This is a genomic window from Actinoplanes sp. NPDC026670, from assembly GCF_040638175.1.
Lineage (GTDB): Bacteria > Actinomycetota > Actinomycetes > Mycobacteriales > Micromonosporaceae > Actinoplanes.
Genome location: NZ_JBEZXU010000003.1, coordinates 283,319 through 331,544, shown reverse-complemented (window position 1 = coordinate 331,544; position 48,226 = coordinate 283,319). Strand labels below are relative to the sequence as shown.

The following is a 48,226-nucleotide window of genomic DNA, read 5'->3' as shown; positions in this document are numbered from 1 at the left end:
CCAGCCGCAAACTGCGGGACAACCTGACCGGACACGCCTTCCTGATCGGTGCGGTCCTCTGCTTCGGCCTCTTCATGTGGTTCCCGATGATCCGCCCCCATCCGCGATACCGCGGTGAGCGACGGCCGGTGGTCTGTCAGGGCTGGAGTGTGGTCAGTCTGGTGAACTCGCTCGGCAGGTCGTAGCCGTCCCAGATGGCGCCGAACGTGAGCGCCGAACCGAACGGCACGATCCGGTCCACCCCGCGGCCGCCCAGCTCCACCGCGAAGGCACGCAGCTCAGCCGGGGTGAACCCGAAGTGGCTGACCGTCTGGTCCTGCCGGTTCATCGCCGGCACCAGGTCGAGCAGGGAGTCCACCTCGGCGAACGGGAACGCGCCGGCGCCGATCCAGCGCCGGGGCGCCTGCTCGGTGCCGGCCAGGGTCACCGCGGTGATCCGGTTGTCCGGGAAGTCCAGCGTGGTGGCGGCACCGGTGGCGGCCAGCCCGTACGCGTTGACCCGCTTCTCCACCGCCATCGCCGGATCGACGGTCCAGCCCCGCTGGTCGACCACACCGAGCAGCAGGTCGAGGAACTCGGCCCGGACCGCGCCGGTGTCCGAGCCGCCGCCGACCAGGAACACGGTCCGCGGCGAGGAGCAGGCGGCCTGGTCGAACCAGTACGCGTCGTTGGCGAACCCGACCACGGCGTTACGGCGTGCGGCCGGGTCGGCGGCACGCCAGCCGGGCACCGACAGGACGGCCCAGGACGTACGGTCGGGAAAGGTCAGATCTCGGGCCGACGGCCGCAGCGGCTGCGCGCGGATGGTGTCGACCGCATGGTCACCACCCCAGATCACCCGCAGGTCACACCACCTGCTGAGCGCCGCGGTGATCGCGTCGTCGTGGCCGTAGGTGACCATCCGCTGGGTCCGCCCGATCACCGGGTCGGCCTCGGTCTCGTTGAGCGCGTCCAGGATCACCTCGGCTGCCCCGGCCGACCGGGACGAGATCCGGACCACGTTGTGGTTGCCGGCGAGCGCCGAGATCGCCCACGAGTAGACGAAGATCGTGTCCACGTTGGCCGGTGGCAGGTGGAAGACGTTGCCCCGGGGGAAGACCAGCGCGTCCCGCCGGGCGGTCATCCGTTCCACCGAGCGGTTGAGCTCGGCCGGCCGCAGGAAGTAGCCGAGCGACCCGAGTTCCGGGTGGCGCCGGGCGACCGCGGGCGCGAGCAGTCTGCGGGCCAGTTTGGCGAGGAAGTCGACCATCCGCGGGTCACCGACGGTGAGCCGGTCCTCCGACGGGGCGGTCAGGTCGCCCTCTGCTCCGAACCGGTACTGCAGTGTCATTTCGGCATGCCCTTCTGGCCCTCGCCTGCGGCGCTGTCGGTCAGTGCGGCGGGTTGCCGCTCGGTGCAGGCGGTCATGCTGCCGCACTCCGATACGTGTCCGAGCATCCACGCGCCTCGGCCCGGGGCAACCGTCCGAGCACCGAGAAGCGTTTGCCGGGCCAGTCCCCGTCGTCGACGCCGTGCACGACACCGAGATCCTCGGTGAGCAGCACGTGACCCGGGTACGAGGTGGGCAGCGTGCTCACCACCTCGAGGAGGCCCGGTTTTCCGGGCGGTAGTTCCGCCCAGGTCTCCGGGTCGCGAACCACGACGTCCGCGAAGTCCGGGCAGTACAGCGATCCACCCGTCGGGCCTTCAAGAAAGATCGTTCCGATCTGCTCGACCATGCCGTAGAAGTTGTGGATCCGGGTGAGCCCGACGCCGGCCAGGCGGTTGCGGAACTCCTCCGGGGAGACGGCCTGGTCGACCAGTTTCTTCCAGCCGCCGGAGTGGATCAGGATGCCGTTGCTCAGGTCCAGGCCGTGCTCGCGGGCGATCTCGTAGAGGTGCAGCCAGACCAGGTAGGTGAACCCGAAGATCAGGAACGGCTGGTCGCCGTGTTCGGCCAGGAAGGCACGAAGGCCGTCGACGTCCGCATCGAGCGCCCACACGTGATCACGGCCGAAGGTGGCCATGCCCAGCACGCCGGCGCCGCGGGCACTGAACGAGCGGCGGTCCTTCAGGATCGACTTGGTGTCGACGATCAGCATCGGCAGGCGTTTGGGGCCGAGCACCGTCTGCAGGGTGGCGCCGAGCTGCCGGGTCTGGGTCGCAGCTGCCGCCTTGTCCAGATAAATCCGACTTACCTCACCTGTCGTGCCGCTCGACGTCAGCACCTTGAACACCTCGTCGTCCGGGATGCTCTTGAGCTCAAGGGTCTTGAAGAGCCGGACCGGCAGCCACGGCAATTCGGAAATGTCCGAAAAGGAAAAAACGCCGGACGCGGTGAGGATCCGATCATAGGGAGCACAGAGCCGTCGATGATGGTCGACGAGATCCACCAGCTGCGGAAACAGCTGCTTCTCGCGCGCGGCTTGGGACAAGGTGAAGACACTCACAGCAACGCCTCCAGCGCCCGATAGTCGGTCTTGCCGTTGGGCAGCAGCGGCAGAGACGGGATCGTGCGCACGTCGACCCCGGTGAAGTGGGCGCCCAGCCACTCCGCGATCTTGCTGCGGAGCGCACGGACATCGCCGTCCTGGGTGAAGACGTGCAGCCGGTCGTCCCCGGCCACGGCCGCGACCGGGAAGTGCCGCTCCACGTCGTCCAGGTTGATCCGGACGCCGAACACCTTGGCCATCCGCTTCAGCCGGCCGGTGAGGTAGAGGAACCCCTCCTCGTCGAGCCGGCCCAGGTCACCCGTGTACAGCACGCCGGCCAGGTCATCGCCCCGGGTCAGATCGGCGGCCGTCTCGGCGTACCCCATCATGACGTTGGGTCCTCGATAGACGACCTCGTCGTCCTCGATGGCGAAGGCGCCGCCGGGCATCGCCCGGCCGACCGAGCCGAGCCGGTCGGTCAACCGGTCGGGAGGCAGGCAGGCCATCCGTGGCCCGGCCTCGGTCTGCCCGTACATCACGAACATCCGGCCGCCGACGGCGTCCATCCGCGAGGCGAAATCGGTCACGAGGTCGGTTCGCAACCGGCCGCCGGCCTGTGTGAGGGTACGCACGGACGGGTACCGCGCCGGGTCGAAGCGGAGCCGTCGCAGCATCTCGTACTGGGACGGGACGAACGCCAGTGAGGTGACCCGGTGCTCGTCGATCGCCGCCCAGAAGTCCTTCTGCATGATCCCGGCCCGTTCCAGCACCACGGTCGCCCCGCGGAGCAGGTGCGAGTGCAGCACCGACAGCCCGTACGAGTAGAACAGCGGCAAGGTGGTGATCGCCACGTCGTCGCCGGTGACGCCGAGGCTGTCGGCCACCTGCCCGGCGTTCGCGAGCACCGCCGACCAGGAGAGCCGGACCAGTTTCGGGTCGCCCGTGGAACCGCTGGTGGTGAGCAGCAGCGCCAGGTCCGGGTGCACGTCGCCGGTGGTGTAGCGGGCGATCAGCGCGCTGTGGTCGAGATCCGGGTCGAGGAGCAGTACGGGTTTCTCCAGGCGCAGCGCCGCGAGGTACCGGGCCACCGCCGCGACCGTGGTCGGCATCGGCAGGAAGACGATCGTCTCCCCGGCGATCTCGGCGGCGGCCGCGTCGATCAGGGCCGGCGTCAGCCGCTCGCCGGTGGCCGCGTCGACGACCCGCGCGGAGGGGTGGAGCAGGTTCACAGCGTCAGTCCCCCGTCGACCCCGATGATCTGGCCGGTGACGAATCGGGCCTGCTCGGAGAGGAGAAAGACGATCACGTCGGCGACCTCGTCGGCCGCACCGAGGCGACCGAGCGCGGTGTGCGCGATCCGGTCGGCACGGCCCGCCTCGTCCAGGGTGTCGAGCATGTCGGTCGCGATGAAGCCCGGCGCGACCGCGTTGACCCGGATGCCACGCGGGCCGAGTTCCTTGGCCGCGGACCTGGTCAGCCCGGCCACGGCCGCCTTCGACGCGGCGTAGACGGCCTGTCCCGCGACGCCCTGGTCGCCGGTGATCGAGGCGGTGAGGACCACCGCCGGTCGCTGCCCGCGGGTGAGCAGCCGGACCGAATTCTGCAGGGTGTACGCCGCACCCGCCGCGTTGACCGCGAACAGCCGCTCGACCGTGGCGTCCGGAGTCATGCCGAGCATCCCGGCCGCGTGCGTGCCGGCGTTGACGACCAGCGCGTCGAGCCGTTTGAAGGTGTCGAAGGCGAGCCGGGCCAGGGCTTTGCTGGTGGCCGGGTCGGCGATGTCACCGGCCGCGTGCACGACCGTGACACCGAACTTGGCGGCGATCTCCCCGGCCGTCGCGGCGATCCGCTCCGGGTCGTGACCGTGCAGCACCAGGTGGTGGCCCTGTTCGGCCAGACGGGACGCGACCGCCCGGCCGATTCCGCGGGACGCCCCGGTGACCAGGGCGACGCTCACTTGACGTCCACTCCGTATTTACCGAGGATTCGTACGGCCTCAGCGAAGCTGGACATATTGATGACATCGTCGGTGTCAATCATTACCGAGAATTCATCTTCAATAGCGGCGACAAGCGACATGTGCGCGAGGGAATCCCACTTCTCGTGGTCCTGGTAACGCAGGTCGTCCACGGGCTCATCCGCCGGAAGATCGAGGGCAGTACGGAACGCCTCGCGTAGTCTCGGCAGCTCAGTCACAGTATTACTCCAGGGTGCGGTGTTCAGAGGAGGCCTACGATCCCGCAACTTCCCGGTCGTCTCGACCAATCGCGGTTGAACTGAGAATGAACTGCACACAGCATTTTCTCGCGCACCTGGAAATGCGTTCCGGGCTGGTTATGCTTCCGCCTCGTAACCCCCTGAACCCCCGGAGAATCTCGTGTCTGAACTCGCCGGCTCCTCGATCCTTGTCACCGGCTCGACCGGTTCCTTCGGCAAGGCTTTCCTCAAGTACGCGCTGACGCACCTCGACCCGTCGCGCATCGTGGTGTTCTCCCGTGACGAGCTGAAGCAGTACGAGGTCCGCCAGATGTTCGGCGACGACCCGCGTCTGCGCTTCTTCATCGGCGACATCCGCGACGAGAAGCGGCTCGCCCGGGCCATGCACGGCATCGACTACGTGGTGCACGCGGCGGCCCTCAAGCAGGTCGACACCGCCGAGTACAACCCGTCGGAGTTCGTCGCGACGAACATCAACGGCACCCAGAACGTGATCGACGCGGCCATCAACGCCTCGGTCAGGAAGGTCGTCGCGCTCTCCACCGACAAGGCGTCCAGCCCGATCAACCTGTACGGCGCGACCAAGCTGGCCGCCGACAAGATCGTGATCGCCGGCAACCACTACGCGGCCACCCACCCGACCCGGCTCGCCGTGGTCCGCTACGGCAACGTGATGGGCTCCCGCGGCTCGGTGGTCCCGTTCTTCCGCAAACTCGCGGAGGAGGGCAAGAGCCTGCCGATCACCGACAAGCGGATGACCAGGTTCTGGATCACCCTGGACCAGGCGGTCAAGTTCGTCGTCGACTCGTTCGACGTGATGCAGGGCGGCGAGCTCTACGTCCCGCGGATCCCGAGCATGCGGATCATGGACCTGGTCGAGGCGGTCGCGCCGGGCGCCGGCACCCACGAGATGGGCATGCGCCCCGGCGAGAAGCTGCACGAGGAGATGATCGCCGCCGACGACAGCCGCCGGACCCTGCGGTTCAAGGACCGCTACGTCGTCCAGCCGGTGGTCGCGAGCTGGGGCTACCAGACCCCGCTCGGCGGCGAGGAGGTTCCGGACGGCTTCAACTACCGCTCGGACAACAACGACCTGTGGCTCTCGGTCGACGAGATGCGCGACCTCCTGACGGAGGACTGATGCTGCCCTACGGACGACAGTCGATCGACGCCTCGGACGTGCAGGCGGTCGTCGCGGCGCTGGGCAGTGACTGGCTCACCACCGGACCGCGGGTCACGCAGTTCGAGGCCGACATCGAGGCGGTGGCCGGCGCGCCCGCGGTCACGGTCACCAACGGGACCACGGCGCTGCATGCGGCGTACGCGGCTGCGGGTGTCGGAGCCGGCGACGAGGTGATCACCACGCCGATGACGTTCGTGGCGACCGCGTCCGGCGCGGCCATGCTCGGCGCGAAGGTGGTCTTCGCCGACGTCGAGGAGGACACCGCCAACCTCGACCCGGCCGCGGTCGAGGCCGCGGTGACCGCCCGCACCACGGTGATCACGGCGGTCGACTACGCCGGTGTGCCGGCCGACTACGACAGGCTGCGGAAGATCACCGACAGCGCCGGGGCGATCCTGGTCGGCGACGCGGCGCACTCGATCGGGTCCACCTATCGCGGGCGTCCGGTCGGCACCCTCGCCGACCTCACCACCTTCTCGTTCTTCCCGACCAAGAACCTCACCACCGGCGAGGGCGGCGCGGTCGTCTCGACCCGGCCGGAGCTGATCGAACGGTTGCGGGACTTCCGGACCGTCGGATCGGTCCGCGACCCGCAGCGCCTGCGCCGCACCGGTGAGGGCGGCTGGTACTACGAGGTGCAGGAGTTCGGCCTCAACTACCGGCTGCCGGACGTGCTCTGCGCGCTCGGATCGGCCCAGCTGCGCCGGCTCGGCGAGTTCAAGGCGCGCCGCGCGCGCCTGACGGCACGCTACGACGAACTTCTCGCCGATGTTCCAGGCCTCCGCCTTCCGGCTCGGCGTCCCGACGTGGATCCGATCCGGCACCTCTATCCGGTACGGGTACTCGACGGCCGCCGGCACGAGGTGTACGACAGGCTGCGCGCCGCCGGAATCGGAGTGCAGGTCAACTACATCCCGGTCTACTGGCACCCGGTCTTCGAGGACCTCGGGTACCGGCGGGGCATGTGCCCGGTCGCCGAGGCCTTCTACGCCGAGGAGCTGTCCCTGCCGCTCTTCTACGACCTGAGCGACTCCGACCAGGACCGCGTCGTCGACACACTGCGCGGGATCCTCGGGAGTTAGCGGGTGCACCACGGGAACCACTTCTACGGGCACGCGCATGTGCTGGCCGGGTACTGCGGACTGGACCCGGCCAGTCCGCCGCGCATCGACGGGTACCTCCAGCACGGGTGGAACGTGGTCGACGGGCTGGGTGGCGGCACGCCGTACGCCCCGGGCAGCACGATCTTCGTCTGGTCCGAACGGACCCGCCGCCGTGCCTGGTCGATGAACCGCCCGCTGGCCACCGTGATCGGCGCCCCCTTCCTCTACCTCCTCCGTTCCGAGCCGCCAGCCCCACGTGCCGGCCTACGGTCCGAATCGGACCACACCTCACCACGCGAAGGTGAGCGGGAGGGGACGATCTGGTACCCGTTCCACGGGTGGGAGGGGCAGCAGGTCAGTGGTGACCATCACCGGCTGATCGACGAGATCACCGCCACCGAGAGCGGGCCGATCACGTTCTGCCTGTACTGGAACGAGTTCGAGGACCGGCGGATCCGGGCGCTGTACGAGCGGGCCGGGCGGGTCGTCTGCCACGGTTACCGCGGGTACATGCGGATGCGGACCGATCCGGACTTCCTCCGCGGCCAGCTCGCCGAGCTGCGCCGGCACCGGCGGGTGGCATCCAATCGGCTGAGCACGGCGGTCTTCTACGGCGTCGCGGCCGGTTGTGAGCCCGCGGTGTACGGCGACCCGATGTACCTGGACAAAGAGGACACTCCGACGGCCGACCGGATCCGGCGCGAGTGGCCCGAGCTGCACGGCGCCGCACCCGATCCGGAGACCGCCCGGAAGATCGTGCTCGCCGAGCTCGGTGACGGTCACCTGGCCACCCCGGCCGAACTGCGCGCGATCCTGGGATGGGCCGCATGATCCGGATGATCGGCGGCGAGATGCCGGAGTACGCCGAGGAACACCCGCCGGCCGGCGGCGTCCTCCTGAGGCACCTGCTGGAACGCCTGCCCACCGGCATCCGGGTGCTGGTCGCCGGCCCGCACGAGCCCACCCTGGTCGACGTGCTGGCCGACCGCCGGGACGTGACCTGCCTGGTCCGGTCCCAGCCGGACGCCGCCGCTCTCCCAGACGTCACGGTGCTCTGCGGCACCCTGTCCAAGCTCACCGACGCCGACCGGTACGACGTGGTGATCGCCCTCGACGGCGTCGGCCGGCTGTGCTCACCCGAGGACACCCCGCTCGACTGGGCCGAATCGGTACGCATCCTGGCCCGCTCCCTGCGCCCCGGCGGAACCCTGCTGCTCACCGTCGAGAACGAGCTGGGCGTGCACCGGCTGGTCGACACCGGCGCGGCGGCCTCGGCCCGTACCGGGGACGCCTGGCACGCGCTCGGCGACTTGAACGACGTGCCCGGCCGCCCGGACCGGCTGGCCGCCGCACTCGCCGCTGAGGGCCTGCCGGTCTCCGCCCTGGCCGCCGCGTGGCCCCGGCCGGAGAGCCCGTCGCTGCTGGTCACGCCGGAGACGCTGAGTCACGGGCCACTGGACGCGCTGGCCGCTCTGGCCGCGGCGGCGGTCTCCCCCGCTTACCCGGGCCGGCCCGTCCTCAGTGATCCACGCCGGCTCGCCGCCACGGCCGTGCGCCGTGGGATCGGTGCCGAGCTGGCCCCGGCCTGGCTGGTCGTCGCCCAGCGCGCCATCCGCCCGGGCCAGGCCGCCGTGACTCTCGCGCCCGCGTTGTTCGCCGGCCCGTCCGGAACGGTGACCGAGGTGAGCGGCGGGTCGCTGCCGGCTGGGCGGGTGCTCGAGGAGTGGCTGCTCAGCGCGGCGCTCGGGCGTGACCTGCCGGTGCTGCGGCGGCTGCTCACCGGGTGGATGACCGAACTGCCGATGGCCGGCGCCGGCAACGTGCTGGTCGACGGCGACCGATACGCCCTGCTGGATCCGGCCGTCCCGGACCAGCCGGACGCGCTGGCCCGGTTCGCGCACACACTCCTCGACGGCGGATACCACCACCCGTGGCCCGGCGTCACCGATGTGGCCCGGCTGATCGCCGTGCTGGCCGGCGCCGCCGGGATCGACACTCCCCCGGACACCTCCGGCAGCGACGGGCCGCACGGCCGCCGCGAGCAGGAGGCCCAGCTCAGCGCGCTACGGGAGCGGCTCGCCGACGCCGAGGAACGCTGCCGGTTCTTCGAGATCGAGCTGGAGAAACGCGAGGCCGAACTGGGCCGCGCCAAGACACAGATCGCCGCGTTCAGCGGCAACCTCGGCTATCGCGCCGCCAAGGCCGGGCTCGTCCTGGCCCGCGCCGCCCGCAATCGCATCCGAAAAGGACGATCATGAGCACCCTCGGCATCATTCAGGCCCGGATGGGCTCCACCCGGCTGCCCGGCAAAGTGCTGCGTAACCTGGGCGGACGGACCGTCCTCGACCGGGTGGTCCGGGCCGCCCGGGCCAGCGGCGTCGTCGACGACCTGGTCGTGGCCACCACGATCCTGCCCGATGACGACGCGGTCGAGGCCGAGTGCGCGGCGATCGGGGTGGACTGTCACCGCGGCCCGGTCGACGACGTGCTCACCCGGTTCCTCGGCGTGCTGGAGACCCGGACCACCGACGACGTGCTCCGGTTCACCGCCGACTGCCCGCTGCTCGACCCGCGGCTGGTCGCCCGGGCGTACCGGGTGTTCGCGGCGGCCGATGTCGACTACCTGACCACGTCGATCATGCGGACCCTGCCGCGCGGCCTGGACGTCGAGGTGGTCCGGGCGCCGGTGCTCAAGGAGATCGACAAGCTGGCGTACGACCATCACCGCACCCACGTGACGTCGTACATCTACACCCACCCCGGGGACTTCGACCTGATCGGGCTGACCGTGCAGCCGGACATGTCGTACCTGCGGCTCACCCTGGACACCGAGGACGACTGGCAGCTGATCGAGGCGATCGTCGACCACTTCGGTGATGCGCCGATCGCGATCCGGGACATCGCCGACTGGCTCGGCGGGCAGCCGGCCCTGGCCGAGCTCAACGCGCACATCATGCAGAAGGACCTGGAGCAGGCATGACCAGCATCGGGATCCGGTGCGACGCCGGGGCGCTCACCGGTGTGGGGCATCTGGTGCGGTGCGTGGCGCTCGCCGAGGAGCTGACCGCACGTGGTGCCGACGTGCACTTCCTCAGCGACCTGGGTGGGGTGGCGTGGGCCGAGGCTCAGCTCGGACAGCGCGGGCTGCCCTGGCATCCGGCGCCCTACGACGAGGTCGGCCTGGTCTCGGCGGTCCGGCGGCTCGGACTCGACGCCCTGGTGATCGACTCGTACACGCTGCCGCCGGCGCACAGCAAGGCGGTCCGGGCGGGCGGGACGCCGGTGCTGGCCATCGTGGACGGTGACCCGCGTGGCCAGGACGCGGACATCTACGTCGACCAGAACCTCGACGCCGTGCTCGACTCCGGTTCGGTGCGCCTGGCCGGTCTCGACTATGCCCTGCTACGTGCATCAGTGCGCAGGCTCCGGCCTCAGGCGGCACCGGTGAGCTCGTTCGACCGTACCCCCAAGGTTGTCGCGTTCTTTGGCGGAACCGACGCCTACCGTGCCGCGCCGCAGGTCGCGCGGCTGCTCACGGACGCCGCGGCGCCCTTCGAGGCGACCGTCGTCGCCGCTGACGCGTCGCTGCGCGCCGAACTGCTCGCGGTCCCGGCCGGCGAAGGGCAGCGATTCGAGATCATCGATCCGACCGATCGCCTGCCGGAGCTGCTCGCCGACGCCGACCTGGTGGTCAGCGCCAGCGGCACCTCGACGTGGGAGCTGCTCTGCCTCGGCCGGGCGGCCGCGTTGGTCCAGGTCGTCGACAATCAGATTCAGGGGTACGAGCGGACGATCGCCCGTGGCTACGCGGCGGGTCTGGGCTGTCTCGGCGCGTTCGACGAGAACGCCGTGACCACGCTGCGCCGCCTGCTGCTGAAACCCGGCGACCGGACCGCCCTGGCCGTCCGGGGATGGGCCGCGGTCGACGGCCGTGGTGTCGAACGAGTGGCGGACGCCCTGCTCAGGGGCTTGTGACCGGTATCTCTGTTCGCGCTCAGCGGCCTCGCAAGGTTGCCGAACAGTAGTAACGGCAGTCCGCTGATTTCTCGGAGGTATCCGTGCCCACCGTGTTGATCGCCGACGACGAGGTCGACCATCGAGAACTACTGACGCTCGCCCTGCGGCGGCTCGGCTACGACGTGGTCACCGCCGGCGACTCCTCCAGCGCCCTGGCCCGGCTGGCCGCCGGCGGTGTCGACGCCGCCCTGATCGACGTGCGTATGCCAGGTGGTTCCGGCATCGAGCTGTGCCGGCAGATCCGTGGTTCCGCCGAGACCGAGATGCTGCCGATCATGGTGATCAGCGCCGACGTGCACCGCCACCAGATCATGACCGCCCTGCACGCCGGCGCCGACGACTTCCTGCCCAAACCGTTCAGCCGGGCCCAGCTCACCACCCGCCTGGAGGCTCTGCTGCGGACCCGCCCGAGCGCCGCCGCCCGATCGGCCGCGGCGGCCCGGGCCGCCCTGCTCGCCACCCGCCACGCCCTCGTCGAGGAGGCGCCGGCTGTCCCCTACCGGCACACCGCCTGACCCATCTCAGTCGGGCTTCAGTAGTGCGCGGTGATCCGCCGGGCCGGGCCGTCGACGGTGATCCGGCCGCCGTAGGGCAGCACCCACTGCGGTGAGGTGTGCCCGAAATCAACACCGAACACCACCATCGCCTCCGGGTTGTACGCGGCCATCGCCTCGAGCACCGCCGCACGCTGCTCCTCGCGGTACGCCGCACGCCCCTCCACCGGTCGAGGGTCGAAGAGGGCAGTGGCCTTCGCGGTCGCCACCAGCACCGCCGGGAACTGCCCCAGCAGCCCGCGCTCACCAGCGTTGCGCAGCATGGTGAACACCTCCTTGGCCGACGGCATCTCCTCCGACGTCTCCAGGAGCAGCACCGATCCGGCGTACCGCTCGGCCGGGTGGATCCAGCGACCGGCCGCCAGGTTCCAGTGCAGGATCTCCAGGCAGCCGCCCCAGGACGATCCGCTCACCACGCGGTCCGGCTGGTGCCAGAACCGCCCGGGGCTCGGCACCGCCGCCGGTGACCCGGTCAGCGCCTCCGGCCGGTCCCAGCCCAGTTCCTCCTCGCAGAACGTGTCGACCGGGCGGATCTCCAGCTCGGTCTTCTCGAAGAGGGCGGCCCGCAGTGACGTCAGGTGCTCCGGGTCGACGCCGGCGCCGCGGGCCAGGTGCACCATGGTCGAACCGCCGTGGAACGCCGGGATGTCGTGGAACCAGAGCCAGTTCAGCAGGTTCGTGTTGTCCGAGAACCCGAAGAACGGCTTCGGATCGGCCCGGAACACCTCGGGGTCGAGGTGCGGCAGCACGGTGATCTGGTCGTTGCCGCCGATCGTCGCGAACACCGCCCGGATCGACGGGTCGGCCCAGGCCGCCATCAGGTCGGCGGCCCGGTCGGCCGGCGACGCGCCGTGCACGCGGGTGGTCGGGAACTCCACCGGCTCCAGGCCGAGCTCGTCACGGATACGGCGCAGGCCCAGCTCGTGCACGGCCGGGAAGAGCGCCGGCGCGGCGAACGATGGCGAGAGGACAGCGACGCGGTCACCGGGGCTGAGTTTCATGTCTGTCATTGAACCCGCCCCGGCAACCGGGTTTGCGCTGTCACACCGTCGCCGTGCCGAGCACCTTCCCGTCCTTGTCGGTGATCAGGATCGCCTCGACGTCGGTGGCCGGTGTCGAGCTGGCGCCTGTCAGTTTCGCCTCACCATCCGGGGTGCTGCCCCAGACCGCGGCCTGCTCGGTCTGCCCACTGCGGTTGCGGACCAGGCACAGGAACGGCCCGTTGCCGCTGATCCGGGTCACGTCGAGCGACACCTCGACACCCCACTTCTTGGGGGTGAGTTTGGCCTCGCCGGTCAGCCCACTACCGGGCGCCGGCTGGAACCGCGCGTTGAGCAGTTGCACGCTTGCCGTCGGCAGCGCTTCCGGGCCGTTGTCCGGCGGGTTGGCGCCGTTGGTGAAGATCCCGTAGGTGACACCCGCGGCGGCGACCAGGGTGACCGCGGCGACGGCCAGCCACCGCGCCCGGTTGACCCGGGTCTCCTTGAACTTCTCCGCCCGCATCCGGCTGAGCAGCGTTTCGATGTTCTGCGAACTCGGCCTGGCGGCCGGACCGACCGCGAGCGCCGCGCTGCCACCGAGATTCCGCGCGTCAGGCATCTTCTGCAGCATTTCCGGTACGGGTGACAGCCGGTCCAGTTCAGCCCGGCACTCCGCGCAGTCGGCCAGGTGGGCATCGAGCAGTTCGGTGTCCGTCTCGTCCAGCCCACCGAGGAGATAGCCACCCAGCAGCCGATGCAGCGTCTGGTGGTCGTCTAGGTCGCTCATCGCAGCATCCCCATCTCCTCGAAGACGGTACGCAGCGCGCGTACGGCGTAATACGCGCGCGATTTCACCGTGCCCTCGGGCACCGAGAGTCTTCGGGCCGCGTCCGCCACGCTCTGCCCCTCGTAGTACATCTGCTGGATCACCGCCCGGTGTTCCGGCGACAGGCGTTCCAACGCCTCCGCCACCAGCCAGCCTTCCACCATCTGATCAACATTGTCTGCCGACGGCACCGAGTTGACCGCGTTCTCATCGGCGACCAGTTTCGGCCGGCGCTGTTCGGCGCGCCAGGCGTTGGTCACCACGTTGCGAGCGATGGTGAGCAGGTACGACCTGGTCCGGCCCGGTTCCGGGTCGAGATGGTCGATGTGCTTCCAAGCTCGTAACAGCGTCTCCTGAACCAGGTCCTCCGCCTTGTGCCGGTCGTTCACGTACCGGGAGACGAAGTTGATCAGGACGGCATAGTGTTCGGTATAGAGCGCGGTCATCAGTTGCTCGTCGGGGTTCACCCGTCGCTTCATCGGCGCCAGCTCTCCCTCGGGTTCGGCCCGGCCACCCGGATGTACATCGTGGCATGTGGACCGGTTCAAGGGTGGCCCGGAAAACCTGGAAAAGGTCGATGCCCGGCCCCCGAATCGGGGACCGGGCATCGGTTGTTCAGGGGGACGTCGGTCAGGCCCCCAGGCAAGCGTCCTTGCGTGCCTGCGTTTCGGGTCCGCCGCCGTACCTCAGCGTCCGGGCGCTCAGCTTTTTGATCGTGTACTCGGGGGATCCCAGGGTGTAGGCGATCGGGTCCGGCGCCGTCGTCGTGCCGATCAGCGAGATGCTGCCGATCCGGGCGGCGGTGGTGTTCTCCAGGCTCCCGCTGACCCCGTTGCCCATCTGGGTACACGGCACGGAGTTGGCGGGGTTCGAGGCCACCTCGCCGTACATCTTGACCGTGGTCGTCTTGGAGAAGTCGATGGTCCAGTGCTTGGCCGGGAAGTAACCGACCCACTCCGAGTCGTAGGCGATCCACCAGGCGTTGTCGTAGAACTCGATACCGAACCGCTTCGTGGTGTCCATCGGGAGCGTGTCACCGGGCGCGATGTTCTTGCTGTACTGCTCGAAACCGCAGCCGTTGTAGCACTGGGGCACGCCGTCGACCCAGGAGTAGACGAACAGGTGCGGGTCGTCGTCGCCGTTGACGGCCCGGTTCACCGTCCAGCCGACCTCGACGGCCTGGTCGATCTTGTCCTTGCTCGCCACCACGGCCAGCTCGGCCAGCGTGTGGAAGTCGTCCTTGGCCAGCGTCGGCTTGTGGATGGTCAGGTTGGCGTAGGCGCCCTGGGTGACGACGTCCTGCGCGGCGACGTTGTAGTGGTAGAGCACCTTGGAGTCGGCAGCCGCCTTCGAGTTGATCCCCGGTGGCGCCGGCGGCACGACACTCGTCTCCGCCCGTCGGAGCGAGTTGGTACGGGAGGTGGTGCGGCCCTTCGGTGCGTACACCTCGCCGGCGTCGGCGCCACTCGCGTCGGGGGCTGCGGCGTCGAGCCCGGTCACCTTGAGCGATCCGCTGCTCGCCCCGTCCCGGCCGGTCTGGATGTCCTCGGGCACCGCGCCCCACGGCAGGCGGGCCGGCGGGGTCCGCAACGGCTCCTCCGCCTCGACCGGGGCCGCAGCGGGTGCCGGGCCCTCCGGAATCTCCTCCGCGCCCGCGTTGAGAGTCGAGGCGACCCCGATGGTGCCGATCACGACTGCGGATATGCCGGCGGCGAGCAGCGCGCGGCGAGACTTCAACACGTGTCCGTCCTCGTTGTCGGGACATCGGAGGAGGGGGCCTCCGGCGGCCGGTTCCGGGCGCGCTGGTCACCATATAGCGTTCACTATTCGGCAGGGACCGTCTGAGCAGCGTATTTCGGCGGAACGGCTGATAGGCCTAGGCCGATCTGGTGACACATCTACCGATTTACGGTACGCAGTGTGTCGTCCTCGTTGCGGAGCGAAGCTTTTCGCACCCTGCCCCGAAAGAGGCAAAGCTCAACAAGCTTCTTTCTCGCGACACGTGGTTCCGGGATTCCTCACGCGCGGCGGCCGATCATGTGATAAAACCTATCAGGTCTATAGGGTTTATAGAGGAGGATCCTGTGACGCTCGATCACGTCGCCATCGCCCAGCGTTTCTCCCTCGCTGCCGCGGAATGGGCCGTCACGCCCCACTTCGATCCGGTCGAGCGCTGGTACCACCGGCTCGCGGTGGCCGACGACTACGAGGTCTGGCTGCTCACCTGGATGCCCGGGCAGGGCACCGAGATCCACGACCACGGCGGTTCGGCCGGCGCGTTCCACGTACACGCCGGGACCCTCGTCGAGGACACCGTGTCGGTCCACGGCGGCACGCCGCGCGTCGTCTCGCGGGAGCTGGGCGAGGGTGTGAGCCGCCGGTTCGGCAGTCACCACATCCACCGCATCGAGAACCGCTCCAGCCGTCCCGCGGTGAGCGTGCACGTCTACGGCCCGGCGCTGACCAGCATGACCAAGTACCGTCTCGGCCCGGATCGCCTGGAGGTCCGGACCGTGGAGCGGGCCGGCGCCCAGTGGTGACCCGCTACTGCGGGTAGACCACGCCCGAGCGGCCGCTGTAGAGGTGCCGGGTGCCGTCCCGCTCGCGGCCGGTGTTCGGTGCGTCGAGCCAGACGATGTAGGCCGCGCCCGAGGTGAGCCCGGTGATCGTGGTGCTCACCGCGCACCCGGTCCCGGCCGGCACGTCCTGCCACACCGGCTCCGGCTGGCGGCCCACGACGACGCCCTGGAGCACCGCGGTCACCCGGTAGTTCGAGTTGTACTGGGTCGGCCACTCGACGGTCAGCGACCCGCTGCCCGGGGTCACCTCGACCGGGATCATCACCGGTTCGGTCCGCGGCCAGATCCGGGTGCAGCTCGGGTCCGGGGTCGGCGCGGAGAGCGAGACGGTCGGGGTGGCGGTCGGCTTGCCGAAGCTCTCCGACGGGGACGGCGTCGCCTTGCCCTGGTCGACCACGATCCACTGCTTGCCGCCACCGGCCGCCGCCGACGAGTCTCCGGTCTTGTCCTTGCCGAGGCCCAGTGCGGCACAGCCGCCCAGCGTCAGCGAGGCCGCCGCCAGCACGAGCGCGATCCTGGTGTGCCGCATTCATCCCCCCGGGTCGGTGTCCCCCACCCATCGGCGTGCCGGCGCGGCTCCTTAGACAGGAGTCGGGCGCAGGCGGTGCCCGGCCATCTCCAGTTCGCCGTCGTACACGTGCACCGGGGTCTGCAGGCCGGAGTCGTCGCGGAGCACGACCGACTCCCCGTCGATCAGATAGGTGCCCCGGGCCGGGCGGCGGCGGCCGGCCACCTCGCCCGCGTACGTGCCGTCCCGGCGCAGCTGGAGCTTGACCACCCCGTCCTGGCTGCGCCAGGCGCCCACCACGGCGGCGCCGGTGACCACCCTGGGACGGGTGGTCTCCGGTCCGCCCTGGGCGCTCACGGTGCCGTTCAGGGCGATGGCGAGGAGAGAGGCGGCGTCGAGCACGGTGAAGTCGACGTGGGGTTCGCAGGCGGTGGCCATGATCATCGGGCTCCGGTTCGGTCGGGGTCGGCCTCTCCGGTCGGCACCGACGGCCCGCGCTCCTGGGTTTCCTGAGTTGCGATCGGGAGCGAACCGGTGCGCTTACGGGTGCGGTGGATCAGCCGGTGGCCCGCAGCGCCGCCGTGACCGCAACGGTGAACTTCTCCAGGTAGTCCTCCTCGATCGGCTCCCGGGCCACGGCCAGCCGCCAGTAGAGGGGGCCGAGGATCAGGTCGACCGCGACCGCCGGATCGGTGCCGGCCGGCAGCTCGCCCCGGGCCACCGCCTGCCCGATCAGCTTCTCGCCGACCGCCTGCTGGTGGGTGCGCAGCGCACGCTGGAGGGTCTCCGCGATCTGCGGGTTGCGGGCGGCCTCGGCCATCAGGTCCGGGATGATCTGGGATGCCATCCGGTGCCGCAGCGCCGTGCTGACGATCATCAGGAGCAGCGAAAGGTCACCGGCGAAACTCCCGGTGTCGGGAAGTGGAACTTTCCGCTCCGCGACATCCGAGATTATCTCCATTACCATTTCGAGCTTGTTGCTCCATCGACGGTAGATGGCCGTCTTGCCGACACCGGCACGACGGGCAACCGCTTCGATGGACAGCCGGCCATAACCGACCTCAGCCAGCTCGTTCATGACCGCGTTGCGGATCGCCACGGTGATGTCGCCTCGGAGCACCGCCGCTCCGGCAGGTGCGCGCTTAATCGTCGCCACCCGGTCACTATAGCGCTACGACGTAACGGTTGCGTTCCGCCGTTTGGTCAGCTACCGTCACAGCCACGTCGATACGAACCCGTTTCATCGGCGCGGTCGAGGGCCTGTCATGCTGCATGCTGTGTCCTCGCACCAGGCATCGGATCCCGCCGCGCCCCAAGGGCCGACCAGATCGGAGCACCACCCCATGACAGAGACGGCGGTCGCCTCGGCCGACGCCGGCCTCTCCCTCAAGGAGCTGGCCCGGCGCCACGGTTTGAGCGCCTCCGGACGGCTTCCCAGCCTGACGGAGTATTCGCGGACCCTCTGGTCGTACCGGCACTTCATCCGGGCACACGCAAGCGCCAAGATCACCTCCTCGCTGGGCAACACCAAGCTCGGGGCGATCTGGCAGGTGCTGACACCGATGATCAACGCCGGCGTCTACTACGTGATCTTCGGCGTGGTGCTCGGCGGCCATCGTGAGGTACCGAACTTCATCGCGTACCTCTGCATCGGTGTCTTCGTCTTCCAGTTCACCCAGTCGGTGGTCCAGACCGGCGCCAACGCGATCACCGGCAACCTCGGCCTGATCCGGGCACTGCACTTCCCCCGGGCCAGCCTGCCGCTGTCGGCCGCCCTGGTCGAGATCCGCAACTTCATCGTGGCGCTGTTCGTCCTGATGGGGATCGTGCTGATCACCGGTGAGCCGATCACCTTCGAGTGGCTGCTCCTGCTGCCGCTGCTGCTCCTGCACTCGATCTTCAACCTGGGCCTGGGCCTGTTCATCGCCCGCTACGGCTCGAAGGTCCGCGACGTCAAGCAGCTGATCCCGTTCGTCATGCGGTTCTGGCTGTACGGCTCGGCGGTGCTCTACCCGGTCTCCAAGTTCAAGGACGTGCTGAGCGGCTGGAAGCTCGAGGTCGTCGAGGCCAACCCGCTGCTGGTCTTCATCGAGCTGGCGCGGCACGCGCTGCTCAAGGAGGCGACGCTGGCCAACCCGCCGACCGTGCTGTGGATTCAGGCGACCGTCTGGAGCCTGGTCGTCGGCGTCCTCGGCTACCTGTACTTCTGGCGCGGAGAGAAGGGCTACGGCCGTGGCTGAGACTGAGCGCATCCCCACCGTCATCGCCGACGAGGCCCACATCGTCTACAAGATCCACCAGGCCGGCTCGGTCAGCGCCAGCCCGCTCGCCAGCTTCAAGCGCCTCACCACCCGCAGCAAGAACGTGAACATCCGTGAGGTGCACGCGGTCAAGGGTGTGAGCTTCGTCGCGTACAAGGGTGAGGCGATCGGCCTGATCGGCACCAACGGCTCGGGCAAGTCGACCCTGCTGCGCGCGGTGGCCGGGCTCCTGCCGGTGTCCAGCGGCGCGATCTTCGCGGCTGGCCAGCCGTCCCTGCTGGGCGTCAACGCGGCCCTGATGAACGAGCTGCCCGGCGACCGCAACGTCGAACTGGGCTGCCTCGCGATGGGCATGTCGCCGGCCGAGGTACAGGCGAAACGGGACGAGATCATCGAGTTCTCCGGCATCAACGACAAGGGCGACTTCTCGTCACTGCCGATGCGGACCTACTCCTCGGGCATGTCGGCCCGGCTCCGGTTCTCCATCGCCGCGGCGAAGAAGCACGACGTGCTCCTGATCGACGAGGCGCTGGCCACCGGTGACGCGAAATTCCGCAAGCGCAGCGAGGAGCGGGTCCGCGAGCTGCGCCGTGAGGCGGGCACGGTGTTCCTGGTCAGCCACAGCGAGCAGTCGATCCGGGACACCTGCGAGCGCTGCATCTGGCTGGAGGCCGGCGAGATCCGGGCCGACGGCGCGACCTCCGAGGTGATGAAGGAGTACGAGGCCTTCACCCGCAGGTGAGGCCCCGCACTCCTCCGGCGCCGGGCTAGTTGACCGACAGGTGCACGTGGTTGGTGTGGTCGCTGGACGGGTCTCCGCCCGCCCCGCTGTACGACTTCCAGCCACTGCTCGGTAGCCAGATCCGGCGGTACCAGATCACGTAGAGCACGTTCAGGTTGTCGGCGTTGTTGATGAAGTAGTTCGCCAGGTTGTCGCCGTACGTCTTGTCGGCTCCGGTGGCGTCGCCGCCGAACGTGCCCTTCTCGGCCGAGAAGTCGCAGGCCCGGCCCTTGGGGTGCTCGCCGCTGTTCTGCTCCCGCCAGCACTTGGTGAACCTGGTGAAGCCGTCGGCGCGGGCCTCCTTGTAGGCGTGCAGGAGGGTCGCGGTCACGCAGCCGCCGGTCCCGGTCGGGTCGGTCTGGTTGCAGCTGGTGCCGCTCGGACCGGGCGACGCGTCCTCGCTGTCACCGCCGTCGGACGACGAGCTGGCGTCGGCGCCCTGGTTCGCCGCTTTCAGGGCCGCCTCGGCCTGCTCCTTCTGTTTCGCCATCACGGTGACCTGCTTCTGCTGGTCCTTGATGGCGATGTCGATGGAGTCCTTGGCCTTCTGCTGGGTGTCGCGGGTGGTCTTGAGATCCTCGATCGCCCGGTTCTGGTCGGCGGCCACCAGGGCCAGCGTCTCGGCCCGGCCCAGGAAGCCCTCGGCCGAGTCGGAGCTGAGCAGCGCGGCCATCGGCCCGCCCCGGCCCGCGGTGTACGCCTGGGTGGCGAGCAGGTCGAGCCGGTCCTGCTGGGGTCCCAGCTCGCCGTCCAGCTTCTTCAGCTCGGCGGTCAGCTTGGCCTGCTGTTCCTTGGAGGTCTTCAGCTTGGCCTTCGCCTCCACGAAACCCTTGGAGGCCTTCTCGAGTTTCTCGATCAGTGACGCGGAGCCGCCCTCACCGTCGTCACCGGAGTCGCCGGGGGCGGCGAGCAGCCGGGGGGCCGCGGTGGCCGGCGTCGGGGCGACGGCCAGTCCGCACGCGGCGACGAGCAGCGCCAGCAACGCCGCTAATCGCCGCGCAGTGTTCTGCTGCACAGGAATTTCCTTCCGTCGGCCGCCGGCCGGGTTAGCTGACGGGTTCGGGACGAAGGAAATCCCTACCGCTGGTGAGCGGATTCACCCCAGGGAATATTGGTTCCCCGGCTCGCCGATAACGGCGATTAGGCGGCGGCTCCCGTACGGGAACCGCACCGACCATACCCACTCGATCGACAGATCGACAGTTCTCGTACGCCCCGCAATGGCCTCGACACGAGCGGTGACAACAATTACGGATAGTCGTTGCGACGTAACACTTTTGGCCGTTCCCAGGGTCTGATCCACGGCGATATCTCGGGTAAACTGGCCGCCGGTCCTGCCAGGACGGCACCGCCCCCGAGTTGCCGGCAGGCCGCCGCCCAATCGTCGAAAGGCGAGCCGGGGAACCAGGTCACTGGGGTGTATCCGCAGTTTGCGGTAGGGATTGCTTCCGTCCCGAACCCGTCAGCTAACTCGGTCGGCGGTGACACGGAAGGAACTGTTGATGACCGCAAGTCCCCGCCGGTGGCTGATACACGCCCTGGCGCCGCTGGTGGCTGTCGTGATGCTCGCGGCACCCGCGGCTCCGGCTTCGGCCGAGCCCGGCGGCTCGTCGTCCACTGCTCAAGAGCAGGAGCAGAACGGTGGCGACGGAGACGCAATCCTCTCCGATGTGATCGAGAACACGAACCGGCGCTACGTGTCCGCCAAGGCGGCCGTGCAGAAGTCGGTGAAGGCCCAGGCTCAACTGGCCAGCCAGATCAAGCAGGCCGAGGCCCGGCGCGACGTGCTGATCCCCGAGGTCGACAAGATCGCCAAAGAGCAGTACATGACGGGCAACCTGAGCTCGATCGGTTACCTGCTCAACGCCAACTCCTCGGGCGACTTCCTGGAGAAGGCGGTCTCCCTGGAGGAGATCAACCGGCTCCACGACGCCAAGCTGCGTGAGCTCAACGAGGCACTCCGGACCATCACCGAGAGCAAGGTCCGGCTCGACGCCGAGGTGAAGCAGCAGCAGCAGGACGCCGCCGCGATGAAGAAGCAGAAGGACGCCGCGGTCGACGCGCTCGCCCTGGTCGGCGGCAAGGGTGTCACCAAGGGCCTCGTGGTCGCCGACTCCCCGGAGGCCGCTCCGGCGCCCCGCAACTCCAGCGGTGGCTTCTCGGCCGAGGGTTGCACCGAGAAGGACCCGACCACGAACGGCTGCGTCACCAAGCGCACGCTGCACATGTACAAGGAAGTCAAGAAGGCCGGCTTCAGCAACTTCGTCGGCTGCCATCGCGACGGTGGGCCGTTCGAGCATCCCAAGGGCCGCGCCTGCGACTGGTCGCTGCAGAAGTCCGGGTTCTCGACGTTCGACACCGACAAGGAATTCCGGTACGGCAACAACCTGATGGCGTTCCTGGTGCGTAATGCCGACGCGCTCGGGATCTACTACGTGATCTGGAACAAGCAGATCTGGTTCCCTGCCAACGGGTGGAGCAACTACCACGGGGTCAGTGACCACACCGACCACGTGCACGTGTCGATGCTCTAGAACCTTCACGTCACGAGAACGGCCCCCGTCCGGTGGACGGGGGCCGTTTCGCATCTCGAACGGTCAGTGCAGCGCGCGCCGCACCGGGGCCCGGCCGTGCGGCTGGGCCGGCGCCGGACCGGCCGGCACCGCAGCCGGGATCGGGATCGTCACCGGGCGCACCTGGGTGACCTCCAGCTCCTTGCCGTGGTGCAGCAGGGTGAGCCGGGCCTGGCCGCCGCCGTTGCGCAGGGAGTAGGTGACCTCATCCGAGGTCACGCTCACCCGCAGCCGCAGACCACGCCAGAGCAGCGAGAACTCCAGGTTGTTGATCCGGCTGGGCAGGCGCGGGGCGAACGACAGCTGGCCGTTGAAGTCACGCATGCCACCGAGACCGGCGACCAGCGAGATCCAGGTGCCGGCCAGGGACGCCACGTGCACCCCGTCCCGGGCGTTCTGGTGCAGGTCGTGCAGGTCCATCAGGGCGGCCTCGCCCAGATAGTCGTGCGCGAGCTCCAGGTGCCCGGTCTCGGCCGCGAGGACGGCCTGGATGCAGGCGGAGAGCGACGAGTCCCGTACGGTCCGGGCGTCGTAGTAGGCGAAGTTGCGCGCCTTCTCCTCCGGGGTGAACGCGTCCCCTCGGATGTACATCGCCATGACCAGGTCGGCCTGCTTGACCACCTGCTTGCGGTACAGGTCGAAGTACGGGTAGTTCAGCAGCAGCGGGTACCCCTCCGGCGGGGTGTTCTCGAAGTCCCACTCCTGAAGCCGGGTGAAGCCCTCGCACTGCTGGTGGACGCCGATCTCCTTGTCGTACGGGATGTGCACGGCGGCCGCCGCGTCCCGCCACGACGCGGTCTCCTCGTCGTCGACCCCGAACCGCCGGGCCAGGTCCGGATGGCGTTTGCAGGCGTCGACCGCGGTCATCAGGTTCTGCTGCGCCATCAGGTTGGTGTAGATGTTGTCGTTCACCACGGCGGTGTACTCGTCGGGACCGGTGACCCCGTCGATGTGGAACCGTCCGTGCCGGTCGTGGTGTCCCAGCGACCGCCACAGCCGGGCCGTCTCCACCAGCAGCTCCAGGCCGACCTCACGCTCGAAGTCGTAGTCCCCGGTGGCCTGCACGTAACGGCGGACCGCGTCGGCGATGTCGGCGGCGATGTGGAACCCGGCGGTGCCGGCCGGCCAGTACCCGGAGCACTCCTGGCCCCGGATGGTCCGCCACGGGAACGCCGCGCCCTGCAGGCCGAGTGTCTGGGCCCGCTCCCGGGCCAGGTCCAGCGTCGAGTGCCGCCAGCGCAGCACGTCGGCCGCCGCGGAGGGCTGGGTGTACGTCAGCGCCGGCAGCACGAACGTCTCGGCGTCCCAGAAGGTGTGGCCGTCGTACCCCGGCCCGGTCAGGCCCTTGGAGCCGATCGGGCGCTGCTCGGCCCGGGCTCCGGCCTGGAGCGTGTGGAACAGCCCGAACCGGACGGCCTGCTGCACCTCCGAGTCGCCCTCGACCTTGACGTCCGAGTGGTCCCAGAACGCGTCGAGGTAGTCCCTCTGCTGCTGGACCAGGCCGTCCCAGCCGTCCAGGCGGGCGCTGGCGAGAGCCGCCCCGACCTGGTCACGCAGGGCGGGCAGCGAACGCATGCTGGACCAGCCGTACGCCGCCAGCTTGACCACCCGCAGCTTCTGCCCCGGCTCGAGCCGGCAGGCGACGGTGGTGCGCAGCCAGTCCGGGTGGCCCTCGGTGGTGATGGCGTGCCGGCCCGGCGTCTCCACCAGATGCTCCATGGCCGCGGCCATCCGCAGGTCGCTGGCCTTGGTGCGGTGCACGAGGATGCCGCCGGTGGGCTGCTCCAGCATCTCCTCGGCCTGTAGCGGGCGGTCCAGCACCGCGGCGACCCGGGGGTCCTTGCTCATCGGCGGCAACTGCTCGTTGGCCACCAGCTCGGACTGGAGGATCAGCCGGGTCGACGCGTCCAGCGGCTCCACCTCGTAGAGGAAGGCCACCACGGCGCGCTGGGTGAACGACACCAGCCGCACGGTCCGCACCCGGATGCCCTGGCCGGACGGCGACACCCACTCGACGACCCGCTCCAGCGTGCCGGCTCGCAGGTCGAGGCAGCGCTCGTGGGAGCGCAACTCGCCGTAGCGCACGTCGAACGGCTCGTCGTCGACGAGCAGGCGCATCAGCTTGGCGTTGGTGACGTTGACCATGGTCTGGCCGGACTCGGGGAAGCCGTACCCGGCCTCGGCATGCGGCAGTGGCCGCAACTCGTAGAACGAGTTCAGATAGCTGCCCGGCAGGCCGTGCGGCTCGCCCTCGTCCAGGTTTCCGCGTATCCCGATGTGGCCGTTGGAGAGCGCGAACACCGACTCCGACTGGGCCAGCAGGTCCAGATCGAGCCGGGTCTCCCGAATGTGCCAAGGGTCGACGGGATAAGCCCGTTCACGGATCACGGTCGTGCCTCTCGTAACTGATTTCAGAGGAGGTCTTTGAGATCTTGAACCACGACGTCGGCGCCGTGTTCCCGCAGCGCGTCGGCCTGGCCCACCCGGTCCACACCGATCACGATGCCGAAACCGCCGGCCCGTCCGGCGGCCACGCCGGCCTGCGCGTCCTCGTAGACGGCACAGTTCGCCGGGTCGAGGCCGAGCAGCTCGGCGCCCTTGAGGAAGGTGTCCGGCGCCGGTTTGCCGGGCAGGCCCAGCTCACGGGCGACGACACCGTCCACCCGGGCCTCCAGGAGGTCGGCGATCCCGGCCGCCTCCAGGACGTCCTTGCAGTTGGCGCTCGCCGACACGACCGCACGGCGTAGACCGGCGGCCTTGGCGGCCTTCAGATACTCCACCGATCCGGGGTAGACCTGAACGGCGCCTTCTTTGATCTTCTGTAGCACGAGCAGGTTCTTGCGATTGCCGATGCCGTTGACGGTCTCCTGATCGGGGGTGTCATCAGGGTCGCCCTCGGGCAGCGTTATACCCCGCGAGGTCAGGAAGGTCCGGACCCCGTCAGCACGCTGACGGCCGTCGACATATCGGTGATAGTCGACCGCGGAATCGAACGGCACGAAAGGTAGCTCATGCTGTTCGGCCCACGATTTCAGGAACGTGTCGAACGTCTGTTTCCACGCAGCGTTGTGTACCAGCGCGGTTTGCGTAAGCACGCCGTCAAGATCGAATAGGCAAGCGGTCACCTGTGAAGGAAGTCCGAGCACGCGCCCAATGTAGCCGGACCCGATCCCGGGCGAGAGGCGAAGGGCAGCTTCACATTTCCACGATGGTTTACAAGTCGTTCAACACGACGTTCAGGCTGCGGAATCCAAGATGATCCGCAGGCCGATCGACGTACCGATCGGCCCGGTGGCCGTGGTCACCTCGTCACAGAGCCGATGGGCCAACCACAATCCGCGCCCGCCGACCTCGAACGCCTCCGGTGTGTGCAGGCCGTCCAGATAGGCGCCGGGGATGCCGGGACCGGAGTCGGTCACCACGCACCACACCGAACCGTCCTCGATCTTCAGGACCACCCGGCCGTTGCCGCCGGCGTGCAGCACGACGTTGGTGAGCACCTCGTTGACGGCCAGGACGAACCCGTCCTGCCGGTCACCGGCCAGGCCGACCGCCGCGAGCAGACGGGTCGCCTCGTGCCGCAGGACCGCGATGTCATCGGGCCCGAAAGCCCGGTCCAGCAGCACCGGCCACTCCCGGGGCGGGGCGGCATCGGCCCTCGGCTCCCCGTCGAGAGCCGAACGCACGCTCTGGCCGATCCTGTCCTCCACCGTGGTGCAGCCTACGCGCTGTGGCCGACCGGTGGCGGGAGGCATCGTGGAACGCGCCCGGAAGTGGCGCGGGTCGTTGCGTTCAGCGCCAGCCGACATCGATGCGATCACCACGCTGGTCGAAGAAGTGGACGGCGTCCATCCGGACCGACACGGCAAGCGGGTGACCGTGCGAGACCTGCGGATACGGCGCCAGACGGACGGCCAGCTCGGCCGGTTTGCGATGGTGCCGGGCGGTTTCGGTCGCCACCCCGCCGGGGCCCTCCGGGGCCACATTTTCCGCGCCCGGGCGCGTCAGCCGCTGGAGTGCCCCGCCCAGCCGTTTGAACGCGCCCCCGCCCTGCCCGCCGGCGTCGGAGACCGCGGCGCCGATCTCGTCGACCACGATGGCCGTGGCGCCGATGTCGAGGTACGCCAGCGACTCGTGCCCGTGGTGCTCCAGGTAGCGGATCCGCCCCTGGAAGACGTGCCCCTGCGTATCCGGGGTGACCGGGGTGAGCGCCTCGGCCCGGATCCCGACCACGATCCGCTCGCCGTGATAGCGGGCCACCGCCCGCGCACGTGGGTCGCTCCATGGCAGGTACAGGGTCTGGTCGCCGAAGCTCAGCGCGATGTAGCGGTCCAGGTGCACATAGACCGCGGCCTCCAGCAGGTTCATCTTCGGCGAACCGAGGAACGCGGCGGTGTAGAGCGTCGCCGGTCGGCGGTACACCTCGGTCGGCGTGCCGAGGTCCTGCAACACGCCCTTGCGCATGATCGCGACCCGGTCCGCCATGGTCAGCGCCTCGGCCTGGTCGTGCGTCACGTACATGGTGGTGACGCCCAGCTCACGGGTCATGCTGCTGATCTCGGCCCGCAGCTCGGCGCGCAGCCCGCTGTCGAGGTTGGACAGCGGCTCGTCCATCAGGAAGATCCCCGGCCGGCGCACCATCGCCCGCCCCATCGCCACCCGCTGCCGCTGGCCGCCGGAGAGCTGGCTGGGCCGGCGGCCGAGCACCTCACCGATGCCGAGCGCGCCGGCGATCGCGTCCACCCGGTCCTGCCGCGGCGACGGCTCGATCCCGGACAGCTTCAGTGGGAAGCCGATGTTCTCCGACACCGTCATGTGCGGATAGAGCGCAAAGTCCTGAAACACCATGGCGATGCTCCGGTCCCGTGGCGGCAGCTCCAGCACCGGCTCACCGTTGAGAAGGATCTCCCCCCGCGTGGGATCCTCCAAGCCGGCGATCATCCGCAGCACGGTGGACTTACCGCAGCCGGACGGCCCGAGCAGGACCATGAACTCGCCGTCCTGCACCTCCAGGCTGACGTTGTCGACGGCATAGGTGCCATCTGGCCAGATCTTGGTGACGTCTTTGAGCGCGACGGTGGACACCGTCAACCTCCCGCGATCGAGTGTCGATCCCGAGCCCACGACGGTCGGCGATCGGGCCCTAACTCTGCGAGTGCCTTCGATGCTTCACCATCGGACGAAAGTGCCATTTGCACATAGTGATCAATCAATTACAGAAACCTGAACACTCCAGGTCCAGCGTGTGCACGTTCACACCCTTATCTGGTACGGCCACCCGCCCCCAACCGCAGCCCACACCCGCCCGGACCACACCGCGACGCGGTCCCACCCAAGACCGAAAGGCGCCTCACGGGCGTAGCCCATCACACCGTCACCCCAACCCCGGGCCGGCTCTCACCGCCGTCTCAAGGCCCGCGAGACAGTGGTGAGAACCAGCCGGGACTTCAGCGGGAGGCTCGGTAGTCCTGGACTGCGGTTCGCGTGAACACGGCGGCGACCGTGGCGGCCAGCAGAGCCGTTCCAGCGGTGGCCCAGCCGATCAAGGTGGACAGGACCAGGAGCAGGATTCGGCCGTCCCAGCCGAGCACCGCACCGCCGGCGCCGGTCGCGGGCGCGCCCTTCTCCATCCGGGCGGTCAGGTCGTAATGCCGCAGGGTGAGCGTGAACAGCAGAAGGAACACCAGCGGCAACGGAACGTCGCCGTAGCGGCCGGCAGCGACCACCACCAGGTACTCGGCGGCACGCAGGGCGGCCGGCACCAGCCAGTCCAGGGAACCGTCGTGCCGGGTCCGGGCGGGGAAACCGGCGAGCAGCACCGGCACCGTGGCCAGCGCGAGCAGCCACGGATACCGGGACGGGTCACCTACCGCGAACACGGTGATCGTGGCCAGCGCGTACCCCAGGAAGATCGCAGCGAACGGCAGCGGCCGCCCGGCGCCGACCCGGCTCAGCACGGTTCGCACCAGCGGCCCGTCGTCGCGGTGCCGGGCGGTGTCGACCGTGTCGAGCACGGCCACCCGCATCGACAGCGCCCGCAACGACCGCAACGCCAGCGTGTAGACCGCCGCGACCAGCCCGAACCCGACGAGCGCGGCCAGCGTGACCCGGCCGTCGGTGGCGGCGGCCAGCACCGCGATCAGCGCCCACCGTTCGCCGATCGGGAAGACCACGATCCGCTTGCCCCAGTAGATCAGCGAGCCCCGCCGGCTCTGCGCGTTCACCGAGACTGCGGTGAGCAGGGCCCCGACCCCACCGGACACCGCGGGGGCGGGACGGGCGGCGGCCTCGTCGTGCAGCGCGCCGTACCAGGTGTCGGTCATGTGCCGGGCGGTCTGCAACACGATCGCGGTGATCGCCAGCGGCCACGCGTAGGGCAACCCGATCCGGTCCGCCCCGGCCGCCAGCCCGGCGTAGACCAGATACTCCTTGGCCCGGTCGGCCATCGTGTCGAGCCAGCCGCCGAACGCGTCGAAGTTCCTGGTGTAGCGGGCCAGCTGGCCGTCCACGCAGTCGAGCACGAACCCGAGGTAGAGCAGCACCCCGCCGACGACCATCCCGATCCGGGACGCCTGCCAGAACAGCAGCGCCGCCCCGGCCGCGAACAACACCGACAGCCCGGTCACGGCGGTCGGGCTCAACCGCAGCCGCGCGGCCAGTCTCGTCACGTGCGGCGACCAGCTGCTCACGGCGTACGTCGTGAAGAAGTCGTCCTGCTCCTTGACCGCGAGCCGCAGGCGCGCCGCATCCTCGTCCACCGCGGAGATCGCGACCCGCGCAGCGGCCAGTTCCTCCGCGGTCCGCACCTGCTCGGCATGCAGCAGCCGAACCCGGGTGGCGACCGGCACGAAGCCGTCGGCGAGCATCTCGGCCAGCAGGTCGGCCCGGTCGACGGCCTTCTCCAGCAGCGGCAGGTCGGCCGGGGCGACACACATCGCCCCCAGGTGACGAACCGTCCCGGCGCCCGGCGCCGCGGGCACCACCCGGCCCCGATCCTCCTTCAGGTCACCGGCCGGGTCGGCGACGACGAGCACGGTGCTGCGGCCGGCCGGTTCGGTGGCGAGGGTCCAGAGCAGGCTGCCGTGCGCCACCAGGTTGTCCGGGCAGATCAGCAGCGGTTCGTCGGCGTCGCGGGCCTGCCGGGCCAGCTCGCGCAGGTGGGACACCTCGTCGGCGCCGGGCACGAGCCTGTCGATCGTCGAGATCCCGGCGGCCCGAAGCGCGCCGGTGAGGTCTCCGGCGAGCCGATCGGCGTCGCCGTCCGGTATGGCCTGGCCGGCCCGGGCGGTCAGAACGGCCAGAGTCACCCGAGCATCACCGCTTGCCTCCTCAAATGCCACAAAACGCCCACCTGGCGAGACGCGAACCCCGTCGGCCAGCCGACGATTCGAGAAACGACAGCCCTCGGTCCGTCAACGACCTCGGACCCGTCAAGGACGCCCACACCCCGGCCGCCACCAGGGCCGAAACGGCTTCAGGTTAACAGCGGACCCCAGGCGGGTACGGGAGACCCTTACGGGAGTTGAACCGCCGGCATCCACCTCGGGGACGAGGGACGGCGTTGCTCCCGTACCTACCGTCGAAGTGGCAACGGCAGAAAGCCGAGGCCACCGCCGAAGGAGTGGATGAAGTGACCAGCCCCCTCAGGACCCGCTCGTTCTCCCGCCCGCGTCACGACCGCCGCATCGCCGGTGTCTGCGCCGGCCTGGCCCAGCGTTTCGGGATGCGCCCCGGAATGGTGCGGCTCCTCTTCGTCGTCTCGTGCCTGCTGCCCGGCCCGCAGTTCCTGATCTACCTGATCCTCTGGGCCCTGATGCCGAGCGAGTAACACCGACCCGGCCGCCGATGACTGAAACGACGCCGGCTTCAAGCTGACAGGCGGCCGTCGGCGTCACCGAGACCCCGGGCATCCCGTCCTCTGCCCCCGTGGCGGGATGCCCGGAACCGAACGACGGGCCGCTCCCCGGCAATGACGCCTTGGGGAGCGGCCCGCCTTCTCGTCATGGGCTGGCGAACGACACCGTCACCGTGGTGTAGCCGAGTCGGGCGAAGAGGCTCTCCAGCATCCGCTGCGTGTTCTCCCGGGCACGCTCGTCCAGCTCACTGGCCCGGGCCGCCTCGGTGATGCGCTGCTGGGCCAACTGATAGACCTGCTGCTGCTTGCTCGGGTCGTCGCGGAACGCGTCACCGATCCGGTTGAACAGGCCGCGCTCCTCGGCCACCACGTAGCTGCGCTCCATGTCGAGCGCCGCGGTCGACTGCTGCGGGGCGGGCAGGGTCAGCTCGATCGTCTTCTTCTCCTCGTCGATCTTCAGCGCGTCGCCGGAGAGGCCGCTGAAGTCCACGTAGGTCTCGACGGTGCCCGAGCCGACGAACAGCGTGCGCCGGTTGATCAGGAAATCGGGGATGTTGTCGCGGTTTTCCTGGAGATCGACGATCACCTGGAACGTGCCGTCGGCCGCCACGTAACGCTGAAGGTCGCGCATGGACTGGAGCAGCACCGGCTGGCTGCGGTCGGTCGTCTCCTCAGCGAACGGGTTGTCGAACGTGGGCAACACGTCCATCGCCCGCAGACCGAGGCAGGACGCGACGATCAGCGCGAAGACGAAACCGACGAAGATCAGCAGCCGCGCGAACCCGCTCGGCCCGGGAGCGGGCTCGACGGGCTCCGGACGATCGGCGACCGCCGGAAGTTGGCTGGTGGGAGGCTCGGGGCTGGTCTCCACAGCGGCCGGCCGATCGGGCACGGCCGGATACTCGCTGGTGGGGTGATCGGGGGTGGGCGATTCGGCCATGCCCTAACGGTACGGAGGGGGTACGACAATTCGCGACCGGAGAGCCCGCACCGGCCTCCGGATGCGCGAAACCATCCAAACCACGACGATCAGTGGGAGAGGAGCTCAGTCCTCCACGACCAGGACCCGGGCGTGGATCTGGTTGCGCTGCTGGAGAGCCGCCCGCAACGCCCGGTGCAGCCCGTCCTCCAGATAGAGATGCCCCTGATACTCCACGACGTGCGGGAACAGGTCTCCGTAGAACGTGGAGTCCTCAGCGAGCAGCTTGTCGAGCGCGAGCTCACGCTTGGTGGTGATCAGATCAGCGAGCCGGATCGGGCGCGGCGGAATCTCCGCCCACTCCTTGAGCGTGGTCTGGTGATCGGGGTACGGGGCTCCGTCCCGGACCGCTTTGAAGATCACGACGGCCGCCCTTTCCGTGAAAACCGTGAACCAGCGTACCCGCCGGGCCGGTCAGGCCTCTCCAGACGAAGCCCACCGGCCATGATGCACCACATCGGCCACCGGCCGGTGGCCGCGCCGCAGTGACGGTGACCTCTTGTCAGCCGCGGGGTACCCGACAGTGAGTGCCCCGATCGGGTGGAATTCGCCGGGCACCCCGAAGGCGTCCTTGAATGCCTGCACCCGGACGGCGGGCAGCCCGAAGAAGCACGAGGCGAGTTCCTCGTTGACCGCCGTGAGGTGCATGAGCAGGGCGGCGAAGCCGGTGTCGATGTCCCAGTACGGCGCGGACCAGCGTGCCTCGTCCCGATCCGTCCAGCCTTTGTCGGGCTGTGCATACCGGTCGAGGTAGGCGGATTTGTTGGACAGCGCCACGATGATCAGCGGCGCCGTCCGCATCCGTTCGAGCCAGCCGCCGGGAGGCCCGTCACCGTCGGCGGTCGACGCCCAGTACAGATCCCGGTCCGGAGCAGAGGTGAGGACCAGGAAGCTCCAGCCCTGACTGAAGCCGGCCGACGGCGCGCGCAATCCATGCGCGACGATCTTGTCGACCAGTTCCGGCGGAATCGGGCGATCCGGGTCGTAGCTGCGCACCATCCGCCGGCGGCGGACGACATCATCGAAATCCATCAGTAACGGACGCCCCACGACGTGGTCCAGGTCGAGCCCGGCTCGAGGACGGTCAGGTCGCGGCCGGTCCGGAAGGCGTCGGGCGGGCAGGTCATCGGCTCGATCGCGATCGACCGGCGGAACCGCTCGCCGTGCAGCGTGTCGGCGGTGAACACCTGCCAGTACCGGAACTTCTCGTCGGCCCAGACCACGATCCGCCGGTCCGAACCCGGGTCGGACAGGGTGAGCGTGGTGATCCCGTCGGCGTCGAAGTCGATGTCGCCGAAGGCGGTGTCGATCACCAGATCACCGATCCGGCGCGGCTCGGAGAAGTCGAACTCGGTGCCGGCGATCTTGGTGGCGCCGATCGGGAGCAGCCGGGCGTCGGCCTGGACCCGGGATTTGGCCGACACCTGCAGCACCGTGTCGTCGACCGAGACACCGGGCAGCCGGAAGTACGGGTGGACCGAGTAACCCCACGGAGCGTTGGCCTCCGAGGTGTTGACCACCTCCTGGTCGCACCGCAGGCCGTCGGCCGACACCGTCCAGCGGGTACGCAGGAGCAGCGACCATGGGTAGCCGACCTGCGCGGGCAGCTCGTACTCCAGGGTGACCGAGGCCGGGGTCTGCTCGGCGAGCCGCCACCGGGCCCAGTTGACCAGCCCGTGGATGGCCGTCCGCTTGGCCGGCTCGGTGAGCGCGAGCTGGTAGGACTGCCCCTCGAACTCGTACTGCCCGTCGCGGATGCGGTTGGGCCAGGGCGCGAGGATCTGGCCGGCTGATCCGGGGGAGATCTCGTCCGTACCGAATCCGTCCAGGATCTCGACGCCGTCGACGGAGTACGACCGGAGCGTCCCGCCGACCTCGACCAGGACGGCCCGGTGGCCGTCCGCCTCGATCGACCACTGGATGCCGGACTTGGCGGCTGACTCTGCGCTCATACCCGGGACACTATCGGTCGTCTCCTTCGCCCCGCTCGGGCCGGTATCGGATGAGCGCGGGCGAGCTGAGCCCGAGCACCACGGCCAGTCCGGCGGCGACCAGACCGCCACCCACCCAGGAGGTGGTCACGCTGGTCAGGTCGGCGGTCGCCCCGGCACGCAGGTCGCCGAGGCGCGGCCCGCCGGCCACCACCACGGTGAACACGCCCTGGAGGCGGCCACGCAGATGGTCCGGCGCGAAGGTCTGCATGATCGTCTGCCGGTAGACCGCGCTGACCAGGTCGGCCATCCCGGCCAGGGCCAGCAGCAGCACCATCAGCCACAGGCTCGTCGCCAGCCCGGACAGCCCGATCGCGAGCCCCCAGACGACCACCGCGGCGATCAGGGCGAGCCCCTGCCGCCGGACCCGGCCGATCCAGCCCGAGGTGAGCCCGCCGATCATCGCGCCGATCGCGATGGCGCTGTACAGCCAGCCGACCGCCGAGCCGCCGCCGAACTGTTCCTGGGCGACCGCCGGGAAGAGCGCCCGGGGCATGGCGAACACCATGGCGACCAGGTCGACCGCGAACGACAACAGCAGCACCGGCTGGGTGACCAGGAACTTCAGCCCGGTCGCGATACCGCGCAGGCCGACGCTCGGCTTCTCGGCCGTGGCCGAGGCGTCCGGGACCACCGGGGCGATGTCCGGAAGCTTCCAGGTCGCCCAGAACGTCACGGTGAACAGCAGGGCGTCCAGCGCATAGGCCACCTCGACGCCGGTGCCCGTCGACCAGATGCCCATGATCACGCCGGCGGCCAGTGGCCCGAGCACCCCGCCGGCCGTGGAAGCCGTGTAGTTGAGCGTGTTCGCGGCCGGGACCAGCGGTTCCGGCACGATCCGGGGGACGATCGCCTGCCGGGCCGGCGAGCTCACCGCGAAACCGCCCGCCTGGATCGCGGTCAGCGCCAGCAGCAGATGCGGGCTGCGCACCCCGGCCACCGCCTGCACCAGCAGCACGACGGTGGTCAACCAGGTGACGACCGAACCGGCCAGCAGCAGTTTGCGGCGATCCACCACGTCGGCCGCGGCACCACCCCACAAACCGAAGATCAGCAGCGGTACGAGACCCGCGACCCCCAGCAACCCGACCCAGGTGGGCGAATCCGTGATGGCGAACATCTGCACCGGCACGGCGACCGCGGTGAACTGGAACCCGAAGTACGACGCCCCGTTGCCGATCCACGTCCGGCGGAACGTCGCCACGCTCAGCGGGCGCGTGTCGATCATCCAGGACCGGTGTTCCCCGGTGCGCTGGCTCAAGGCGCGAGCCTCTCCACGATCCAGTCCGGCCCGTCCCGCCGGAACCGGAGCCGGTCGTGCAACCGGCTGCTGCGACCCTGCCAGAACTCGACGGTGTCCGGCCGCACCCGGAACCCGCCCCAGTGCGGCGGCGCCGGCACCGGCCCCGCCCCGAACCGCTCGGCGGCCGAGGCGATCCCCTCGTCGAGGGCCTCCGGTCCGGGCAGCACCCGCGACTGCGGGCTGGCCCAGGCGCCCAACTGGGAGCCGCGCGGGCGGGACCCGAAGTACTCCTCGGTCTCCGCGCGGCTCACCCGCTCGACCGGTCCGGCCACGATCACCTGGCGTTGCATCGGAAACCAGGGGAAGACCAGGCTCGCGTACGGGTGAATCGCCAACTCCGTACCTTTGCGCGACTCATAGTTCGTGAAAAAGACGAAACCGTCCTCGGCGTACCCCTTGAGAAGGACCGTGCGCGCTGACGGCCGGGCCCCCTCGCCCACCGTGGCCACGATCATCGCGTTGGGTTCCGGCAGGCCGAAGGCCGTCGCGTCGGCGAACCACGCCGCGAATTGGCTGGTCCAGGTGGTTGCCAGGCGGCTCTCGACGAGTGGCGGCCACTCGGTGTAGTCCCGGCGCATCCCGGCTGGTGACGGCGGTTCGGTGGGCACGCCGGCCTCCTTCGCTGACGGCTCGACGCCTCCGGGGATCTTCCAGGGGGCGGAAACGACGGTAAGTCCCCCGCCCGGAAACGTCAGTTGAACCAGGATGGGTGTCATCGAGAGCACAATCGCGACGGGTCGACCGTGCGGTTACCCGGCGGGCAATATGAATCACCCACCGCAGTTCGGTTTCCACAGGGAGTGCCGTGACCGAGTTCAAGCCGGGGCTCGAGGGCGTCATCGCGTTCGAGACCGAGATCGCCGAGCCCTGCCGGGACGGTGGCGCGCTGCGGTATCGCGGCGTCGACATCGAGGATCTGATCGGGCAGGTCTCCTTCGGCAACGTCTGGGGCCTGCTGGTGGACGGCCGATTCGGTCCGGGGCTGCCCCCGGCCGAGCCGTTCCCGGTCCCGGTGCACTCCGGTGACATCCGGGTCGACGTGCAGTCCGCGGTCGCGATGCTGGCGCCCTACTGGGGGCTGTCCCAGATGTTCGACATCAGCGACGAGCAGGCCCGCCGTGACCTGGCCCGGGTGTCGGTGACCGCGCTCTCCTTCGTGGCGCAGGCGGCGCGCGGCCTGGGCCTGCCGGCCGTCCCGCAGAAGGACATCGACAAGGCCGAGACCATCGTGGAGCGGTTCATGCGCCGGTGGCGTGGTGAGCCGGACCCGCGGCACGTCAAAGCCGTCGACGCGTATTTCATCTCGTCCTGCGAGCACGGGCTGAACGCGTCCACCTTCACCGCCCGGATCGTCGCCTCCACCGGGGCGGACGCCGCGGCCTGCATCTCCTCCGGCATCGGCGCGCTCTCCGGCCCGCTGCACGGCGGCGCGCCGACCCGGGTGCTCCAGATGATCGAAGCGGTTGAGCGCAGTGGTGACGCCGAGGCGTTCGTGAAGGACGCGCTCGACAACGGCGAGCGGCTGATGGGTTTCGGGCACCGGGTCTACCGGGCCGAGGACCCGCGGGCCCGGGTGCTGCGCCGGATCGCGAAGGATCTGGGCGCCCCGCGCTACGAGGTGGCCGAGGCGCTGGAGCGGGCCGCGCTGGCTCAGCTGCACGAGCGCAAGCCGGATCAGCATCTGTGGACGAACGTGGAGTTCTGGGCGGCCGTGGTGCTCGACTTCGCCGAGGTCCCGGCGCACATGTTCACGTCGATGTTCACGTGTGCCCGGGTGGCCGGCTGGAGCGCGCACATCCTGGAGCAGAAACGGCTGGGCCGGATTCTGCGCCCGGGTCTCCACTATGTGGGAGCGGAGCCGCGCAAGCCGCAGGAGGTCGAGGGCTGGGATCAGCTCCCGCATAATGTGTGACCGTGACTGACATCCGGATTCCCGACGCGATCAAACCCGTCGACGGACGGTTCGGCTCCGGGCCGAGCAAGGTTCGTCCCGAGGGAGTCGAGGCGCTCTCCGCGGTGTCCCGCACGTTCATGGGCACCTCCCACCGGCAGAAGACGGTGAAGGACCACGTGGCCCGGCTGCGCCGCGGCCTGGGCGAGTTCTTCTCGATCCCGGACGGCTACGAGGTGATCCTGTCCAACGGCGGCACCAGCGCGTTCTGGGAGGTCGCGACGTTCGGCCTGGTCCGGGAGAAGGCCCAGTTCGCCGAGTTCGGCGAGTTCGGCGCCAAGTTCGTGCAGGCCGTCACCGACGCGCCGTTCCTGGCCGAGCCGACCGTGCACCGCGCACCGGGTGGCCAGGCGTCGTACCTGACCGCCGAAGCAGGTGTCGACGTCTACGCCACCGTGCAGAACGAGACTTCGACGGGTGTGGCCGTCCCGGTCCGCCGGGTCGAGGGCGCCGACCCGGGCGCGCTGCTGCTCACCGACGCCACCTCCGGCGGCGGCAGCCTCGACGTCGACGTCCGTGAGACCGATGTCTACTACCTGGCCCCGCAGAAGGCGCTCGGCTCGGACGGCGGGATCTGGCTGGCCCTGATGTCGCCGGCGGCGATCGAGCGGGCGTTCGCGATCAAGGCGACGAAGCGGTACATCCCGCAGTTCCTCGATCTGGTGACCGCCATCGAGCAGTCCCGGCTGGAGCAGACGTACAACACGCCGGCGCTCGCCACCATCTTCCTCGCCGCCGAGCAGGTCGACTGGATGAACGCGCAGGGTGGCCTGTCCTGGGCGGTCAAGCGCAGTGCGGAGAGCGCGGCGGCGGTCTACGGCTGGGCTGAGCGCTCGTCGTTCGCCGAGCCGTTCGTCACCGACCCGGCGCTGCGGTCGGCCGCGGTGGCGACCATCGACTTCGCCGAGGGCATCGACGCGGCCCAGATCGCCAGGGTGCTGCGGGCGAACGACGTCGTCGACACCGAGCCGTACCGCAAACTGGGCCGTAACCAGCTGCGGGTGGCTCTCTACCCGACAGTCGACCCGTCCGATGTGACGGCCCTCACCACCTGCATCGACTACGTCGTGGAGCGGCTCAGCTAGCCCGATTCACGCGCCACGCCGTCTTCACCACGAAGATCATCTTCGCTGGTCAGCATCTCGACGGCGTGGCTTACCCCCATTGGGTGACCAAGGCGCGTACCGTGTTCCGAAACGCGCCCGGGTGGATGACTCTCGGGATGTCCAGGCCAACGCGACGGGACGGAGGCAACGCATGCGGCCGGTACGCTTCGTCGCCCTTTCCGAGGACGGTCAGGCTCTGGTGCTCGCCGATGAGGTCGGCCGGCTCCTGGCTCTCCCCATCGACGACCGGATCTCGGGTGCGCTTCACGAGGGCCCGGTGGCCCCGGGCAGCGTGGTCGCGGTCCTTGCGTCCGACGCCAACACGCCCAGCCTGTCACCGCGTGACATCCAGGCCCGCATCCGCTCCGGCGAGTCCGCGGAGGATGTGGCCCGCATCGCGGGTGTGCCGGTCGACCGGGTGCTCCGCTATGCCGGCCCGGTGCTCCAGGAGCGCGCCATGCTGGCGCAGCACGCCCGCCGCACCCGGCTGAAGACGTCCGACTCCGGTCAGCCGCTGGCCGAGGTGGTGGACAGCCGGCTCGCGCAGCACGGCATCGACACCGAGAAGATCTCGTGGGATGCGTTCCGTCGCGACGACGGCACCTGGCGCATCGTGGCGACCTGGCCGTCCGGCAAGGCCACCGCGCAGGCCATCTGGGACCTCGACAAGGGCCGTCAGGTGGTCTCCCCGCACGACGACATGGCGCAGTATCTGTGCGCCGAGCGGCCCACCCAGATCCTCGGCCAGGAGCCCGCGCCCGAGCGTGGCGGCCACGGCCTGCCCGGCCCGGCCCGCAGCACCGAGCCGACCCGTGGTGGCCACGGCCTGCCCAGCGCCGACCCGGCCGCCGCTCGCTCGACCCGCGACTCGATCCGGGCCAGCCGCGACGCCCTGCTCGCCTCGCTGGACCGTCCGCTGGAGGGTTCGTCCGGCCGCAGCCTGGAGGCGCCGGCCCGGCGTCCGGTCGCCGGCGGCGCCGCGGCCCTGCTCGGCGGTGGTTCCGGTTCGGCCTTCGACGACGACGCCGACCTGCCCAAGGAGGTGCCGGCCGTGCCGTCGCTCGCGGTGCTGCGCCCGCGCCGCACGGTGGGTCAGGCCAACAGCCAGAGCAGTCCCGAGGCCGAGGAGAGCAACAAGCCCCGCAAGCGGCTCCCCAGCTGGGATGATGTGTTGTTCGGCGGCGGCCCGGCGGCTCGCGAGTCCTCCTGAGCCGGCTCTTCGTCGCGCTCTTCCCCTCTGCGGAGGCCGTCGATCACCTGCGCCGGCATCTGCCGTCCTCGGCTGCCCGCCGCCCGGAGAAGTGGCACGTCACGCTGGCCTTCCTCGGTGACGTACCCGACCCCGACATCCCGTCGGTCGCCGCCGCTCTGGCCGACGTGCCGCCGCCCGGGCCGATCAGTCTGCGGCTGGCGGGTTCGGGCACTTTCGGGCAGGTGATCTGGGCCGGTGTGCACGGCTCGCTCGAGCAGCTGGCGGCCTTCCGGGAGGACATCCGGGTCGCGCTGGCCGACGCCGGTTTCCCAATCGACGCGCGCCCGTTTCGTCCGCATTTCACGATCTCCTACCGTCACGACCGCCGCCTGGCCGCCATCCTTGACGCCTACGCCGGCCCATCCTGGACAGCGAACGAATTCGCCCTGATGAACAGCGTCGAAGGCGACTATCGGCCGGTCTGGGCAAGATCCCTTTCCGGTACGCCGTAAGCCCTCCACAACCGCAACGACCCGGGTGCTACCTCATCGGCTGGCTTCGGCTCGGATGCCGTTCAGGAGCAGGTGTAGGCCGTAGTCGAACTGTTCGGCTGAGCCGACCACCGGGAGCGTGTCAGCGGGCAGGCCGGTGCCGGGTAGGCCGGCCAGCGCCACCGTGACCTGGTGCCAGCGTTCGTCGCGCGCTCCCGCGTTCACCGACATGGCGAGGGCGGCTGCCACGTACGCGATGAGGGTCTGCATGGTCTGGACCACCGCCGAGGGTGACAGGCCCGCATCGGTGAGGGAGGCGGTGACGCCGGAGGCGAGGCGTAGCCCGTTGGGGCCGAGCGGCGGGCGAGCCGCGATGTGGCCCGCGATTCCCGGATGCCGCAGCGCCGCCGCACGGATCGCGCCGAGGATGCCGCTGAGGCGCTGCGCCCAGGGGGTTTCCGGACCGGGGTCGGTGACGTCGGTGAGTGCCAGGTCGGCGACCGTTGCGACTCCTTCTGGTGGGCCGCGTGACCGCGGCCGTGTTGAGCCTCAGCACCTTCGTCTTCCTGTTCCTGCACGACTCCTGGCGTGCCGACAACCTCTTCCTCGTCCCCGACCTGATCCTCTGCGCGGCCCTGCTGGCCGGGGCGGTGCTGCCGGCCCGGGCCGCGCTCGTCGCCCTGCCGGTCGGGCTCGCCTACACGACGGGTGTGCTCACCGCGTCGGCGTTCTCCTACGTGGCACGGGGCGAGATCGGCGTGCCGAGCATGGTCGGTGCGGTCGTCTCCGCGGTGATGGCGGCGCTCCTGGCCCACCGGCCCGCGTCGGTCCGGCCACGGCCCGCCTGACCGGTCAGAGCGCCGGGCCCGCCTCGTGGCGCACGACCAGGCCGGCCGCCTCCAGCAGGGTCTCGACCCGGACCCGCTCGAAGTCGAGCTCCACACCGTCCAGCCCGTGCAGGAACTCACGGATGCCTAGGCACCGGCAGGCCAGCCGCAATCGGGTGTCGTAGGCGGTCATCACCGCCGCGCGATAGACCTCGCCGTGCGGGCCGGAGCGGCGTTGAAGGTCGAGACGACGCAGGTCGTACGCGATCTGCTCGATCGGCGGCATCCGGAGCGCCGCCAGGCGTGAGGCGAGGTCCCATCCGCGCATGGTGCGGTCCAGACGGCGGTGGGCGCGGTCGTCGCGGCCGCGGGGTCCCCGGTCGACGCGGCGGCGGTATCGCCGGACCACGCGCCGACCGGATGCTCGCTCACGGTGATGTTCGTCACGCAACTCGCTGCGTCCGCGGCGGGTGAACAGGCGGCGCAGGTCACCGGCCCCGCCAGTGATCAGGATGGTCGCGGCGCATGGCAGGATGAGCAGCGCCGACAGCGCCGCCGACAGCACAGCAATGTGCGCGATCGCCACGGTTCGACGCTAGGCGCTGACCAGGCAGGTGGGAATACCCGTTCGGTGGAGCCGGTCGTGCCAACATCACGGTAGGTGCGGATTCAGACGCCGACCCCCGAACCAGACCTGACGAGCGGTTCGGCATGTACCCGGGGCGAGGGCCGCGACGAATCCGGGAGCTCGGCGCGTTCCGATGGCGAAACGGTCTCGGAGGACGGGGCGATCTCCAGCCGCACCCACGGCCGGGACCGGACCGAGAACCGGATCCGGTCCCCGCTGACCCGCAACTGCCAAATCAGCGCGCCGACCGCGGCCACGAAACTGACCAGCCCGGCCGCCCAGATGCTCGACGCCACTCCGAACCGCTCGCCCCACCAGCCGGACAGCGACGCCCCGATCGGCGTGGTGCCCAGGAAGACCAGCACGTAGAGCGACATCACCCGCCCGCGGAACTCGGCGTCGACACCCATCTGCACCCGGTGGTTGCAGCCCTGCGCGAGATAGATCGAGAAGAACCCGGTCGGCACGAGCAGCAGTGCGGCGGTCACGAAGTTCGGCGCGAACCCGACCGCGAACTCGAAGACCCCGAAAGCAAGAGCGGCACCGATGACGAGGTACGGCCCGGGGCGCGCCCGACGCCGGGTGCCGGCCAGCGCCCCGCCCAGCGAACCGATCGCCAGACACGTGGTGAGCAGGCCGAACGTGGACGGTCCGGCACCGAAGTCGATCTTCGCGAGGGCGGCCAGGGTGACCGGGAAGTTGAACCCGATCATGCCGATCACGGCCATCATGCAGATCGGCAGCAGCAGATCGTGACGGCCTCCGACGTACCGCAGGCCGTCGATGACCCGGGCGCTGCCGCGATCCTTGCGCTCGGCCCGGTAGAGGTCTTCCGGACGCATCCGCAGGTAGGTGAAGACCGGCGCGATCGCCAGCGCGGTGGAGATCAGGAACACGCCGGGCGTGGAGAGCAGCGCGAGCAGCACACCGGCGAGGGCCGGGCCGCTGATCCGGGCCACGTTGAAGGTGGCCGCGGAGAGCGCCAGCGCGTTCGGGAGCAGGTGCAACTCGACCAGTTCGGAGACGAACGACTGCCGGACCGGGGTCTCCACGGCGTTGGCGATGCCGAGGAACAGCGCGGCGACGAACACGTGCCAGAGCTCGACCACCCCGGCCGCGACCAGCACCGCGAAGACGATGGCGAAGAACGCGAAGGCGGCGTTCGCCGCGATCAGCAGCTTGCGCTTGTCGTAACGGTCGGCCAGGCGGCCGCTCCAGAGGGTCAGGAGCATCACGGGTACGAATTGGAGCGCCGTCACCACACCGAGGGCGCCCGGGGAGTTGTCGGAGAGTTCGAGCACCAGCCAGTCCTGGGCGGTGAACATCATCCACACACCGATGAGCTTCACCATCTGCCCGGCGGTGAAGAGCCGGTAGTTCTTGACCTGTAGGGATCGGAACATGGCGTTCAGAGCGGCCGCCCCCTAATTTCGTCGTACGCGTCAACCACACACGTGACGAAGCGGAACGACCAGGGGCTTCTCAGCCGCGGGCGACTCGCTGCATGATCTCAGCGGCCTGCGCCAGGGTTTCCCGTTCCTCCGGGGTGAGCCGCTCCAACTCGGCGGCCAACCACTCGTTGCGGGCCCGCTCGTGCAACGCGTAGACCGCCCGGCCCTCGTCGGTGGCGGCCAGGATCACCTGGCGCCCGTCGGTCGGATGCGGTGTGCGCGCCACGAGCCCGCGCTCCTCCAGCTTCCCCACGATCTTGGTCATCGTCGGGGGCTGGACCCGCTCCACGTCGGCGAGCTCACGAGGAGTCAGCGCACCGGCCAGTTGGAGGCTGGTCAGCGCGGAGAGCTGACTGAACGTCAGGTCACCGACCGGGCGGGCCTGCCGGACTCGCCGGCTGAACCGGATGATCGCGTCCCGCAGCGTTTTGGCCAGCGTGTCCGCTGTCGTGCGCTCCGTCGTCATCACCCGCTCCGTCACAGTCCTTAGCCTAGCTAATGAGCATGGCTAACGACATCTGTTGACCCATATGACAGCCGTCACCGGGCCTGATGGAGCACCCGGTGACGGCGTTGAAACCTCAGAGGATCCAGGATTCCAGGGGACCCCGGGCGAAGTACAGCACGAACAGCGCGGCGATGCCGTACATCAGCGGGTGGATTTCGCGCGCCTTGCCGGTGAACACCTTCAGGACCACGTACGTGATGATCCCGGCGCCGATTCCGTTGGAGATCGAGTAGGTGAACGGCATCAGCGTGACGGTGAGGAACGCCGGCACCGCGATCGTGTAGTCCGACCAGTCGATCTGGCGAACCGTGGTAATCATCAGGAAGCCGACCACGACCAGAGCGGTCGACGCCGCCTCGAACGGCACCACCTTCACCAGCGGCGCGAAGAACATCGCCACCAGAAACAGCGCGCCCGTCACGAGGCTGGCCACACCGGTCCGGGCGCCCTCGCCGACACCCGAGGCGCTCTCCACGTACGACGTGTTGCTGGAGACGCTGGCCGCGCCGCCGGCCGCCGCCGCGATCGAGTCGACGAGCAGGATCTCCTTGGTACGCGGCGGCATGCCCTCCTCGTCGAGCAGCTCACCCTCCTGGCCGACCGCGACCATCGTGCCCATCGTGTCGAAGAAGTCGGTCACCAGCAGCGTGAAGACGAACATCAACACGACCAGCGGGCCGGCCGTGCTCCACGAGTCGAGCACGTTGAACTTGCCGATGAGCGACAGGTCAGGCGTGTCGATGATCTGGTCCGGCAGCGCCGGCACGTTCAGCGACCAGCCACCCGGCTTGAGGAAGGCCGGGCCCAGGTTCGCGATCGCCTCCACGATGATCGCCAGCACGGTGGTGCCCAGGATGCCGATCAGGATGGCGCCCTTGACCTTGCGGACGAACAGCACCAGCGTGAACAGCAGACCGATCACGAAGACGAAGGTCGGCCAGGTCACCAGCTTGCCGCCGAGGCCCAGCTCGACCGGGACGGTGGTGCCGGCGGCGTCCGGGATGCGGTGCACGAACCCGGCGTCGACCAGACCGATGATCATCAGGAACAGGCCGATGCCGACGCCGATCGCGGTCTTGAGCTGAGTCGGAACGGCCTTGAAGACGGCCGTCCGGAGCCCGGTCAGCACCAGGATCAGGATCAGCACACCCTCGATGACGATCAGGCCCATCGCGTCGGCCCAGGTCATCTCGGGCGCGATCTCGTACGCCACCAGCGCGTTGACACCGAGGCCGGCGGCCAGCGCCAGCGGGAAGCGGCCCACCACGCCCATCAGGATCGTGATCACACCGGCGACCAGCGCGGTCCCGGCGGCGAGAGCGGTGATCGGGAGCTTCTGACCGTCGGCGTCGATGCCACCGGCCAGGATCAGGGGGTTCAGGACCACGATGTAGGCCATCGTGAAGAACGTGACGACGCCGCCACGGATCTCCCGGCTCAACGTCGAGCCGCGCTTGGTTATCTCGAAGAACCGGTCGAAACCGGACGCGGAGGCCGCTTCGGTATCAGCAGACATGGGACCTTCCGAAAGATGGCGCAGGGGTGAACGCGCGCATGCTTTCAGATGCAACTACCTCCGCAAAAGCAGAGTGATGTTACAACTCTCACGCGCTGCTCCGATGCGATCCGTAATGGTCGTACCCTGTCGGAGTGAGTGAGTTGTCTCCCGCCACGCAAACCGGCGAAACCCTGCCGCCGGTCCTCGCCGTGGTGACCGGGACGAAACCGAGGCCCGAACCGTTGGATCCACCCATGGTCCCGTTCGCGCTCGCCGGTGTCGCCGCCTTCGCCGTCGCATCCCTGATCACCTGGCTGGGTGACGCGCCACAGTCCTGGGTGCAGATCAGCGTCGCCGGCCTGGTGTGGGGCATCCCGGGCACGCTGACCATGGTGCTGCACGACCGCCGCCGCGCCCGGCGCCGGGCGCTGACCCACCCGGATTTCCAGGTGGTGGAGGAGAAACCCTAGCTGTGGCCGTAATCCTCGGCCGGGTCACCCGACTCGACCGAGCCGTGGCCACGGCTGACCGCCACCGTCTCGACCTCACTGTCGTCGTAGACCGTGGGCAGCTCGTCGACCGGCTGCTCGGCCGCGCTCAGCAGCGCCTCCGAGTGCGCGCCACAACCGTGGTCGGCGCTGACCGCCCGGCCGTCGTCGGGCGCGTAGAGGTTGCCGCAGACACCGAACATGGTCCGCAGCGAGCCGGCCAGCGGCAGGTAGAACCCGCAGGTGCCGCAGCGGGCGTTGCGCGGGGCGGCGGACGAGATCGGCGCCTCCGGGCCGGAGTCGCCGTCATACCACCGCTGGGCCGTCTCCATCCGGCCCTCCTGGGACATCACCCGGGACCGGCCGAGACCCAGCTCCCACGACACCTCCTCGACAGCGGCGTCGTCACTGAGCACATAGCCCGGGGTGAGCCGGTCGTCGTCGGGGGCGGTCGGCATCAGGTCGCCGACACCGAGGTCGCCCGGCTGCACCCGCTCGTTCCACGGCACCCAGCCGGGGGCGAGCAGAGCATCCGGACCGGGCAGCAGCACGGTCTCGCAGACCGTCACGTGGCGGCTGCGCGGCACCCGGGTCACCGTGACGGCCCACCGCCAGCCGCGGTAACCGTCGAGATGACTCTCGAAGAAATGGGTAACCACACGGTCGCCTTCGGCGATCGCTTCGAGGTGCTCGCCGATGTCGGTGGGGTCCACTTCGGTGATGGCACCACGGGCCACCCCGACAGCATCGGCACAGACCTGGTCGAGTCGGGCGGCGCGGGAGGTGGTCCTGGAGGTCACCCGCCCATTGTTGCCTACCGAACCGGGTGACCCGCAACGACTCCCCAGATAGCCGGGCGTCAGAGGCGACGCGGGTCGCCCGCATCAGTCAGGATGGTTCCCATGCCGCAGTTCTCCGCGCTCGGACGCATCGTCGGCACCGGCATCAAAGCGGGCCGTCTGGTGGTGCGCGGGTCGGTGCGTGGCGGCGCCTGGGCCACCCGTCGCGTCGGCCTGGCCCGTGCCAAGGGCGCCGCCAACGAGATCGGCATGATCCGGCTCTTCGACCTGCACGCCGTCTCCTGCGCCGGTGACGCGCTCATCGCGATCGGACTCGCCGGGACCATCTTCAGCGTCCCGCTCGGCGAGGCCCGCAGCAAGGTGGCGCTCTACCTGCTCATCACGATGGTGCCGTTCGCGCTGCTGGCGCCGGTGGTCGGCCCGCTGCTCGACCACTTCCGGCACGGCCGGCGTTACGCCCTGGCCACCACGTTCCTCGGCCGCGCGTTCCTGGCCTATGTGATGTCCGACAACCTGCTCGGCTGGGGCCTCTACCCGGCGGCGTTCGGTGTGCTGGCGCTCTCCCGGGCGTATGGTGTGGCCCGCTCCGCCGCAGTCCCCCGCCTGCTGCCCGAGGGCATCGGACTGTCCCAGGTGGGCGCACGGGCCAGCGTCTACGGCACGTTCGCCGGCGCTCTGGTCGCGCCGATCGGCCTGCTCGCCTTCAAATTCGGGCCACAGTGGCCGCTGCGCGTCGCCACGGTCATCTTCATGGTCGGCGTGGTCGTGTCGCTGCGCCTGCCGCCACGCGCCGACTCCGACCCGCCCGAGGCCATGCCCAGGGCCTGGCGCACCGTGCTCGGCGTCGGCCGCGGCTCGGACCGCCCGCTCTCCAACCGTCTGGTCGTCGCCACCCTGATCGGCAGCAGCAGCCTGCGCCTGCTCTACGGCTTCCTGCTGCTCTTCCTCACCTTCGCGATCATGGGCGATCAGCTGACCACCGAGATCCTCGGCAACGAGTTGGGCCGCAACCTGGCGGTCGGCCTGATCGGCGGCGCCCTCGCCCTGGGCACGTTCATCTCCACCGCGGCCGGCACCGGTCTGCGCATCAGACGACCACTGGCGTTGCAGTCCAGCGGCCTGATCGTGACGGCCGGTGTGGCCATCCTCACCACGATCTTCTACAACCTCGCCATGGTCACCCTGCTGGCCCTGCTCACCGCGGTCTTCAGCGGCATCGCGAAACTGGCGGTCGACGCCAGCATCCAGGAACGTGTCCCGGAACGTCAGCGCGCCACCGCGTTCGCCCACTCCGAAACAGCCCTGATGCTCGCCTGGGTGGCCGGCGGCGGCCTGGGCCTCATCCCCCTCGACGGACGGCTCGGCCTGGCCCTCGCCGCATTGCTCGCGGTGCTCGCAGCGGCCCGGGCCGCCTGGTCGGCGGCACGCCTGCACAACGAGAGGCTCGCGGGCCGGCCCGACGTCCCGGTCCCCGACGAAGACCCCCTCAGCGGTACGCCGAACGCGAACCCGGAGGACACCACCGACCTGCGCGGTACCCGGCGCACGGACGTCGACGACCCGACGGAGCCGGGGCGCGAGCCGCACGACCGCCGGAACCGACGGCGCACCCCCGGCGGGGGCCGCTCCGGGACCGGACCGGCGCGCACCGGTTCCGGCCGGGCCGGCGCGGCGCCCGACGACGGCCGGGACGACTGGATCGAAGCCGAGGAGAGCTGGTCCGACGACTCGTGGACCGCGGGTGGCGGCGGTTCCCGGACCGGTTCGGTCAACGGCGCCGGCCGCCGCGACGACCGCGCTGCCCGGCCCGGCGGCACTCCCGGGCAGCGCCACCCGGCCGGCTCGGCGGCCCGCGACGGCGACACCCAGCGCCTCGACCCCGAACCCGACGCCAAGCGTTGGTGGCAACGCAAACGGCGGAGCACGGCGACCACCAGCCGCCCCCGGACCGACAGCGCCACCGGCCGACCAGGCGGAGGCCCGAGCGGGTCAGGTGGGCCGGGCGGGTCGGGTGGGCCGGGCGACGGCCCGCGGCGGGAGGCCCGTCCGGACAGCGGCAGCGCTCCGAGTGGCAGCGGCCGGGCCCGGGCTCGTGGTGAGTCCGGCAGCGACGATTGGGACAGTGGCCGCGGCGACGCCGGACGGGCCGGGGAGGGTGCCGGAGCCCCGGTGGCACCGCCCGGATACCACGTCTACCGGCCGTCGTCCGCCGGTTCGGAGACGCGTGACGGTGATCCCGCGGAGAATGAGGACTCGTGAGTTCGTACCCCCTCCTGATCGTGACCGCGGTGACCGCTGAGGCCGATGCCGTCCGGGCCGGTCTCGCCCGCGGAGACGTCGTGGTCGAGGCGGTGGGGGTCGGCCCCGCCGCGGCCGCCGCCGGGACCGCGAGGCTGCTCACCGGCCGCGCCTACCGGGCCGTGGTCAGTGCCGGGATCGCCGGCGGCTTCGCCGGCCGGGCCGCCGTCGGCAGCCTGGTGATCGCCGCCCGCAGCATCGCCGCCGACCTGGGCGCCGAGTCACCCGACGGTTTCCTGCCGGTCGAGGAGCTGGGTTTCGGCACCACCGTCCTGGACGCCGACCCGCACCTGGTCAAGGCGCTGCAGGCCGCCCTGCCCGGCGCGGTCTCCGGTGACGTGCTCACTCTGGCCACCGTCACCGGCACCGCGCCGACCGCCGACCGGCTCGCCGCCCGCTTCCCGCTGGCCGCGGCCGAGGCGATGGAGGGGTTCGGCGTCGCGACCGCGGCGGCCGGTGCGGGTGTGCCGTTCGCCGAGCTCCGCGCCGTCTCCAACCCGGTCGGCCCCCGTGACCGGGCCGCGTGGCGTCTCGGCGACGCCTTCGCGGCCCTGCGCGCCGCCGCCCCCGCCCTGGCCTCGCTGCCCTGATCCTGGTCGGTCGCCTCCTGAGTGGCAGTCCCCGATGAGCCGCTTCCGGGATGGCAGCCTCGCCGGTCAGCCGCTCCCCGGGATGGCCGCCCCACCGGTCAGCCGCCCTTCCGGTCAGCTGTCGAGCAGCGACCGGACATGTGCGGTCAGCCGCTCCCGGTTGTCCTGGCCGGTCTTGGCCAGCAACTGCGCGACGTGTTTCTCGACGGTTCGCGGAGAGATCTGCAACCGGCCGGCGATCGACTTGTTCCCCAGCCGCTGCACCAGCAGCGTGCAC

At 69.9% G+C, this 48,226-nt stretch carries 51 protein-coding genes, 1 pseudogene and 2 riboswitches (1 of these 54 only partly in view); of the genes and pseudogenes, 21 read left to right on the top strand and 31 right to left on the bottom strand.

Features of this window, described 5'->3' with window-relative positions; all coding sequences use genetic code 11:
• A partial coding sequence (locus tag AB0E94_RS05130; RefSeq protein ID WP_360322718.1) for a hypothetical protein occupies positions 1-185 on the top strand: 185 nt, incomplete at its 5' end.
• On the opposite strand, the gene AB0E94_RS05125 is transcribed toward AB0E94_RS05130, so the two are convergent.
• From AB0E94_RS05125 to AB0E94_RS05105, 5 genes are all read right to left on the bottom strand, one after another.
• Positions 137-1,330: an acyl-CoA reductase gene (locus AB0E94_RS05125; RefSeq protein WP_360322716.1), complete on the bottom strand. Its 1,194-nt coding sequence runs from the start codon at positions 1,328-1,330 to the stop codon at positions 137-139. The genes AB0E94_RS05130 and AB0E94_RS05125 overlap by 49 nt on opposite strands.
• A 73-nt stretch (positions 1,331-1,403) precedes the next feature.
• Positions 1,404-2,429 (bottom strand): acyl-protein synthetase, encoded by a 1,026-nt coding sequence (locus AB0E94_RS05120; RefSeq protein ID WP_360322714.1) that lies wholly within the window; start codon positions 2,427-2,429, stop codon positions 1,404-1,406.
• Positions 2,426-3,640: an AMP-binding protein gene (locus AB0E94_RS05115; protein WP_360322712.1), complete on the bottom strand. Its 1,215-nt coding sequence runs from the start codon at positions 3,638-3,640 to the stop codon at positions 2,426-2,428. Before AB0E94_RS05115 ends, AB0E94_RS05120 begins: the two co-directional genes overlap by 4 nt.
• Positions 3,637-4,368: an SDR family NAD(P)-dependent oxidoreductase gene (locus AB0E94_RS05110; RefSeq protein ID WP_360322710.1), complete on the bottom strand. Its 732-nt coding sequence runs from the start codon at positions 4,366-4,368 to the stop codon at positions 3,637-3,639. The genes AB0E94_RS05115 and AB0E94_RS05110 overlap by 4 nt, the downstream gene beginning before the upstream one ends.
• Positions 4,365-4,607: an acyl carrier protein gene (locus AB0E94_RS05105; protein WP_360322708.1), complete on the bottom strand. Its 243-nt coding sequence runs from the start codon at positions 4,605-4,607 to the stop codon at positions 4,365-4,367. The genes AB0E94_RS05110 and AB0E94_RS05105 overlap by 4 nt, the downstream gene beginning before the upstream one ends.
• A 181-nt stretch (positions 4,608-4,788) precedes the next feature.
• Between AB0E94_RS05105 and pseB the strand changes: the two genes are divergently transcribed.
• The 7 genes from pseB (at position 4,789) to AB0E94_RS05070 (ending at position 11,446) form a co-directional block, all read left to right on the top strand.
• A complete protein-coding gene (gene pseB, locus AB0E94_RS05100; RefSeq protein WP_360322706.1) occupies positions 4,789-5,769 on the top strand; it encodes a UDP-N-acetylglucosamine 4,6-dehydratase (inverting) in 981 nt (326 codons plus the stop codon).
• Complete coding sequence (locus tag AB0E94_RS05095; protein WP_360322704.1) at positions 5,769-6,893, top strand: aminotransferase class V-fold PLP-dependent enzyme; 1,125 nt, start codon at positions 5,769-5,771, stop codon at positions 6,891-6,893. Before pseB ends, AB0E94_RS05095 begins: the two co-directional genes overlap by 1 nt.
• Positions 6,894-6,896: 3 nt before the next feature.
• Positions 6,897-7,745: a hypothetical protein gene (locus AB0E94_RS05090; RefSeq protein WP_360322702.1), complete on the top strand. Its 849-nt coding sequence runs from the start codon at positions 6,897-6,899 to the stop codon at positions 7,743-7,745.
• Positions 7,742-9,172 (top strand): hypothetical protein, encoded by a 1,431-nt coding sequence (locus tag AB0E94_RS05085; RefSeq protein WP_360322700.1) that lies wholly within the window; start codon positions 7,742-7,744, stop codon positions 9,170-9,172. The genes AB0E94_RS05090 and AB0E94_RS05085 overlap by 4 nt, the downstream gene beginning before the upstream one ends.
• Positions 9,166-9,894, top strand: coding sequence for a glycosyltransferase family protein (locus tag AB0E94_RS05080; protein ID WP_360322769.1), 729 nt, complete (start codon positions 9,166-9,168; stop codon positions 9,892-9,894). The genes AB0E94_RS05085 and AB0E94_RS05080 overlap by 7 nt, the downstream gene beginning before the upstream one ends.
• Entirely contained in the window at positions 9,891-10,889 is a 999-nt protein-coding gene (locus tag AB0E94_RS05075) for a spore coat protein (RefSeq protein WP_360322698.1), read from the top strand. Before AB0E94_RS05080 ends, AB0E94_RS05075 begins: the two co-directional genes overlap by 4 nt.
• An 83-nt stretch (positions 10,890-10,972) precedes the next feature.
• The gene (locus AB0E94_RS05070) at positions 10,973-11,446 is read left to right on the top strand and encodes a response regulator transcription factor (protein WP_360322696.1); all 474 of its coding nucleotides are present in this window, start codon (positions 10,973-10,975) and stop codon (positions 11,444-11,446) included.
• A gap of 17 nt (positions 11,447-11,463) precedes the next feature.
• On the opposite strand, the gene AB0E94_RS05065 is transcribed toward AB0E94_RS05070, so the two are convergent.
• The 4 genes from AB0E94_RS05065 to AB0E94_RS05050 all read right to left on the bottom strand — a co-directional run bounded on the left by AB0E94_RS05065 (position 11,464) and on the right by AB0E94_RS05050 (position 15,031).
• Positions 11,464-12,486 (bottom strand): S66 peptidase family protein, encoded by a 1,023-nt coding sequence (locus AB0E94_RS05065; protein WP_360322694.1) that lies wholly within the window; start codon positions 12,484-12,486, stop codon positions 11,464-11,466.
• 40 nt (positions 12,487-12,526) lie between these two features.
• On the bottom strand, positions 12,527-13,252 hold the full coding sequence (locus AB0E94_RS05060) for a zf-HC2 domain-containing protein (RefSeq protein ID WP_360322692.1): 726 nt from the start codon (positions 13,250-13,252) through the stop codon (positions 12,527-12,529).
• Positions 13,249-13,770, bottom strand: a complete 522-nt coding sequence (locus AB0E94_RS05055; protein ID WP_093620254.1) for a sigma-70 family RNA polymerase sigma factor — start codon at positions 13,768-13,770, stop codon at positions 13,249-13,251. The genes AB0E94_RS05060 and AB0E94_RS05055 overlap by 4 nt, the downstream gene beginning before the upstream one ends.
• A gap of 151 nt (positions 13,771-13,921) precedes the next feature.
• Positions 13,922-15,031 (bottom strand): neprosin family prolyl endopeptidase, encoded by a 1,110-nt coding sequence (locus tag AB0E94_RS05050; RefSeq protein ID WP_360322690.1) that lies wholly within the window; start codon positions 15,029-15,031, stop codon positions 13,922-13,924.
• Between the two features lie 299 nt (positions 15,032-15,330).
• On the opposite strand from AB0E94_RS05050, the gene AB0E94_RS05045 reads away from it, so the two are divergent.
• Positions 15,331-15,831: a cysteine dioxygenase family protein gene (locus AB0E94_RS05045; RefSeq protein WP_360322767.1), complete on the top strand. Its 501-nt coding sequence runs from the start codon at positions 15,331-15,333 to the stop codon at positions 15,829-15,831.
• Between the two features lie 4 nt (positions 15,832-15,835).
• On the opposite strand, the gene AB0E94_RS05040 is transcribed toward AB0E94_RS05045, so the two are convergent.
• From AB0E94_RS05040 to AB0E94_RS05030, 3 genes are all read right to left on the bottom strand, one after another.
• Positions 15,836-16,399: a hypothetical protein gene (locus AB0E94_RS05040; RefSeq protein WP_360322688.1), complete on the bottom strand. Its 564-nt coding sequence runs from the start codon at positions 16,397-16,399 to the stop codon at positions 15,836-15,838.
• Between the two features lie 51 nt (positions 16,400-16,450).
• A complete protein-coding gene (locus AB0E94_RS05035) occupies positions 16,451-16,822 on the bottom strand; it encodes an Atu4866 domain-containing protein (RefSeq protein WP_360322686.1) in 372 nt (123 codons plus the stop codon).
• 112 nt (positions 16,823-16,934) lie between these two features.
• The gene (locus AB0E94_RS05030; RefSeq protein ID WP_360322684.1) at positions 16,935-17,534 is read right to left on the bottom strand and encodes a TetR/AcrR family transcriptional regulator; all 600 of its coding nucleotides are present in this window, start codon (positions 17,532-17,534) and stop codon (positions 16,935-16,937) included.
• 187 nt (positions 17,535-17,721) lie between these two features.
• On the opposite strand from AB0E94_RS05030, the gene AB0E94_RS05025 reads away from it, so the two are divergent.
• Together AB0E94_RS05025 and AB0E94_RS05020 are read left to right on the top strand one after the other, a co-directional pair.
• Complete coding sequence (locus tag AB0E94_RS05025; protein WP_360322682.1) at positions 17,722-18,618, top strand: ABC transporter permease; 897 nt, start codon at positions 17,722-17,724, stop codon at positions 18,616-18,618.
• A complete protein-coding gene (locus AB0E94_RS05020) occupies positions 18,611-19,381 on the top strand; it encodes an ABC transporter ATP-binding protein (protein ID WP_360322680.1) in 771 nt (256 codons plus the stop codon). The genes AB0E94_RS05025 and AB0E94_RS05020 overlap by 8 nt, the downstream gene beginning before the upstream one ends.
• Before the next feature lie 25 nt (positions 19,382-19,406).
• Here AB0E94_RS05020 and AB0E94_RS05015 read toward each other — a convergent pair whose 3' ends face one another.
• The gene (locus AB0E94_RS05015) at positions 19,407-20,435 is read right to left on the bottom strand and encodes a hypothetical protein (RefSeq protein WP_360322678.1); all 1,029 of its coding nucleotides are present in this window, start codon (positions 20,433-20,435) and stop codon (positions 19,407-19,409) included.
• A gap of 4 nt (positions 20,436-20,439) precedes the next feature.
• Positions 20,440-20,577, bottom strand: a riboswitch (cyclic di-AMP (ydaO/yuaA leader).
• Positions 20,578-20,784: 207 nt separating this feature from the next.
• A riboswitch (cyclic di-AMP (ydaO/yuaA leader) is annotated at positions 20,785-20,918 on the top strand.
• Between the two features lie 4 nt (positions 20,919-20,922).
• On the opposite strand from AB0E94_RS05015, the gene AB0E94_RS05010 reads away from it, so the two are divergent.
• Entirely contained in the window at positions 20,923-21,954 is a 1,032-nt protein-coding gene (locus AB0E94_RS05010; protein WP_360322676.1) for a hypothetical protein, read from the top strand.
• Positions 21,955-22,017: 63 nt separating this feature from the next.
• On the opposite strand, the gene AB0E94_RS05005 is transcribed toward AB0E94_RS05010, so the two are convergent.
• From AB0E94_RS05005 to AB0E94_RS04985, 5 genes are all read right to left on the bottom strand, one after another.
• Positions 22,018-24,381: a glycoside hydrolase family 65 protein gene (locus AB0E94_RS05005; protein WP_360322674.1), complete on the bottom strand. Its 2,364-nt coding sequence runs from the start codon at positions 24,379-24,381 to the stop codon at positions 22,018-22,020.
• Between the two features lie 23 nt (positions 24,382-24,404).
• Positions 24,405-25,139, bottom strand: coding sequence for a beta-phosphoglucomutase family hydrolase (locus AB0E94_RS05000; RefSeq protein ID WP_360322672.1), 735 nt, complete (start codon positions 25,137-25,139; stop codon positions 24,405-24,407).
• Between the two features lie 90 nt (positions 25,140-25,229).
• Positions 25,230-25,703, bottom strand: coding sequence for an ATP-binding protein (locus AB0E94_RS04995; RefSeq protein WP_360322670.1), 474 nt, complete (start codon positions 25,701-25,703; stop codon positions 25,230-25,232).
• Positions 25,704-25,785: 82 nt separating this feature from the next.
• Positions 25,786-27,078: an ABC transporter ATP-binding protein gene (locus AB0E94_RS04990; RefSeq protein ID WP_360322668.1), complete on the bottom strand. Its 1,293-nt coding sequence runs from the start codon at positions 27,076-27,078 to the stop codon at positions 25,786-25,788.
• A gap of 362 nt (positions 27,079-27,440) precedes the next feature.
• Positions 27,441-29,300, bottom strand: coding sequence for a DUF5941 domain-containing protein (locus AB0E94_RS04985; RefSeq protein WP_360322666.1), 1,860 nt, complete (start codon positions 29,298-29,300; stop codon positions 27,441-27,443).
• A gap of 323 nt (positions 29,301-29,623) precedes the next feature.
• On the opposite strand from AB0E94_RS04985, the gene AB0E94_RS04980 reads away from it, so the two are divergent.
• Positions 29,624-29,821, top strand: a complete 198-nt coding sequence (locus AB0E94_RS04980) for a PspC domain-containing protein (RefSeq protein WP_360322664.1) — start codon at positions 29,624-29,626, stop codon at positions 29,819-29,821.
• A gap of 172 nt (positions 29,822-29,993) precedes the next feature.
• On the opposite strand, the gene AB0E94_RS04975 is transcribed toward AB0E94_RS04980, so the two are convergent.
• The 6 genes from AB0E94_RS04975 to pdxH form a co-directional block, all read right to left on the bottom strand.
• Positions 29,994-30,788, bottom strand: coding sequence for a DUF4230 domain-containing protein (locus tag AB0E94_RS04975; protein ID WP_360322662.1), 795 nt, complete (start codon positions 30,786-30,788; stop codon positions 29,994-29,996).
• Between the two features lie 105 nt (positions 30,789-30,893).
• Positions 30,894-31,190: a type II toxin-antitoxin system VapB family antitoxin gene (locus AB0E94_RS04970; protein ID WP_317788963.1), complete on the bottom strand. Its 297-nt coding sequence runs from the start codon at positions 31,188-31,190 to the stop codon at positions 30,894-30,896.
• A 51-nt stretch (positions 31,191-31,241) separates the two neighbouring features.
• Positions 31,242-31,859, bottom strand: coding sequence for a nitroreductase family protein (locus AB0E94_RS04965; protein ID WP_360322659.1), 618 nt, complete (start codon positions 31,857-31,859; stop codon positions 31,242-31,244).
• Positions 31,859-32,779, bottom strand: a complete 921-nt coding sequence (locus tag AB0E94_RS04960) for an aldose 1-epimerase family protein (protein WP_360322657.1) — start codon at positions 32,777-32,779, stop codon at positions 31,859-31,861. Before AB0E94_RS04960 ends, AB0E94_RS04965 begins: the two co-directional genes overlap by 1 nt.
• A 10-nt stretch (positions 32,780-32,789) precedes the next feature.
• Positions 32,790-34,046, bottom strand: a complete 1,257-nt coding sequence (locus tag AB0E94_RS04955; protein ID WP_360322765.1) for an MFS transporter — start codon at positions 34,044-34,046, stop codon at positions 32,790-32,792.
• A gap of 29 nt (positions 34,047-34,075) precedes the next feature.
• On the bottom strand, positions 34,076-34,699 hold the full coding sequence (gene pdxH / locus AB0E94_RS04950; protein WP_360322763.1) for a pyridoxamine 5'-phosphate oxidase: 624 nt from the start codon (positions 34,697-34,699) through the stop codon (positions 34,076-34,078).
• 227 nt (positions 34,700-34,926) lie between these two features.
• On the opposite strand from pdxH, the gene AB0E94_RS04945 reads away from it, so the two are divergent.
• The 4 genes from AB0E94_RS04945 (at position 34,927) to thpR (ending at position 38,882) form a co-directional block, all read left to right on the top strand.
• Positions 34,927-36,033: a citrate synthase 2 gene (locus AB0E94_RS04945; protein WP_360322655.1), complete on the top strand. Its 1,107-nt coding sequence runs from the start codon at positions 34,927-34,929 to the stop codon at positions 36,031-36,033.
• Positions 36,030-37,157: a phosphoserine transaminase gene (serC, locus tag AB0E94_RS04940; RefSeq protein WP_360322653.1), complete on the top strand. Its 1,128-nt coding sequence runs from the start codon at positions 36,030-36,032 to the stop codon at positions 37,155-37,157. Before AB0E94_RS04945 ends, serC begins: the two co-directional genes overlap by 4 nt.
• A 172-nt stretch (positions 37,158-37,329) precedes the next feature.
• Entirely contained in the window at positions 37,330-38,388 is a 1,059-nt protein-coding gene (sepH, locus tag AB0E94_RS04935; RefSeq protein WP_360322651.1) for a septation protein SepH, read from the top strand.
• On the top strand, positions 38,385-38,882 hold the full coding sequence (gene thpR, locus AB0E94_RS04930) for an RNA 2',3'-cyclic phosphodiesterase (protein WP_360322761.1): 498 nt from the start codon (positions 38,385-38,387) through the stop codon (positions 38,880-38,882). The genes sepH and thpR overlap by 4 nt, the downstream gene beginning before the upstream one ends.
• A gap of 33 nt (positions 38,883-38,915) precedes the next feature.
• Here the strand turns inward: thpR and AB0E94_RS04925 are convergent, their stop codons facing one another.
• Positions 38,916-39,353: a TetR/AcrR family transcriptional regulator C-terminal domain-containing protein gene (locus AB0E94_RS04925; RefSeq protein WP_360322759.1), complete on the bottom strand. Its 438-nt coding sequence runs from the start codon at positions 39,351-39,353 to the stop codon at positions 38,916-38,918.
• A gap of 35 nt (positions 39,354-39,388) precedes the next feature.
• Between AB0E94_RS04925 and AB0E94_RS04920 the strand changes: the two genes are divergently transcribed.
• Positions 39,389-39,709, top strand: a complete 321-nt coding sequence (locus AB0E94_RS04920) for a hypothetical protein (RefSeq protein WP_360322649.1) — start codon at positions 39,389-39,391, stop codon at positions 39,707-39,709.
• Positions 39,710-39,713: 4 nt separating this feature from the next.
• On the opposite strand, the gene AB0E94_RS04915 is transcribed toward AB0E94_RS04920, so the two are convergent.
• From AB0E94_RS04915 to AB0E94_RS04900, 4 genes are all read right to left on the bottom strand, one after another.
• On the bottom strand, positions 39,714-40,274 hold the full coding sequence (locus tag AB0E94_RS04915; protein WP_360322647.1) for a hypothetical protein: 561 nt from the start codon (positions 40,272-40,274) through the stop codon (positions 39,714-39,716).
• A gap of 83 nt (positions 40,275-40,357) precedes the next feature.
• Positions 40,358-41,719, bottom strand: coding sequence for an MFS transporter (locus tag AB0E94_RS04910; protein ID WP_360322645.1), 1,362 nt, complete (start codon positions 41,717-41,719; stop codon positions 40,358-40,360).
• 79 nt (positions 41,720-41,798) lie between these two features.
• Positions 41,799-42,233, bottom strand: coding sequence for a MarR family transcriptional regulator (locus AB0E94_RS04905; RefSeq protein ID WP_093620249.1), 435 nt, complete (start codon positions 42,231-42,233; stop codon positions 41,799-41,801).
• A 115-nt stretch (positions 42,234-42,348) separates the two neighbouring features.
• Positions 42,349-43,791 (bottom strand): NCS2 family permease, encoded by a 1,443-nt coding sequence (locus tag AB0E94_RS04900; protein WP_360322643.1) that lies wholly within the window; start codon positions 43,789-43,791, stop codon positions 42,349-42,351.
• A gap of 236 nt (positions 43,792-44,027) precedes the next feature.
• Here AB0E94_RS04900 and AB0E94_RS04895 point away from each other — a divergent pair, with 236 nt between their 5' ends.
• Positions 44,028-44,243 (top strand): DUF2530 domain-containing protein, encoded by a 216-nt coding sequence (locus tag AB0E94_RS04895; RefSeq protein WP_360322757.1) that lies wholly within the window; start codon positions 44,028-44,030, stop codon positions 44,241-44,243.
• On the opposite strand, the gene AB0E94_RS04890 is transcribed toward AB0E94_RS04895, so the two are convergent.
• A complete protein-coding gene (locus AB0E94_RS04890) occupies positions 44,240-45,124 on the bottom strand; it encodes a DUF3027 domain-containing protein (RefSeq protein WP_360322755.1) in 885 nt (294 codons plus the stop codon). The two genes, AB0E94_RS04895 and AB0E94_RS04890, sit on opposite strands and share 4 nt — an antisense overlap.
• A 30-nt stretch (positions 45,125-45,154) precedes the next feature.
• On the opposite strand from AB0E94_RS04890, the pseudogene AB0E94_RS04885 reads away from it, so the two are divergent.
• Positions 45,155-46,543: pseudogene (locus AB0E94_RS04885) on the top strand (MFS transporter); the annotation flags it as partial.
• A gap of 773 nt (positions 46,544-47,316) precedes the next feature.
• Positions 47,317-47,949, top strand: a complete 633-nt coding sequence (locus AB0E94_RS04880) for a futalosine hydrolase (protein ID WP_360322641.1) — start codon at positions 47,317-47,319, stop codon at positions 47,947-47,949.
• Positions 47,950-48,063: 114 nt separating this feature from the next.
• Here the strand turns inward: AB0E94_RS04880 and AB0E94_RS04875 are convergent, their stop codons facing one another.
• Positions 48,064-48,226: the 3' portion of an AAA family ATPase gene (locus AB0E94_RS04875; RefSeq protein WP_360322639.1), read on the bottom strand. Its footprint extends 2,747 nt past the window's final position; the window shows 163 of its 2,910 coding nt (coding positions 2,748-2,910); its start codon lies beyond the right edge, outside the window; the stop codon is at positions 48,064-48,066.

What these genes read in the sequence shown, in the direction of transcription:
- AB0E94_RS05125 (WP_360322716.1), bottom strand. Translation starts at nt 1,330, where the DNA reads ATGACACTGCAGTACCGGTTCGGAGCAGAGGGCGACCTGACCGCCCCG.
- AB0E94_RS05095 (WP_360322704.1), top strand. Translation starts at nt 5,769, where the DNA reads ATGCTGCCCTACGGACGACAGTCGATCGACGCCTCGGACGTGCAGGCG.
- AB0E94_RS05085 (WP_360322700.1), top strand. Translation starts at nt 7,742, where the DNA reads ATGATCCGGATGATCGGCGGCGAGATGCCGGAGTACGCCGAGGAACAC.
- AB0E94_RS05075 (WP_360322698.1), top strand. Translation starts at nt 9,891, where the DNA reads ATGACCAGCATCGGGATCCGGTGCGACGCCGGGGCGCTCACCGGTGTG.
- AB0E94_RS05065 (WP_360322694.1), bottom strand. Translation starts at nt 12,486, where the DNA reads ATGAAACTCAGCCCCGGTGACCGCGTCGCTGTCCTCTCGCCATCGTTC.
- AB0E94_RS05060 (WP_360322692.1), bottom strand. Translation starts at nt 13,252, where the DNA reads ATGAGCGACCTAGACGACCACCAGACGCTGCATCGGCTGCTGGGTGGC.
- AB0E94_RS05055 (WP_093620254.1), bottom strand. Translation starts at nt 13,770, where the DNA reads ATGAAGCGACGGGTGAACCCCGACGAGCAACTGATGACCGCGCTCTAT.
- AB0E94_RS05040 (WP_360322688.1), bottom strand. Translation starts at nt 16,399, where the DNA reads ATGCGGCACACCAGGATCGCGCTCGTGCTGGCGGCGGCCTCGCTGACG.
- AB0E94_RS05035 (WP_360322686.1), bottom strand. Translation starts at nt 16,822, where the DNA reads ATGATCATGGCCACCGCCTGCGAACCCCACGTCGACTTCACCGTGCTC.
- AB0E94_RS05025 (WP_360322682.1), top strand. Translation starts at nt 17,722, where the DNA reads ATGACAGAGACGGCGGTCGCCTCGGCCGACGCCGGCCTCTCCCTCAAG.
- AB0E94_RS05010 (WP_360322676.1), top strand. Translation starts at nt 20,923, where the DNA reads ATGACCGCAAGTCCCCGCCGGTGGCTGATACACGCCCTGGCGCCGCTG.
- AB0E94_RS04975 (WP_360322662.1), bottom strand. Translation starts at nt 30,788, where the DNA reads ATGGCCGAATCGCCCACCCCCGATCACCCCACCAGCGAGTATCCGGCC.
- AB0E94_RS04965 (WP_360322659.1), bottom strand. Translation starts at nt 31,859, where the DNA reads ATGGATTTCGATGATGTCGTCCGCCGCCGGCGGATGGTGCGCAGCTAC.
- AB0E94_RS04960 (WP_360322657.1), bottom strand. Translation starts at nt 32,779, where the DNA reads ATGAGCGCAGAGTCAGCCGCCAAGTCCGGCATCCAGTGGTCGATCGAG.
- AB0E94_RS04955 (WP_360322765.1), bottom strand. Translation starts at nt 34,046, where the DNA reads ATGATCGACACGCGCCCGCTGAGCGTGGCGACGTTCCGCCGGACGTGG.
- pdxH (WP_360322763.1), bottom strand. Translation starts at nt 34,699, where the DNA reads ATGCGCCGGGACTACACCGAGTGGCCGCCACTCGTCGAGAGCCGCCTG.
- sepH (WP_360322651.1), top strand. Translation starts at nt 37,330, where the DNA reads ATGCGGCCGGTACGCTTCGTCGCCCTTTCCGAGGACGGTCAGGCTCTG.
- AB0E94_RS04910 (WP_360322645.1), bottom strand. Translation starts at nt 41,719, where the DNA reads ATGTTCCGATCCCTACAGGTCAAGAACTACCGGCTCTTCACCGCCGGG.
- AB0E94_RS04905 (WP_093620249.1), bottom strand. Translation starts at nt 42,233, where the DNA reads ATGACGACGGAGCGCACGACAGCGGACACGCTGGCCAAAACGCTGCGG.
- AB0E94_RS04900 (WP_360322643.1), bottom strand. Translation starts at nt 43,791, where the DNA reads ATGTCTGCTGATACCGAAGCGGCCTCCGCGTCCGGTTTCGACCGGTTC.
- AB0E94_RS04895 (WP_360322757.1), top strand. Translation starts at nt 44,028, where the DNA reads ATGGTCCCGTTCGCGCTCGCCGGTGTCGCCGCCTTCGCCGTCGCATCC.